A 57671-nucleotide genomic window follows, 5' to 3' on the forward strand; every position below is an offset into this window, starting at 1 on the left:
ACGTTTCCTGGGTGGCGGGGCGCCAGGGAAGGGTTTACCCATGGGCGCGCCCAAGCCCAAGGGTTCTGGCCGTGGCTTGATTATTGCCATTAGCATCATTGTGGTGGTTGGCCTGGGTGTTGTGGCAGCACTGTTCTTCACGGATATCTTCAACAAGAATGCGGCCAATACGAATAATACAAATTTGGTTACAAACACTGCAAATACCAATGCGAACTCGAACAGCAATGCCAATACGAACGCCAACGGCAATGCAAACCTGAACAGCAACGCAAATACGAATAGTAACCAAAATGGAAACTTGAACAGTAATGGCAACGTCAATACGAATGTGAATGCACCAACCAACCAAAATGTGAACAGCGATCCGCAGGCAAAATCCAGTGCAGATGCAGATAAAGATGAATTGACGAATGCAGAAGAGAGCATCTTTGGCACGAATCCCAGCTCCTCGGACTCCGATGGTGATAGCTTCTTGGATGGAAAAGAATTGAAATTAGGCTACTACCCACTCGGCGCTGGCAAGTTGGTGGCATCCTCACTCGTAAGCACATTCACAAACGCGCTCTACGGGAGTTCTGTGCTCTACCCGCGGCAGTGGGTAACGGTTGCCCGCAGCAGTACCGAGCAAATTTTCACCAATCCAACGGGTGATGAGAACATCACCTTGGCGGTGTATGACAATCCTGCCCGTCTTACTGCGAAGCAGTGGTACATGCAGCAAACCGGCTCGGTGGTAGACGCCACTGGTCTGGTGGATGTGGCCTCCTGGGATACGCTCAGCACCGGAGTGATTAGCCCAAATGGTTTAGTGTACTACTTTGCCAACGCAGGTCAGCTCTACGTGATTTCCCTGAATTACGGTCTGAAGCCCACGGTTGATTCCCGTGCGACCTTTGAGATGCTGGCTCGGAGTTTGACCGTGGATCCCACGAAGGTGAATGTGAACACGAATACGGTAAATGCAAATGCCAACACGAATAGTGTGGGGAACACGAATACCGCCGGGAATACCAACGGGAACAGTAATACCAACAGCAGCACCTAGCATGGAGTTCCGCGTGGTCAATCTGAGTGGCCAACGGCTGCTCCAACCACGCTGCAACGGTGTGCGCGTGACCTGGAAAGCGCTTTTCCACAAGACCCAAGGCATCCAAGGCGCCTGGTCAGGGATCAGTGTGGCCTTGGTGGTGTGCACCGGCCAAAAAATGGCCAGGCTCAATAAGCAGTACCGTGGGAAGCCAACGGCAACGGACGTTTTGGCCTTTCCGGATTCCACGGTGGATTCTGCCGGTAACGTGCGGAAGGGGAGTGGTGATATCTGCATATGTCCAACCGCCTTGCGACGCCGAAACCCGAAAGCAAATCTCGCTGAACTCCTTGCTCACCGGTTTGTGCACTCCCTCCTCCATCTCCATGGGTTTCTCCACGAAAGCGATGCTGCCGCCGCACGGATGGAAGCGCGCACCCAACTGATTTTACACGCATATGGTCGCCATCACTAGCCAGAGTATGAAGAACAGCGTGCGCTACGCCCGACGGGGGATAGTCCATGCCTATAAAACCCAGCAGAGCCTCCGCGTCCAAGTGGTTACGGCAGCCGTGGTCATTATTGGCATGCTGGTTTTACGCGTTTCTACGCGCGATGCAGTCATTCTGATTTTTCTCATTGCCGCTGTCCTTACCTTAGAGCTCATCAATACCGTGGTTGAGCACCTCACCGACATGGTCAGCCCACGTCTGCAGGCAGCTGCGCAGGTCGTCAAAGACACAATGGCTGGCGCAGTCCTCCTCGTTTCCCTGGTGGCCGCGGTCGTGGGAATCATTGTCCTGTGGCCATACCTTAGCCACGCCCTGAGCTTGTCCTAGGGGCTCTTTTCTTGTATACTAGGCGCAACCCTATGCCCCATGCACCCACCCTTGTCGGACTCGATCTCGGGTCCACGACTGTCCGTGTCGTGGTCGGCTCCGTTTTGGAAGCTGGCCAAGGTATTCAGGTACTTGGGGTAGGTGAGCATGTGGCCGACGGTATTAGTAAGGGCGCAATCACCAGTATTGAGGATGCCATTTCTTCTATTTCCGGCGCGCTAGAGCAGGCTGAGCGTATGACTGGCATTCCCATAACCCACGCCTACGTTGGTATCAACGGGACGCACATCACCAGCCAGGAAGCGCATGGGGTTGTTGCGGTAGCGAAGGCTGATGGCGAAATTAAAGAAGCAGATGTGGAGCGGGTGATTGAAGCCGCGCAAACTATGGCAGTTCCTTCGAATACGGAAATATTGCACGTCATTCCACGCACGTTCACCGTGGATAATCAAAAAGGGGTAAAAGACCCCATTGGCATGTCTGGGATTCGCTTGGAGGTGGACGCGCAGATTATTCAAGGCCTGCAAGCGCAAGTGAAGAACTTGACGAAGTGCATTTACCGCACTGGGGTGGAAATTGATGATATGGTGATGGGCGTTCTCGCGGCATCTGAAGCTGTTCTGACGAAGCGCCAGAAGGAAATTGGGGTGTGCTTGGTGAACCTCGGTGCTTCCACCACCAGCGTCATTGTCTTTGAGGAGGGCGATGTTTTGCACACGGCAATACTCCCCGTGGGTGCTGGGCACGTGACGAATGACATTGCTATTGGCCTGCGAACCTCCATTGATGTGGCTGAGCAGGTGAAACTGGAATACGGGACGGCTACTCCAGAAGAAGTGAGTAAGCGTGATGAAATAAATCTCGCAGAAGTGGATAGCAAAGAAACAGGCGTTGTGTCCCGCAAGCACGTGGCAGAGATCATTGAGGCGCGAACCTCAGAAATTTTCAGCATGGTAGAGAAAGAATTGCAGAAGGTTGATCGCTCTGGGTTGCTTCCAGCCGGGATTGTACTGGTGGGTGGAGGCGCAAAACTATTGGGTATTGTGGACATTGCAAAACGGGAGTTTCGCTTGCCAGCCGCCGTCGGCACCCCGTTGAATCTCATGACGGCTATTGATAAAGTGCAAGACCCGCAGTACGCTGCAGCGGTAGGGTTGGTTGCTTGGGGAGCTGCGCTCAACCAATCGTCAGGCAACCATTCATCGAAGTTCTCCACGGTCAATGATGTCATTGGGAAGCTCCGTGGTTGGGTGAAGCACCTCACCTCCTAACCTTTGCGTATGGCCAGAAGCGCTATGGAAATTAAACCGGATATCGAAACCTTCGCCAAAATTAAAGTGGTGGGCGTGGGTGGTTCTGGCGGATCCGCCGTTGACCGCATGATTGCCTCCAAGATTCGGGGGGTGGAATTTTTGGTCGTGAACACCGATGCACAGGCGCTCCACCACTCGAAGGCGCAGACCAAAATTCACATTGGGAAAACGGTCACCCGGGGCTTAGGCGCCGGTATGGATCCAGAGCTTGGCCGGAAGGCTGCCGAAGAGAGCCAGGACGAGCTCCACGATGCGTTGAAGGGCGCAGATATGGTTTTCATCACCTGCGGCCTGGGTGGCGGCACTGGCACGGGCGCCTCACCGGTTGTTGCAGAAATTGCGCAGGACGTGGGAGCGCTTACCGTTGCCGTCGTCACCAAGCCGTTTGCTTTTGAAGGTGCGCAGCGGAAAGACATTGGCGAATCTGGCTTGCAAGAGTTGAGCGATCGGGTTGATACTCTCATTACCATCCCGAATGACCGGCTTCTGCAAATCATCGACAAGAAAACTTCGCTCCTCGACGCATTTGGCACGGTTGATGACGTCCTTCGTCAAGGTGTCCAGGGGATTTCTGAGCTCATCACCATTCCTGGACTTATTAATGTGGACTTTGCAGACGTCAAATCCATCATGGAAGATGCGGGATCCGCGCTCATGGGTATTGGGAAAGGGAGTGGGGATAATCGAGCTGTTGATGCGGCAAAAGCGGCCATTGATAGTCCTTTGCTGGAGCTCAGTATTGACGGAGCCAAGGGTATTCTCTTCACGGTCACGGGTGGGTCTGACCTGAGCATGTTTGAGGTGAACGAAGCTGCCCGGATTATCACTGCCTCCATTGATCCAAATGCGAAAGTCATCTTTGGTACGGTGATTGACGAAGCCTTGAAAGGTGAAGTCCGCATTACCGTCATTGCCACAGGTTTTGGGAAGGGCGCGACGCCCCGGCCAATGGGAAAAAAGATTACCCCCCAGGGTCTCACCCCCATGGAACCATCTCCCAGAACGACGCCCCGGCCCGCACCTGAGCCAGTGAAACCCACACCGCCACCAGCACGGCCAACCCCCCGACCAATGCCCGAACCAGCCACGCCACCCAAGGCGGCGGAAGAGGATCTGGAAATCCCCGCGTTTATTCGCCGGAAAATGATGTAAGTCAGGGTGTGCGGCAGGAGGAGCACGCTATCCACAGGCAACCAGGTGTGTCGTCATCTTCTTCCTAATGCGACACACGTAAAGTTCAATACGTACTAGCAATTTCACCCCACGTTCGTCAGAGTAGGGGAGATTTGCTTTTTCCCATATCTAGTGGTATACTACCCATTGGAACCACTACATGTAGTATTTCTTAGGAAAAGCAGAAAAGAAGCGTAGCGATCGAAAGCCGCGTGATCGCCTCGGAGCTTGTCCCGTGTCAGCTTCTTTCACAAAACCCACACCCACCCCAACACCAGGGTATAGCAACCTTGCCCGTTGCCGGCCGTTCGCGTGGAAAGCACCTCGCAACACGTCCAGAGCAGCAGGCTATGGTTTCTGGTCGCTTGCCAGCTTGGCGAAGTCGGGCTTTCTCCTGTACGATGGAGAACCCCGCCACTGTTGGCGACCCTGGAATACTCCGCGTTGTGCTATGAAATGCCCTGCCTGCCATAAGTTGGATACGCGCGTTATGGACTCCCGCCTCATTGAAGACGGGCTGGCCATTCGGCGACGCCGGGAATGCCCGCGGTGCAGCTTCCGCTTCTCCACGGTGGAGGAAACGGAAATTTTGAACCTCAGCGTCATCAAGCGGGACGGCCGGCACGAGCCGTATAGCCGGGAAAAGCTAGAAGTGGGGATTCGGCGGTCATTCCAGAAGCTGCCCCAGACCCAGGATGAGTTCAAGCGGCTCATCAACCAGATTGAACGGGACATCCAAACCTCGGGTCGTACGGAAATCAAGAGTTCAGCCATTGGAGAAATTGTCATGAAGCACCTGAAGCGGGCCAGCCACGTGGCCTACATCCGCTTCGCCTCGGTCTACCGCTCCTTCACCGACGTGGCTACCTTCCAAGACGAACTGAACGGTTTACTGCGGCCAGTGCGGCAGCGAAAACTTCCAACCCGCAGTGGGTCTCGCCGCCGAACAGTCGTGCGTCGAAATCGAAAATAATTTGCAAACCCCTCGTTCCCTAATTGACGCGTTCCCATGCCTAACGCCGCCACCCTCACGCACACCTCCACTCAGACTGCAGCACCTGCTCTGCCGCCAGTGCGGTATAGTCCAACAGGTTTGCGGGTGAAGCGGCGGAACACCACCCCCGGGGTCAACCCGTTGGACCAGGTGGCGTATGAGAAGCGGACTTCAGTCATCAAAAATCCTGATGGCCGGATTGTGCATGAGATAACTGACGTGGAAGTGCCTAAAGGCTGGTCCCAAGTGGCCACCGATATTTTGGCGCAGAAGTACTTTCGCAAAGCCGGGGTACCGCAGCTGGATGCGGAAGGAAATCCGGTGCTGGATAGTCAGGGCAACCCCGTGCTGGGGTCAGAGCGAAGTGCGCGGCAGGTCGTGCACCGTTTGGCACACTGCTGGCGCTGGTGGGGTGAGCGCTACGGCTACTTTGCCTCCGCCGAAGATGCGCAGGCCTACGAAGACGAAATGGCCTTCATTCTCATTAACCAGTTTGGCGCGCCCAATTCCCCCCAGTGGTTCAACACCGGTCTGGCGACGGTCTACGGCATTACCAGCTCCCCCCAGGGGCACTACTACGTGGTGCCAGAAACCGGCGAGCTCCGGAAGTCCGAAGACGCCTACACCCACCCCCAGCCGCACGCCTGCTTCATCCAGAGTGTGAAAGATGACCTGGTGAACGAAGGTGGGATTTTTGACCTGATTACCCGCGAAGCGCGGCTTTTCAAGTACGGTTCGGGCACGGGCAGCAACTTCTCCACCCTCCGCGGCAAAGGCGAACGCCTGGGCGGCGGCGGCCAGTCCTCGGGCATGATGTCCTTCCTGAAGATTTTTGACCGGGCAGCCGGAGCCATCAAGAGCGGTGGTACCACGCGTCGGGCAGCCAAGATGGTTATCGTCAACGTGGACCACCCAGACGTGGAAGAGTTCATTACCTGGAAAGTCCAGGAAGAGCAGAAGGTGGCAGACCTGGTCACGGGTAGCAAAATTAACGCCAAGGCGCTGAATGAGATTATGCGCGTGGCGCACGAAGCCGGCACCACCAACGTGCAGCAGTCGCCGGAGCTGAAGCGGGTCATCAAAGACGCGGCACGGTCCAATGTTCCCCTCAACTACGTGGCGCGGGTATTGGATTTGGTTCGCCAAGGTCGGACCAGCATTGACTTCCCGGTGTTTGACACGCACTTCGAAGGCGAAGCGTACACTACCGTCTCTGGGCAGAACAGCAACAACACCGTGCGCGTGACCAATGCGTACATGGATGCGGTGCGCGTGAATGCTCCCTGGAACCTCACCAACCGCACCACCGGGGAAGTGGTTCGCACCGTTCCCGCCCGGGACCTGTGGGATCAAATTTCCTACGCTGCTTGGGCGTGCGCGGATCCGGGCTTGCAGTTTGACACCACGGTGAACGAGTGGCACACCTGCCCGGCTGATGGCCGCATTAACGGTTCCAACCCGTGCAGCGAGTACATGTTCATGGATGACACGGCCTGCAACCTGGCTTCCCTCAACCTGGCCAAGTACCTGGACGCGGAAACCGGCATCTTTGACATTGACGGCTACCGCCACAGCATCCGGCTGTGGACCCTTACCCTGGAACTCTCCGTGCTCATGGCGCAGTTCCCCGGCGCGGAGATTGCCCGCCGCAGCTACGAGTACCGCACCCTGGGCTTGGGCTACGCCAACCTGGGCACAGTCCTGATGACCATGGGCATTCCCTACGACTCCGACGAAGGCCGCGCCATTGCCGGTGCCCTCACTGCTGTCATGACCGGGGAATCCTACGCGGCTTCAGCTGAAGTTGCCAGTGTGGTGGGCTCCTTCCCCGCCTACGAGCGCAACAAGCGGCACATGCTCCGCGTCATCCGCAACCACCGCCGCGCCGCGTACAATGCGCCGGCAGATGAGTACGAAGGCCTCTCCATTCTCCCCATGGGCATTGCGGGCGACGTTTGTCCACCCTACCTCCTGGACGCAGCCAAGCACGCCTGGGACCGCGCCATCACCCTGGGTGAGCAGCATGGCTACCGCAACGCGCAGACCACAGTCATTGCCCCCACCGGCACCATTGGCCTGGTCATGGACTGTGACACCACGGGCATTGAGCCAGACTTCGCCATTGTGAAATTCAAGAAGTTGGCCGGCGGCGGGTTCTTCAAAATCGTCAACCAATCTTTGGACAAAGCCTTGAAGCACTTGGGTTACACCCCAACGCAGGTGCAGGAAATTGAAGCCTACGCCAAAGGTCACGGCACCCTGGTGGGCTGCCCCACCATCAACCCCGCGGTGCTCCGAGACAAAGGCTTCACCGACGCTGACCTGCAGAAAATTGAAGCCAGCCTCTCCACGGCTTTTGACCTCCGTTTCGCCTTCACTCCCTTCACTTTGGGTGAGGACATGCTCAAGCGCATTGGCATGACGGACGGGCAAGTGGCAGACCGCGAATTGAACGTGCTGAAAGCCCTGGGTTTTACCGATGCGGAAGTGGAAGAAGCGAATGCGTACGTCTGCGGCACCATGACCATTGAAGGCGCGCCCCACCTGAAGCCAGAGCACTACGCGGTCTTTGACTGCGCCAACAAGTGCGGCACCAAAGGCAAGCGCTACATTCACTACGACGCGCACCTGCAGATGATGGCCGCAGCCCAGCCCTTCATCTCTGGCGCCATTTCCAAAACCATCAACATGCCCAACGATGCCACGTTGGTGGACATTGCTACGGCCTACGACAAGAGCTGGAAACTCATGCTGAAAGCCGTTGCCCTGTACCGGGATGGTTCCAAACTTTCCCAACCGCTGAACTCCACCTCAGGTCTGGACGAGCTTGCCCAGGCAGACACCGAGGAAGATGAAGTGAACGAGCAAGTGACGCCCCAGCAGGTCTCGGACGCCGTGGCTGCCCAGGCCGTGCGTTCCGCCTTGCCCAACAAGCGCCGGGGCTTTGTGCAGAAGGCGTACGTGGGCGGGCACAAGGTCTACCTCCGCACGGGTGAGTACCCCGACGGGAAGTTGGGTGAGATCTTCATTGACATGTACAAAGAGGGGACGGCGTACCGCAGCTTGCTTTCCATGTTCGCCATTTCCATTTCCAAAGGGTTGCAGTACGGCATTCCCTTGGAAGACTACGTGGATACGTACACCTACACAAGATTTGAACCCGCGGGCTCGGTGCAGGGGCACTCCAACGTGAAGATGTCCACCTCCATTCTGGACTACGTCTTCCGCGTGTTGGGCTACGAGTACCTGGGCCGCAATGACCTGGTGCACGTAAAGCCCGAGGTGAAGGAAGTGGAAGGGAAGACCGCCACCCAGGCCAGCCTGCCCATGGAGATTGCCAAGACCACCAGCAATAGCCACGCCATGAAGCAGACCGTCAGCTTTGGCATGGAAGCCAAGGACGAAGCTCGGCAGCAGGGTTTCACCGGTGACCAGTGCGGCGCCTGCGGCAGCATGAAGATGAAGCGCAACGGCACCTGCATATTATGTCTCGACTGTGGTGAGACGACAGGGTGTAGTTAAACAAACTTCACCTCCCCCAACCCCCTCCTTCGTAAGGAGGGGGTTTTGAGATGTGTGTACCACCCGCCCCTTGCGAAGGGGCCGTCTGCGGCGGGCGCGACCCATTGGAAGCACCCCGGACGGGGAGGGTGGGGTAGAATGTTTGTATGACCGAGATTTTCAACAAGCGAGAAGAGAAGGAGAAACGGAGGAGGCTCCGCAGTGACATGCCACGGGCTGAAGGGATGCTTTGGGAGCAACTTCGGGGGAAACGCCTTGGGGAGCATCGATTTCGTCGGCAGGTAAGTATTGGGAAGTATGTCGTAGATTTTTACTGCCCACGTCTCCGGCTAGTTGTTGAGGTTGATGGCGAGTCACATTTTCAGGAAGGTGCACGTGAGTACGATTGGGAAAGGCAGCAGATAATTGAGAATCTGGGGTTACATTTTATTCGCGTAACGAACACGGATGTTTACAGTAATCTCCAAGGAGTTGTTGATGAGATTCTTCATGAGATGAAGCGAATCGAGAATAGAAGAATTTCTTTCCCGAAATAAAAAAGAGCAACCCGGGTGAGGTTGCTCTTAAAGAGATTTTTTGGGGTGACGCTGGGCAAGGAGTCCAACGCCGCCATGAAGGATGAAACAGAGTATGGGGTAGGCGAGTTGGTACAGACCGTCATCAGGCCGGGGATCATGCTCCCATTGGAGGAAGATTGCTATCAGGCTCACCAGGTAGGCAATGCTCCACAAGTACCAGGGGAAGACCCGAGTTTCGGTTTTTGGATCTCGCCACACACCGCGGTAGGTGGGGTAGAAAGACAACGCGATAGGAATTTGCACTAAAAGGTTTGCCATCTTTGCGTCGTGGAACAAAAGCCACAGCAGACCAATGAGCGAGCCCAGGAGCAAGATTACTTTTTCCAACTGGTCCAGGGGTCTAAACTTACCCAGCCGTAATGCCACTACAAATACGTATATGTTCGCCAAGCTGCTGGCAATCGGTAACGCACTTTTAATTATGTCTGAAGTGCTGGTGAGGTAGGTTGCACAGTTCAGCGTGGTAAGAATGACCCAGAGCATCCAGGTGGCGGGGTTTGGCGTGGCCATTCCTTTGCCCATATTCCGTTTGTAAAGGAGAAAAGCCGCGACGTGCATTGACGCGGCAATTACTGCAAACGTCATTGCAAGCACAGGTATCCTTTCTGTTTGCGTTTTTGTTAGTCAGCAAGAATAGCAAGAATGTTGGTTTTGTCAACCGAGAAAAGAAAAAGAGCAACCTAGGTGAGGTTGCTCGTAGTGATCAGTTTTTTAAGTTCTGCTGGGGTGTGGTCTCTCTCCACAAAACTCGATCTTCATACATGAAGAACAGTGCAACCAGACCTCCGAGAACTACGGCGACGGTTGTGAATGTACTTCGGAGATCATGCACTGCGACGCTACCGTTAGTCATTGCGCTCAGGCCTAGGAGGAGCGCACAAATGAGTCCGCTGCCAACAATGCCAAAGAGCACGCTCGCAAATCCGCTAATCAAAATGGAAATGTACAGGTTGCCCAAGAATTCAACGAAACGATTCATTATTCCTCCAATTTTTTGTTTTCTTGTAGTCAGTGAATCTAGCAAGAAGTTATTTTCTTGTCAATTGCCAAACCAGAAAAAAAGAGCAGCCTGGGTGAGGTTGCTCTATGAAGAAATTTGGATTTTAGACCACGATTTCGTTTTTGCAATTGGAATTGACCCAGAGTAATTTTCCGTTTCCGTCACGGATACAGCGTAAGTAGCGGTATCCCCAGCAGAAGGTTTTCCTATCAGCAGTAAAATCAATTCCCCCCATATTCTGCTGCACCTTTCCAGAATGTACACGGGCTACTGACTTATTCAGCTCAACGTTCGCTGGGATATGGCTCGTGGGAGAACCAGGCACGAATTCAATGGAGTATGATCCTGTATGGGACCAGAGACCAGTTGGATTTACAAACGTCACATTTCCTCCCTGTCATTGGGTTAATACTGTTTGTTTGAATGAGCCTAGCAAAGAGTGAGAAGGTGTGTCAAATTCATGAGTAGAAAAAGAGCAACCCGGGTGAGTTGCTCTTAAGAAATTTTCCGCGAATCTACGAAATCTCGTATATAAGACCGCACTTGTCACATTGAGACACTTCGATAGCCCCTTCATGCGTTTGCATCGCCGATTGTTGCGGAGGGTGAACCTTAACCCAATTTCGCTCTTGAATAATAGTGCCGCCGCATGCAGTTGGCTTGCCATTCTCCATTCGGAGTACAGTGCATTTTTTTTCCATATTTCTCAACCTTTCTTTTGGGTTTCAAAGGAATTTACCAAAATGTAATTCTTGTGTCAAGGGTAGAAAAAACCGCTTCAGAGGGAAGCGGTTTGCGTTAGAGCATTCTTTGGTTTTTTGATGAAGATCACCAGGGTGGCAATGCTATTGAAGAGCACGCCCAGGCCTGGGTAGAGGAGAGCCAGGAATTGGCCATCCCAGCGGAGCAGGACAATGCAGAATGTCAGTGCATGGCAGACGGTCCAGAGTACCCACGGTAGGGGACGTTCGGTGTGCTTTCCACCCCACACACTACTCACCATCGTGAAGAAGGAAATGGCAATTGCCATTTGGATGAACACATTGCCGTACCAGGCATTGCCAGAGAACACCCAGCAGAGAATTGCACCAACCGCAATGCAAATAGCAATTTTATCGCGCTTCGTGACCTGGCGCATTCGGCCTTTCCACAGACAGTAGCTGAACATCAGCGTGCAGTTAAAGGTGGAGACGACGCTGTTAATGGCCTTCACCCAATCGTGCGTGCCGGTTTGGTAGGTGAGTAAATTCACCACGGTTACCACAAACCAAATGGCCCAGGCTGCCGGGTTGGGGGTAATCCCACCTCGTCGGTCTTGGTAAAAGTAGAAACCTATTGCAGTAAGGTTTACCAGAATGAGTACACCACCAAGGAGCAAGCTTAGACTTCGATGTTCTTCCATATAAACCTACTTCCTCCAGAACTTCGCCATGTAGGCAAAATCGCATAGCGGGGTAAGGGTGACGTGCATGTGCACTTCCCGAGCCAGCTGTTCGATCATGAGTTTACTATAGGAAAGGGAGAACATACCATCGTCACTCACGATTGCTCCTTGCAGCCGGTCATGCCGCGCATTCTTCCAGCCTTCCTCGGTGTACATTTGCACGCGCTTGGCAATTGCCCGGAGCGTGGGTGGATAGAAGTCAGCGTAGACAACCGGCGCCACACGTTGCATTTCTCGCAGTGCACCAATGTGGTCGTCCAGCGTTCCTAGGGTACCCATATTCATCACCACAGCGTCAAAGGTATTTTTGGCAAAGGGCAGCTGCATCACATCGCCCTGCAGGAAGTGGACATTTTGCAATCCCCGCTGCAGCAGATATTCTGTCGCCCGCGCAACCAGGATCGGGTGCAGTTCAATGCCCACTACTTTCTGGTTGTACGCCGAGAGTGTAAACGCGTCATGCCCCAACCCTGCGCCGGCAACCAGTACTCGTTGGCCTTGAATGTACTTTGCAAAGAATGCATTTTCAGCTTCAAAGAATTGTGCACGAATTTGTGATTTTTTAGGATCGTGCGCTGCTTCTAAGCGGGCAATGGCTATCCCACTACTATTCAGGTAATCAAGAGCCATAGCTCCCTCCTTTATGAAATTGTGAAAGATCGGTAATTGGCTACAGTACAATACCCGCGCAGGTTCGTCAATAAGAAAAACCGCCACAGGGGTACTGGGCGGTTCATATGATGATGATTTTGGAATCCTTACGTTTTCGGTTCAACGTGCATTTTAGTGATTGCGCTTTTTACTCGCCGCACCCCGAGAAAGAGGCTGAGGGTGTAAATGACGAATGCAGCGTCGCTCGTTAGTATCTCAAACATGGTCTTCGGGGCACTTTCAAAAAGTCTTTGCATCATGACAAGAACCACCACACTCATGATGGCGGAAATGAAGAATTCCAGAACCATGAGCTGCGCTATCCAAAGTCTTTTCTTTTTCGTCTTCTGGGCTTGCCTCACAAAGAATACTTTTCCTGTGCTAGAAAAGAGCAAGACGCCGAAGAGGAGGAGAATATTCCAGAACATTTTTCCTTCCTTTTTTGGATTTTTCTGTTCTGTGCAACATACCGCGCTTCTATTTGTACGTCAATAGCGGATTGCAAAAACCGCCTAGGATGTACCCAGGCGGCAAGAGTGATGATTTAGTTTTTTGTGACCTGATACGTTGGCTCATGGAGAGCAATGATGCCTTTTAGTCCACCCCCTATGAAACCACAGCCGATTAGCAACAGCTGGAAGTTTGTTGTTGGCGGGACACCATTCGAGAGAAAAATGAGACCCCCGAAGACAAATTCTAAGATGCTAGCCCCGCCAATCGCACATACAATGGGGTATGCAATTTTACAAATCCAGATGCCGCGCGCATTCCCCGAGCGGTATGCCCGCTGCAGGAGGGGCCGAAAACCAAATCTTGCCCAGAGTAGGCTCAAAAGAAAAATTACACTCGTAGAAATGAAAAGTACCATTTTGCTTCTCCTGGTTTACAATATTTATACCAAGCTCAGGCCAAAGTAGTAGTGGTAGGCGTTATCCTCTAATACTATTGGATTTCGTGAGATAGTCTCGAAACCTTTGAACCGCGTAAAACTATTCAGCCGTTCAGCAGGCGTTAGAGTGTTTTGGTAGAACCAATATTCTCCTGTTTCGATTGGCTCAGACGTATCGAGACCGCGGCCACCTTTGAACGTCTTGCTTTGGTATGCGTGCGTCAGGACTCGTTTCAGGAATGGGATTACCTCCGGTGGGTACACACCACCGTAGGCCATCATCCATACTGGAATGTCGTCTTGGAGAATAGTCGTACTCCCCGCACTTTTCCTAGTCCCAGGATTTGCAATAAAAATATCGCGGAGGTACAGTCCGTTCTTTTTGTACTCGTACCCTTTGTACCCCGGCATGCCTGCCACGGGTTGTGCCTGCGTGTTGGGATTGACCCAACCCTGGAGCATGGCCTCAAAGAAGAAGGCCTCAATTTCCTTCATGTCAACGATCATAGAACACCTCACATTTTTGTAGTTTTTTCGTTCCCACAAGTTTATACCACTCAGAGTGTGTGTCAAATGAGAAAAGCCACGTCCGGGGGCGTGGCTTTTGTAGGGTACAAGTTTTAGTCGTCTGACCCGCAGTCGGAGGAATCCGAGCTATCTGATGCGTCATCTGAATCGTTGTTGTCAGTAGAGTCTGATTGCTCTACTGAGTCGCCACGTTCCCGATCAACCTCGTCGTGTTGATTCACGGGTTGATCATCTTGATCCAGTGCTCCAGCGATAGCTCCTAATGTTGTGTCTCCGGTGAGACCGGTGGCCATAGCGGCGGTCAGGCCGTCACCCCCAGCAGCCTCGGCAATGATGGCCGCGGCAAGTGGGTCACTGTTGGGACTTCGGCTATCATTGTGGATGGGGCTGTATGGCTCAGGATCGCGATGCTTCGTAGGTGTTGCCATTCTGTTGGCAAACTTTCCGCTACTCGCTCCAGGGCGAATTGCATGCGCTGGCCAGTTGATACGACCCGTGCCGTGGCAGCTCGGGCAATCTTTTTCCTGTCGCCACAGAAAGCCACAGCGTTTGTAGCCTTTCCCATTACAATTTTGACATTCCATTGGTCTCTCCTCTTTATTCGTGTGCCTTGATTTTTGTTAACAAAAGAGTGTATCTGAAAATGGAAAAAAAGTCAAGCCCAGCACGAAAAACCCCCGCACAGTGCAGGGGGTTGCTGGCTTATAAAACACCTCTCGTCTTTCTACTCAGCCAGTCAAAAGTACGGCACATTCTGCGCCCACCGCCTATGCTCACCCCCAGAACCAGTAGGCTTGCGATGATCAGGAATATGCTTCCCGCAAGATCTCCGGTGGTTTCGGCTCGGGGGACGTAGAATATACAGCCGGTGATTATGCCAAGGCTGCCAATGAACACGAAGAAGCCATTGATGAGCCGTGCAAATGATCGGAATTCTGGTTCGGTATCAAACCTTTGAACGAGCAATGCGGGTGCCATTTTTCCTCCTCTAGTGAAAGTATTTTCTCCATTCTACGTCCTTTGGTAGGCATGTCAACTTGGGCATTGGTCTGTTGACGGTTCCACAGCGTAGCGCTAGGCTTTGAGCAAATTGCTTTTTTCCAAGGAGGAGACATGTTTGGTAGGTGGTTGAGATCCAAAAAAGGGATGCGGGTTGTTGCCGCGGCAGGTGCAGTACCTCAGCCCGAGAAGCTCCCAACGGCGCACGATGAGGTAAAAATCGTGCAACAATCAGAGATGCTACGGATTTATAGTTGTGGGCATCGTGGCAGCAAGGAATACGCTCTGGATATTTACGGTCAGGTAAGTCAGCGCATTACCGACACTTCGGATTGTCCGATGTGCCGAGTAGCGAGAATAAAAAAACACACAATCAGATGCGCTGCTTGCGGGCTGCCTATTTTTCCGGGTGAGGGTGTGGCGCTCTACGCTTTTGACGGTGAACTTTTTGACCGAAACAAATGCACTTTTGTGAAGGAGAGTGTGCTTGGGTGCATGCGTTGGGACTGCTGCCCATCTGGTGCATTCTTCGCGGGCAATTGGTCGGAACAAGGTTTTGTACCGCGCTTTGCGGGGAACAACACCATGGGCGAGCAGTGTGTGCAAGACAATGAGTAGCACCTTTCTACAAGACAGGCACGGAAGTCCGGCCTGTCTTTTTCTATTATATTGACGCCAGAAATGAAGCGCGCTAGGCTTTGAGCAAATTGTTTTTTCAAAGGAGAGTTTATCTATGCGCACATTCTTTGCCGTGCTCATTGCTACTTGGTTTGGCTCAGGATTCATTCCTCGGATTCCCAAGGTTACCACCCGCGGTTTTGCGGGGACGTGGGGTTCGCTGGCAGCACTGCCACTGTGCATTTGTACACTTTGGCTATGTCATCAACTTCCACTTCTCGACGGTTGGATGCTGTACGCCAGCATAGTAGGAAGTGTCATGCTCCTCGGTGCCTGGTCCCTGGAACCCGCCATGGCCTGGCTCAGCGGCTGGCTGGTGCGGCATCGGCAGCGTGACCGGAAAATGTTCCACGACCAGTACGAAGTGGTCATTGATGAGGTCTTTGGGATGCTCATTAGCTGCGCCCCGTTGTACTTCCTCCCGGACGTGCCACTGTGGCTGGGTCTTGGATTGAGCTTCCTCTGCTTCCGGATTTTTGACGGCACCAAGCCCTGGCCAGTGCGGTACTTTGACCAGCAGAAATCACCCCTGAGCATCATTTGGGATGATGGGGTTGCTGGACTTATGGCGGCAGCAGTCGTCACCATAATTTTACAAGTTTTTTTCTAAGCACAACTTACAGGCTGGGGAACCAGCCTGTTTTCATAACCATGAGAAAAAAGACCTTCAGCGTGGGCTGAAGGTCAGAGACTAGTGGACACCCTCCGGGTGCTTACGGATGTACTGGATAAGGAAGAACAGGCCAATGCCAGCACAGCCACCAAGCAGTGGACCAAGCCAGTTCCAGTAGGTACCAAGGCCAGGCTCCAGAAATGTGAGAATGCCGACCGTCATCCAGCCAATGAGGATCCCGATGGCAGAGAAAATAACGGCTAGCACAAGGAGCGTCAAAAGGTTCTTGGATGACGCTGGTTGCATGGCCAGCCTCCTTTCAAAGAGAAAAGCGATGTTGGTACTTCTACCCTAGGCGTGTGTTGGCAACCTGTCAAAGTGGGGTACCAAAAACCCTTCGCTTTCGCGAAGGGCTGTATAGGCTTAGGCAGCTGCTGTCTCCACTGTTGGCTCTTTGTCCAGCTCCACGTGGAGTTGGGTCAGGGCGTCCAGGACCTCGTGGTACCCCAGCTGGGGGTGGAGCTCGCTGCGGAGTGCTTCAATGCGTTGGATATCCATAGAAAAGTAGCGGTAAAAGTGAACCGGATATCGTAGCACGGGGTGGGTTTCTTGTCAATCCTGGGTAAGAAAAAGTCCCTTCCTAAGAAGGGACTTGGGTTGGACACGCAAGAAGATCGAAAACGTCCTGGCAAAGGGAGAGTTTGCAAATTTTCATGTACAGGATTTCCAGCGCACCCCGACGATGCGTAAAAAGCTCTACCATTGCATACGCAATCTGATCCGCATCTTCTACCTCCACGAGAAAGGTATGGAAGAAGAATTGTTCAATGTCGCGGTCAAGAATGGCCGCACACTTCAGCATTTCCGCAAAGACCACTTGGACCGGAATGAATTGCGCCGCGGTGTGCACGAGAACTAGCTGTTCATTCCGTGGGATATCCTTCTGCAAAAATTGTTTCAAGATCGCTTTTACATTTTCTAGTAAAATTGTCTCATCTGGGGAGCGTGCTTTTTGGATTGCTTGGACGAATTCTGTTACATGTTCGTTGTGGTGTGCCATGACGCCTCCTTCATGTTTCGTGCATTTTTTCTTCTGGTCTTTTGTGCTACCTTAGCCGTACCTATGCCAGCTGTCAAACGAAAAAAAGCACCGAAGACTGTTCCCAAACTCCAGCCTTTTCCCGGGGGTTTGACCATTTGTTACGTAGGCAACGGAAAGGGGAAAACGACGGCTGCGGTAGGAGTGGCCGTGCGCGCGGCCGGGGACGGGAAACGTGTCCTCTTCTTTCAATTTTTCAAAAGTCCAGAGTGGCCATCTGGGGAACGGGAGAGTTTGCGGAAGCTGGGCATCCAGGTGGAAGTACATGGCAAGGGGTTTGTGGGCATTTGGGGGGACAAGAAACCCAAGGCGGAGCACCAAGCTGCAGCACGCGCGGCGTTGGGGAAAGCCAAGCGCCTACTCATTGCAAAGAAGTTTGATGTCATTATTTTGGATGAACTCATTTCCTGCGTGGAGGAAGGGTTGCTGAGCGTGAAGGATGTTGTTGCACTCATCCAAGCGAAACGTGATAAAGCAAAAAATCTCCACCTCGTGCTCACCGGGCACACCAAATATTCAGCGATTCTCAAAGTCTGTGATGTGGTGTCGGAAATGCAAATGGTGAAGCATCCGTTCTACCAAGGTTTCTTGGCGGTGAAGGGGATTGATTATTGAAGGGGAATAAGCGAGTTAGCAAATTGGCGAGCTTGCGAGTTGAGATGAGGGTAGAGCCGCCCGCCCCGACATCCCGTTGTGGGATCGTCGGGGTAGAGATCTTGGAGGTATAGTCCTTGAACTAAAGATACAAGAACGGTCTACGCTTCTGATTAGCAGGGTAGGGTGGGGCTTTTATGCCCCGTCCACACAAGTTTGTTACATGGCTATTTCGAAGGCCGAGGCATGAAAGCCTCGGCTACCCACCACAGGGTAGCCGCGAGCCCTCGCTCGCGGCTGAGGGGCAGAACAACTTCCAACTAAGGCCAAAGCGAGGGCTTTGGCCTACCCGCGTTTGAAAAAACTAAGGTTTTGTTTTCTATTTACTCTGCCGTAGTCTTTGCTAGACTAAAGGCAACAACACAAGGAGGAAAAATGCAAATTGTAGCTTGGATTGTGGTAGCCTGCGTGGCAGCAATTATTGTCACTTATGCTGGAGAGGGAGTCTGGCCCTGGCAGATACCAAGAAAGAAAAGGTAGCGTAAGCTACCTTTTTTGTATGTGAAAGAGACCAGCAGGGTTGCTGGTCTCTAAAAAAGAATGGTTAGGCATTAATTTTTGCTTTTCAGAATCGAGTCCGCTTCAGCAAGGACCGGACTGCTGGGAGTGCGTTCTTGGTCTTCAATTTTGGCAATGAAGGCTTGCGCAATGCCATACAGCAGGAGGAGCGAAAAATCATCGAGGTTGAGGTCTTGTTGCAAAGCGGCAAGTGCACCCCACCAATCTTTGCACGTAGAACGAATTTTTGAACGGACGGTATTCGGATCCCATCGACCCTTCGATCCTTTTCTAAATACTGACTTGATATCCGCACGGGTAACGAGTACCGAGTAATGTGCATATTCTTGCTGAAGTGGCCTGAGGAGCAGGACGAGAAACGCGGTTTGCGCTAGCACTTTACGTTTTTCCTCCTCTGACATATCCCTTGCCTTTTTTGGAGTAGCGGCCGGTGTTTTCCCCCTCACGTTATCCACCAGCAAGCAGGCGATGGTGTCAAAAGTCTCCTGCTGCATAATGCCAAACAAGAAGCTGTCCAGCTTGATGGTTGGATTTTTCAAAAATTGTACTGTTTCTTCAACTGATTCCTTGGAAACCTGTAACATTTTTCCTCACTTTTTTGGTGCTGTGTTTATCAAGAGAAAGTAGGTCAGGGTTAGGCTTTTGTCAAGTGAATATGAAAAGAGACCAGCGGGGTTGCTGGTCTCCAATGAACTTATACGGCTTGAGGCCCAAGGATGTCCCGTAGCTGCCGCTCAATAGAAGATTCATTCTCGCGTGTTTCGTCTTCTACTTTTTCTGCAATTTTGGATATGAAGGCCTGGGCGACTATGAATACAGAGAATTGTGATTCTTCATGAAGTACGCTCGCACACTGTTGAATGGTTACGTACCATTCTATATTAGCCTCCAGAATCTCCTGCAGCAGCACTGTAGGCTCCCACTCGCCTGCAATCCCACGATCGAAAACGGTGTTAATATCCTGCCGGGAAATTACCGGTAAACGTCCATTCCTTTGGACTTTGATAGGCAGGAGAATTAAGGCGAGCAATCTTGCCTGACCTGAAATTTCTTCGTGCTTTTCGCTCAAGCTATTCCCAGGAATATGGTCCATGTTCCCGCCACGGGTGAGAAGGTTTGCAACAGTACCATAGGCATCCTCAGTCGTGAGATTTTGCAGAAAACTTAGTAAGTTCGCGGATATACACGACGAAACGCCTTTTACAAATGCCTCATTGCTAATAGGGACCATTATTTGCTCCTTGAATTTGTAAATTATTTGTGTTAATTGACAGGAAAAAATAGCAAATTTTGTCATCTCTGTCAAGCCGTGCTACACTCCTAAGGCTTAACAACTAGCAGGTAATCTGGTGCGGAGCACCCCGAGCGAGATCTTGAGCAAAGCGAAAGATTGAGTCGAAGGGTACGACAATTCCAGAACGGTCCCGCCACGGTATTTCACCCTTTTGGGGTGATGAGTCCGACACCTGGTCTGAAGACAACAGACAACCATCAACAAACTACTACCGACCAGAATTGACCTCAAAAAGCTATCTGGTTGAAAGTTACTCGTTGTATGTTGTTCGTTGCCGTCAGGCCGAAGACAAATCCTTCGGGGAAAAGGTCGAACATGGATGGGTGTATCCTACGACTGCCTGAGGTCGTAGGTATTTTTTCGTCACTAAAGCACATGCACGTATGAAACATCTTCAACGTTTCCGCATCTTGGGTCTTGGGCTTTTCGCCGTCATTCTTTTGGCAGCCTGTACAGCCGTTAACACCAATTCCACTTCAAATCCAAATACGAATGTCGCGAATCAGAATGTCAATGGTACAGTCAGTAACACCAATACGTCTGCAGCTAGCTACCTCTACCCGGGACAGGAGGGGAAGAATGCCCTGGAACTTTTGAAGGCAAAGTACCCAAACACCACCACCAAAACGTCTACGGCAGGGGAGTACGTCACTGGGATTGATGGGAAGGAAGCAGGCGCAACGGAGTACTGGCAGTTCTTGGTGAATGGCACAGAAGCACCCGTGGGCGCTGGGGCGTACAAAACCAAAGCCACCGATACTATTGAGTGGAAACTCGTTTCGTTCTAGGCTACATCTACTATGACCTTTCGCCAACACCTGACCCCCAAGAATTTCATTATCCTAGGACTCATTGCCTTTGCGGCAGTGTCTCGGTTCTTGCCCCATCCCATGAACTTTGCGCCGGTAGCTGCCGTGGCCTTGTTCAGCGGGGTGTACCTGGAGAAGCGCGCGTCGCTGTTCGTACCTTTGGTGGCCATGATTGTGTCTGATATTTTCATTGGCTTCCACAACGTCATTGCGTTTACCTGGGGCTCCATGGTGTTGGTGGGGGTTATTGGTCTCCTTGTCCGGCGACGGAAGAATGTGTGGACCGTAGCTGGCGGAGCTCTGCTGGGCTCAGTGCTCTTCTTCTTGATTACCAACGCCGCGGTGTGGTGGGTTGGTCATGGAGATTTTTACCCCATGAACTTCTCCGGGTTGCTTCTGGCCTACGAGTACGGACTGCCTTTTTTCCGCAACACATTGCTGGGTGACCTCTTCTACGTGGGTGCGCTATTCGGTGTAGCTGAATTGGCTTTTGCTTGGTTGCGCGCAAGGCAGGAGCGGGGAGTACGGCAATCGGTTGCGGAAAATGTATAGGGCGGTAAAGCTGTAGAGATCGTGGTGGGGTGACGTCTTCGACGCGAAGAAGCAGAACCATTCCCTTCGATACCCCCTATCAATACCGCAATCCACGCCCGAACCCTTCATCTCTGCAGCTATTCGTATATTCGTACCGATTCGTAATTCGTAACGCTAGGGATTGCCTTTATCACCCCTCAGGGGTACACTAGCAGCCATGCGGAACTACCGTCGCTATGGAGCAGAATACGGCCGCCAGCCTGTCCGAGGTGGCCAAAAACCCGACCGAAATCGGCTTGTGGTCATTGGGCTGATTGCCGTGGTGGTCATCCTTTTTGGTCTGTACCTGCGCACGGGGAAGCGAAATACTCCAGCCAATGAGAATGCAAATACTAGTACGTTGGTGAACACCAATGCGTTTTCGCTTACCCCAACCGGACCCGCTTTGACCACAGTTGACTGCACGGCAGTGGTGAGCCGAGGGACGACCACAGAAAAAGTTATTGCTCTCACCTACGACGTGGGTACGAAACCTGGGGACGTGGACAAGACCGTCCCGGTGGTCAAAGCGGCAAATGTCCCTGCAGCATTTTTTGTTCCAGGGAAATTAGCAGAGACAGAGCGAGCAAGCGTGGAGCTCATTCGGGATGCTGGTTTCCCCGTCTACAATCACAGCTACGATAACTTACGTTTCCCAACGCTGACGGCGCAGGAAATAACCGCGCAACTGGAGAGTACGGAGAGCTTCATATCTGGCATCACGAACACCACCACCAAGCCGTACATGCGTTTGCCGGCCGGTGCGTCTAACGCGGCAGTTATTGAAGCAGTCCGCGCTGCTGGGTACTGCCCGCTTACCTGGACGGTGGATGGTTTGGATATTCAGAGTGACGCCACGGCGACCAGCGTGGTGACCCGGGTCATGCGGTTTGTGGAACCAGGCGCAATTATTCTCCTGCATGCTGGCAGTGATTTAGCCGCAACCGTAACCCCACAGATTGTGAGCCAGGCGCAGGCAGAAGGTTTCCGCTTCGTTTCTCTGGATGAGCTCTTCCGTTTGGGGAAGCCGGCTGGAGCAGTGACGAATACGAATACCACACCAACGAGTAATGGAAATGCGTCAGCGAGTGAACGTAGTGTGAACACCACGCAGCCAGCCTAGGGATTTTTCGCAATTTTTTTCACCTGGAGCGGCTACTACAGCGTGTGGTATACTAGGCTTCGCCAACACGAATTGTCTTTTTACTCCTATGGAAAATTTTCAATCATCACTCCATTCCACACCTGCACCAGAAAAACCCCGCGGTATAACCAAGCAGACCTTGGTGATTGCCGTTGTGCTCAGCTTGGTCCTGGGTACCGTGGGCGGGGGACTGGCCGGGAGTTTGGTTTCCAATGGGACGTTTGATCAGTGGCTCAATCGCACGTCCGTGGCAACGGATGCCACGGGTACGGCGACAACGGTGCAAGTAGAAGAAGAGTCAGCCACCATTGAGGTGGTGAATAAGGTACAGAACAGCGTGGTGAGCATTGTGGGGACGCAAGATTTGAGCAAAGTTACCACTGCGTACCCAGACGACTTTTTCAATAACTTCTTTGGCATGCCAACGCAGCCGCAGACTGGGTCGCGGGAAGTGAGCAGTGGGTCGGGGTTCATTGTCACCGCGGACGGGTTTGTGATGACCAACAAGCACGTCATTGACGGAACGAATACGGATTACACTGTGCTGACAAATGATGGGAAAAAGTATGCAGCGAAAATCATCGCTTCGGATCCAACCAATGATTTAGCAATTCTGAAAATTGAGGCGAAGGACTTGCAGCCGGTGAGTTTTGGTGATTCGTCCAAACTGCAAATTGGCCAGACCGTCATAGCCATTGGCAATGCCCTGGGGCAGTTCCGCAACACCGTGACCAAAGGGGTTATCTCTGGTTTGTCCCGTCGCATCACGGCCGGGGATGGGCAGAGTGCAGAAACTCTGGAAGACGTCATTCAAACCGACGCAGCAATCAACCGTGGCAATTCTGGTGGACCACTCCTGGACATTACTGGTCGGGTCATTGGCGTGAACACGGCCGTGAGCCAGGATGGCCAGCTCATTGGCTTTGCCATTACCGGGAACCAGGCCAAGCAGGTATTTGAGAGCGTGCAGAAGGACGGGAAAATTATCCGGCCGTACCTGGGTGTGCGGTACATTCCGGTCACCAAAGCCTTGCAAGAGCAGAATAAGCTCACCGTGGATTACGGCGTGCTGGTGCTGCGTGGCGAATCCAGTGCTGATCTCGCGGTAATTCCGGGTAGCCCAGCAGACAAAGCCGGGATTGTAGAAAACGATATCATTTTGGAAATGGACGGGACGAAGCTCAATGCAGAGCACAGCCTGGCTGGCCAGATTCAGAAGAAGAAGCCAGGGGATGTGGTGTCGCTGAAAGTCCTGAGCAAGGGGAAGGAGAAAACTGTCCAAGCCACACTGGAGGAATCCAAGTAGCCACCGCTTGCCGGTCAGATGCAGCGCTGCTACACTCTGCCCATGCCCGCACTCCGCGACCAAATCCAGGACCTCCAAGCGAAGCTGACTTCGACTTGGGGGTTACTTTGACCTCGACCAACGTCGCCAGCACTTGGGGGAACTTGATGATGCAATTAGTCAGCCGGACTTTTGGCATGATCAAGCACGAGCCCGAAAGGTAAGCCAGCAAGCTGAAGCCCTTCGGAAAGAGCTGCAGCAGTGGGACACCCTCAAGCAGGGTGTCACCGAGCTTTTGGCATTTGCAGAGGAAGCAGGGACTGAACCCAGTTTGCAAGCGGACATGGAAAAGCAATTAGCGGATTTACAGGCGCAGTACCAGGGTTTGGAATTCCAAGTGCTCCTGGCACAGCCGTATGATGAAAAAGATGCCATTGTTGCTTTGCATGCGGGAACGGGTGGGACGGACGCGCAGGACTGGGCAGAAATGCTGCTGCGCATGCTCCTCCGGTTCTGCGAAAAAAAAGGCTGGCAGGCGCGTTTGGTCGACGAGTCCCGGGGCCAGGAAGCGGGCATCAAGAGCGCAACGTTCACCGTCAGCGGCCGGTTTGCGTACGGGTACTTGAAGGCTGAAGCAGGAGTACACCGGTTGGTGCGCATATCACCGTTCGATGCAGAAAAAATGCGACACACATCTTTTGCGCTGGTTGAAGTTCTGCCATCGTTTGATGAAGTGGAAGAGACGCCCATTGATGAGAAGGATTTACGCGTTGATACCTTCCTCTCCTCTGGCCATGGCGGGCAGAGCGTGCAGACCACGTACTCCGCGGTCCGCATTGTCCACATTCCCACGGGCATTACCGTGTCCTGTCAGAATGAGCGTTCCCAGAAGCAGAACCGGGAAACCGCCATGAAAATTCTGCGTGCCAAGCTGCACCAAATTTCCCTTACTGCGCGGGAAGAGGAGAAGCAGGCGCTCCGCGGGGCGTACAGCGAGGCTGCCTGGGGTAACCAAATTCGGAGCTACGTGCTGCAGCCGTACCAGCTGGTGAAAGACCATCGGACCAACGTGGAAACCACGGATCCAGAAAGTGTACTCAACGGAGACATCGACCCCTTCATTGAGGGGTATTTACGGCAGGAAGCAGGGAAGCGAATGGCGTAATCGGCTTTTGACAGCTTGCTCCAGGAGGAGTAAGGTTGCTTCCTGTACACCAAAAATTGAAATTTTTTCATTGACAATACTTTTTGTGAAAGCGAGGAAGTTTTATGTGTGGAATCGTAGGTTATGTTGGCAGCAAGCCAGCTGTACCTATACTGGTACGCGGCTTAGAAAGGGGCGAGTACCGGGGCTACGATTCAAGTGGGCTTACCATTTTGGAAGCAGGTAAGCTTTTGACAGTGAAACGGGCTGGGAAGCTGGTAAACCTGATTGCGGCGCTGGGCGAGATGCAGCAGGCAACTGCAACCTTTGGGATTGCACACACGCGTTGGGCAACGCACGGGGCACCCACCGACCAAAATGCGCACCCGCACGTTTCTTGTCGGCAGCATGTGGCGGTGGTGCATAATGGCATCATCACTAATTACCTGGCTCTGCGGGAAATGCTGGAGGGCCGGCAGCACGTTTTTCGGTCGGAGACAGACTCGGAGACTCTCGCGCATCTGATTGCGGAGTACCTGAATACTGACCCGCTGGAGGCAGTTCGCACTGCGTTGACGGAAGTGGAAGGGACGTATGCCCTGGCAGTCATATTTCGGGATCATCCGAATATCATCATTTTTGCTAAGAATGGGAAATGTCCTTTGCTCTTGGGCATTGGGGATGGCGCATTATTCGTGGCATCGGACGCTGCTTCCTTTCGTGAGCACACAGACCAGTACATTCCGCTGGAGGATGGGCAGATTGGTTGCATCTCCGCGGATGGGTACAGAATTACTGATCTGGCGAGCATTCCGCTTTCACCAAAAGTGGAAACGTTGCAGTGGACCTTGGACGCAATTGAGAAAGGTGGAAAGCCGCACTTCATGCTCAAGGAGATTGAAGAGCAGCCGCAGAGTTTAAGCACGGCGATGGCCGGACGTTTGAAAGCGGGACGGCCCATCAAACTCGGTGGCCTGGAAAACGGTCCCAATGACATCCGGCAAATGCTGGAATCCGCTTCAAACATCATTCTCACTGCGGCCGGTACCTCCGGTAACGCAGCGCAGTATGGTGAAATTCTCCTCCAGGAAATCGCTGGTGTTCCGACGCAGTACAAAGTTGCGTCAGAATTAGCCGGCCAGGTGCGGCCCTGCTTCGTGCCCGGTGCTGTTGCCTTTGCCATCAGTCAGTCCGGTGAAACTGCAGATCTCCTGCACGCAATGGAAACGCTCAAGCGCTTGGCAATTCCCACCCTGGGAATTGTGAACTTGGTGGATAGCACCATTGCACGCGAAGTGTTGGCAGGTATTTACCTCCACGTGGGGCCGGAAATTGGCGTTGCTTCCACGAAGGCCTACACCGGGCAGTGTGTTATTTTTAATCTGCTGGCATTCTACCTACGGCACATCCGGGGCTTACCGGCAGAACCGTGGATGACACGGTACTTGCAGGAACTTGCTCAGGTACCAGAAGTTATTGCTGAAATAATTGCTACCCAAGCAGTCAACGTGAAAATGTTGGCGGAAAAGTACGTTGGGCATCCCAGCTTTTACTTTTTAGGTCGCGGTGTGAACCACCCAACAGCACTGGAAGGCGCATTGAAACTCAAGGAGGTCTCCTACATTCATGCCGAGGCGTACCCCTCCGGCGCGATGAAGCACGGCCCAATAGCGCTGATCACGAAAGACTTTCCGACAGTGATAATCGCATTGCATCAGGATGATGGTTATCAAAAAAATATTTCCAATATTATGGAGATAAAAGCGCGCGGTGGGCCGGTCATTGCCGTGGCCACCGTCGGTGATACCAAAATTCAGAAACTGACAGATGATGTCATTTACGTGCCAAAGGTTCCGTACTACCTCACGCCTTTGGTTGCAGTTGTGCCCCTGCAGCTCTTCGCCTACTACGCAGCAGTTCTGCTAGGGCACGATCCTGATAAGCCCCGGAACCTAGCGAAAGCGGTAGTCGTGGAGTAAGTTGTTGCTCTTTTTCTCAACACCCTTCTTCGGAAGGGTGTTTTGACATCCTCAACTATTTCGTTTACACTCCCCAGTGACAAGCGGGCGAGGTCTCTACATGACCCCATCTCGTTGGCTTTTCATTCTCGCGCTCAGTCTGTGCACTGGAATTACCTTGGTGGTTCCAGAGTTGCCCCTATGGATTCGGATTGCCATAGGCTGCAGCTTGGCCGGCGTGCTCCTTCGTTGGCATGGCTCATGGCGTGTCTGGGGAGTCAGCTTGCTCTGCATTGCTGGTGCGGCTGTCCACACCACACATTTTCTCGTTCTCCCCTCAGCACCGCAGGGTGCCGTCGCTGCGCCCGGTGTTGTTCGCCGGGTGACGCACGTGGATGCAGATACCAGTCGCGTCGTCATTGACCTGGGTCAGGGCGTGCTGGTTTCTGCTTCCTTGGGTGCGGAGCCGCCACAGGTGGGGGACAAGGGTCAGCTCCGGTGTCGCTCCGTAAAAACGGACGCGCTTCGGCCCAGCATTGCCCGGCGGGAGCGGCTGGTCGGCACCTGCGCCACCCCCAATTTCAGCGTCCACGCTCCAGGGGTGTGGTACAACCCGTACCGCATTCTCGCCCAGGCCCGGCAGGCATTCATGGCTGCGGTGCATCGGGCACTGCCCTTTGCGGAAGCGAGCTTGGGCATTGGGATGGTCATTGGGGACACCAGCGGCGTTGACCGTCCAACCCTGGATGCCTTTCGCGCCACAGGTCTCACGCACCTGGTTGCAGTCTCAGGCGCAAACTTAGCACTGGTCTTAGCAGTAGTCATAACCTTTTTACAATCGCGATTATCCCGCGGCCCCCGGCTTGTGGTATTCTCACTGCTCACGGTTGGCTTCGTGCTGCTTACGGGTGGCGACTCGTCAATTGTCCGCGCGGGCATTATGGCTGTGCTCGCGTTGGTCGTCCAAGCCCGTGGCCGTCGGCCAGCCACGCTCAATGTCCTGGTGGTTGCAGGTATGGTCATGTTGTGCGCAAACCCAACCTTCCTCTGGGATGACCGCGGGTTTGCACTCTCATTTGGCGCAACGTACGGACTCATTGCCTGGGGTCAGCCCATGCAGCGGGGGATGGAGCGTTGGCGCTTTCCGGGTTGGCTGGCCGAAGCCTTGGCCGCCACCTTCGCCGCGAGTCTTGCGACACTCCCTATCTCTCTCAGTTCCTTCCAACGCCTGCCGGTCATTAGCCCGCTGGCGAATATTGCAGTTGTCCCATTCATCCCCTGGATCATGACGCTGGTGTCCACGGCCGGAATTCTCGCCCTGGTTTTCCCGCCCCTGGCCATGGTGCCGGGGACGGTGGCGTGGCTACTCATTCGGGTGGTGGCTTGGGTCGCGCAGGTTGGCAGCTCCGTCACCTGGGCGAGCATGGCCATGACGCCAATTACCGCCTCACTCCTGGGGCTCTGCATCTTCCTCCTCACCTCCTTCTTCTTTCGCAAACATGTCCGCCAACTCTTTCAGTAGACTCAAGGCACCGTTCCTGTTCTTGGCGGTCTGCCTAGTCGCGGTTGGCATTTGGACCTTCCAAGCCAAAGAGCCTAACACCCTCCGGGTCTGGTTTGCTGACGTGGGCCAAGGTGACGGGATTATCCTGCGTACCCCTGACCAGTCCACGATCATCGTGGACGGCGGACCCAGTCGCAGTTTTTTAAAAGATGTGGACCGGCACGTGCCGATGAATGACAAAGATATTGATTTGTTGGTGAGTACAAATCCTGATGCCGATCATCTTGTGGGCTTGGTCCCGCTCTTGGAGAGCGGCCGTGTTCGCAATGTGCTCCTGAATCGCATTGAGAAGAATACCACGGTGTACAAAAAATTTTTGGAAGTTATTGATGCCCAGCACATTCACAGTATTGAAGCCGCGGTTGGACAGGTGTACACCTTTGGCGACGTATCACTCACCGTGCTCTGGCCAGACCCCGGGTTACTTCCGGGATTGATTGGCAAACGAGTTGATTACAACACCGGGTCGATTATTCTGCACGTCCAGCATGGAGACAATGATTTTTTGTTGACCGGCGATGCCACAATCCGGGCAGAAGACGCACTCCTTGCCAGCCACGGTGTTCCAGACGTTGAAATTTTGAAAGTTGGGCACCACGGCAGTCGCACCTCTACTGGGAAAAAGTTACTCGACGTTATCAAACCCGAGTACGGGATTATTTCCGTTGGCCAGAAGAACCGCTACGGCCACCCCACAGCGGAAGCCTTGGCCCGGCTGACTGCTGCCGGCGCCAAGATTTTTCGTACGGATCAGCAAGGAACCATTCTGGTGGAAAGTAGCCAGAACCAACTCCGTGTCATCCCAGAACGTGCCGTACCTTGACGCGCTAGCGGTGGAAGCAGTAAGGTGCAGCAAATAGACAATTTTCCTCCCCTGTAGGTGTTTTCACACCTGATGCGCTTTCTGCCTAGAGGTGAGCTCCCCGCTCACCTCGTTTTTTACCCTTGACAAAAGGATGGAAATGGGGGTAAGGTTGGGCGTTGAAAAAGCAAAGAAAACAAACGTTTAACAAGGAAGGAGAGAGTATGATACTGTTCATACTTTTCATTCTCGCCCTAGGGATTGGGGCGGTCTTCTATATTAAGTATCGGAAACGTGAAATTCCCATCGGCAATGTCGGCGTCCTTACATTCATGAAAGGAAGGACACGTCGGATTTTCGGTGAAGGGATTGTTTTCGTTCCTCCCTTCTGTGAGGTGGAGGTTGTCTCCGTTATGGTACGGAGTCTTCCGCTCACCACGGAGGATACGGCCACCCACGATGGCTTCAGGGTTGTGATAACGGAACCTATGGTGATGTTTGAACTTCTGCAAGCGGCTGATGATTCGAATAAGACCATGACGCGACTACGATTGAACACTCGCATTTGGCGAAGATTCATCCCGTACCAAATGGATGATCAACTGGCGTTGTTTCTCAATATTCGTGGTGAATTAGAGAGGCAAATCCAGGTTCGAGCGCTGACAACTATCAGCACGTTTACGGCAATGACCGATCATGATAAACTTCTTGGTTTTCATGTCGTAAAGCTTGTCAAACAGCTCATGTCAGATGGTGATCTTGAAATGGCAAAGGCTTCGCCCGAAGAGGTGCTGAAGACACGTGACGCGCTCATGAAAACCGTAACACAGGAGCTGACGACCGAGTTTAGCCCCTACGGTGTTACCAACATCCGTTTTGCGTATCGTGACCTCGATCCGTCCGGTAAGCTGAAGGAGCTTATGGATGAAATGGAAGGCAAGTTGCAGGAGATGCAACGCGAGCAGATTGCCACAACGATTGAAGTAAATCGTGCCTTGGTCATTGCAAATGCGGTTGTGAAGTTCAAGAAAGAAAATCCTGAAGCTAATCTGGAGGAAATCTATCAGATGATGCGGGAACAGGATAACTTTCAAATCGCTGCAGAAAAAGGAACAGTAGAAGCAATTGGCCAAATGGCATTACGGATGTTTGCCAAGAATGCAAAAGCCGTCGCCTAATGTTCATTCGATAGTAGAAAGCCCACTGGCGACAGTGGGCTTTTTTTGTCATCCTGAATCATATGAAGGATCCCCAGACAATGGATGAACCTCGGAGATTCTTCGTCGGACTCAGAATGACAGAGGGGAGGCAAGGGTGTGGATGCTTGTTAGGGTGTACGGCATGGAAGGAGGGCATCCTGCATGCTTCCATCAAACCTAAGACTTCTAACCTAACAAGCCTCTATACCTCCACCCCCCCATCCTCATTTCCGGCGAACCGGGATCCCGCTCCGCGGGGCGTATCTCTTTTCCCTCCGTAATTCGTAAGGTTGACAAAATGACCAATACATGCTAGTATACGCTGTTATGCCAAGGCTCCCCCTGGTATAGCTCCACAGCAATGTGGACGTTCGTTGAAAAGTAAATAATGAACATAGAGCTAAACACAGGAGGAAGCCATGGCATATGGCAACAAAAATCGTGGTGGTGGCGGTGGAGATAACCGCACGCCAAAACTCTCTTATCGAAAGACGTGGGTATTAACAAAAGGGATTCTTACCCTTACGTTGATGTTCACCACGTCAAAACCAGTGAACGGTAAGCTCGCTGGCACAGTTTTTGGGCAGGAAATTGATACTGAGTTGAATGACGGGAAAGCCCGCGTTGAAATTCAGAACATCAATCCAATGGACGGGAAAAGTCAGTTGGAAGTAACCGCAGAAACGGATCAAGACGGCGTCCTCACGCTCTCCGAGGAGATTGTCATCTCCCAGCCTACGAATTCATATAATATCGATCTGGGTATTACTGAATATGAGGTGGAGAAAGCGGGTCAGCCGAACGAGCTTCGGTTTCTATTGAGTGTACAGGTGTCGCGAGCAAACGGATTGCCATACAGCAATCTGGTGGGCCTGCAGATTACTTGTCTCAACGAAACCAAAACCATCATCGTTAACGCAAGTGGAATTGGTGAAGCTGATTTTGGTCCAGGTGAGTATGGGAAGGAATATGAGGTGACGCTTTCTACTCCGGATTACGGGAGTTTGAAGCGTGTCATTGCATTATCAGTCCCCACTATTGCCTTTACGGTTGCGGATGCTTTGGAAGACAGAGGTGTGAATAATCAGCCGATTGTTCCCACAACGTTCCGTGCAACGGTGAGTACGTTTGACGAGGAGAAGCACACAAACCCTGTAATACGGGTTTCAATTCAAGTCGGCACAACATTTTTTTCAACGCTCACCGAGCCGGATGGTCGGGCAACGTTCATGAATCTCCCGCTCACCGCAGGTGAAAAGGAGACGAAGTACATCGTGTGGGTTCCTGGTGACGTTCATAAGAACTGCACCATCGTTCATGCTGATAAGACAGCAACCCCCGCTGCACAACCCAAAGACAAGTCTTTCCTCAGAATTTTCAAGGAAACTCTGAAGGAAACGGTAGGTAAGAAATGAAGAATTATTTTAAATCCCTTCTCGGTATGTTTTCCAAGAAAGCAAAGCCGGGAGTGAAGGACATTGACGCAACTGTCAATGCCGGTGTAGTGCAGGAAGCAGAAATTGTTGATGTTCAATCAACGCCGACCATTGCGCCGCAAGAGCCTATCGCTCCGGTGGTGCCAACCGAGGCGATTCCTGCCGCACTGATGGAGCGCATTCAGTCTCTCGAGGAGAATGTTACAGAACAGCAACGTCTCCGGAAAGAGGAAAATGCTCAACGGGAAGAGCGACGACTGCAACAGGAGGAGCGCAAGCTTCAACTGAAAGCCGAAGCATTGAAGATGAAGCAAGAACAACTTGCGGCCAAGCAGGCGCAGCGTGATCAAGAGCAAGCTCGGAAGGCTGAGCAAAAAGCCCAACAGCAGACTCTGCAAATTCGTAAGAAGGCAGTGAAGGTACGTGCACTTCGAATTGCACGTATCACCAAGGCAAGTTGGAAAGCCGAAAAGTCTGAACGCCGGAAGCAATTCTGGACAACTGTTGGCTTTCAAGTTGCTAGGGTTTTTTTCAGCATCTGGAATTTCATTTCCTTCCCATTCCGCAAGGGTCGTCCCAAGAAAATTGGGAAGGGTCTGTGGATTACCGTGAAAGTGCTCTGGGCCTTCCCGGTTGCATTTTGGCGGTGGTGGTGCCAGTCCAATAACCTGCGTGCCCGGGTTGGCATGTGGGTCGCATTAGTGGTAACGGTCTGGTTTATCTGGCACGGAGTGAATCAATTTCAACTACGTGCAGAATATCCTTTTACGAATGATATCGTGAAAGAGTTTACGCCAGCGCCGAAGAAGTCAATAATAAAATCCGATAGCTACCCTGATCCCTTTGAATTTTTCGGTCATAAACGGCCGGCAAAGAAGAAGGCTCCGCAAACCAGAGATAGTGCCTACACTACCTTGTTCGCAAATGCACAAGAGCAGCATGCTAAAGATGAGGAAAGCCTTGTCATGCAAGCAAGCCTTGATTCACCTCTCTCCCTAGGCATTCGTTACTTAGTGATTTTACCCTTGGTATGGCTTTTAGCGATTCTGTACTGGATTATTTCTAGGAATGACGAAACGTTGAAGTTCTTTAAAGAACGACTAGAAAGTATCAAAGAGGCTAGGGCACAAAAAAAGCAGGGAGCAATCACGCACGGGAGTGGGTCGAAAGGGAGGTCTGTGGGTGGTCAACCTGCACGGGTAATTACCGCCTTTACACCAGTGGCCGTTGCCGCAGGTGGTGCAGTTGCTGTACCAGTGGTTGAAGAGAAGCATGGTAAATTTGAAAGCTTGCTTCTCAAAGCTTTGGCAGCTGAAGAAGTTATTGAGTATTCAATCAAGTTCATTGACTGGTTGATTAAACGGAAAGGAAAACAGTCGTGAAAAAGGTTTTAGTTTATCTCTGGTTTACGCCGTGGTTTATAGTGAGCATGACATTATTGGCAATAGTCGTCACTGCAAGTATTGGTTTCAATACGAGCGTTGGGATTATCTACCTTTTTGTCTGTGCTTGCCGCTTAGCCTTCATCGGCGGCAAATCAGCTGGCGTCATAGCAATCATCGTTTCATGCGCAGTTATTGTATTCATGGCAGAAAATGCCGTGAAAGATCGGTCGCAGGACAGCCTGATTGTGCTCTATGCAAAAGTAACAGCCGACTTGCATAAGAACAATAAGGAAGCAGCTTCGACATATGTCCCTGGAGCTGCACAGACGAGCCAGTTAATCAGAGGTGTGGAGGAAGTTGAAGCTCTGCACACCGAGGCACTTGAGGTTGTAGTGGATACCGCAATCGCCTCCCAAGTTGGTCAGACCGGCTTTTCAGGTGGGGTTGAAAATTCTCAATTATTCAAGGCGGCTCAAATAGTCAGAAAGAATATTGAGGATTATAAAACAGTACTCCGAGCAGGAGGGTTGTTAAATCCTGAGGTGACTAAGCCGAAGTCAGTTGACCTCACGGTTGACTTAACCGATTCGGACGGAAGTACAGTCACCGTACTTCCGGGTGAAAAAATCGAGTTCAGTGTTAAATTCGCACATTACTCGATTATGCCGGTTTTTTTCACCGATCCGAATGGAACAACACGAACCATGTCGGATAACTATGTCGATGCAAACGGTATGGTCATCGACGATCCGGATGATCGTTTCGTAGCCCCTGCACTACCTCGGTACGGCACAATTTACCGAGTGGGCGATGGGCTGTGGAAACCATTAGGCATGGGTGTCACTATTGTTGAAAAAAACGACAGTGGTGCGCCTATAGAAGTTACCTTTAGCGTCAACGACATCAAGTCGAGCTTCAATAATTCGCATACCTTTGATGACAACAAAGGAAAACTAATTATTCAGCTCCATGAGTCAGACATCGTTGAAGGGTATGCTTCAGCCTATTAACATCAAATTACATTGAACGTTGAAGAGCCTTTGCAGAAATGCGGGGCTCTTTTCTTTTTCCCGCAGAAATGCTATACTACTTGTGAAAATAAACCTCCTCACAAGTAACTCTTTTTTTATGGTCCAGACCCTTCGTCGAACCATTCTTACCCTCGTCACACTCAGCGTGGGCTTTTTTCTTATCCCCGCTGCGGTGCACGCAGCGTATGGTGATACGTCCACGTTCCTGGGCAAAGTCTACAGCGGTGATGGTGGCACACGTACCCAAGCTTTGCTGGATTTCCCTGAGGACGTAGAAATTGCCGCAGATGGTACGTTCTACATTGCCGATACCTACAACAACGTCATTCGGCGGGTAACCCCAGCGGGTGTGGTTTCCACGTACGCGGGAACCGGGGAGTATGGTATGGGTGATGGCGCAGCGAACAAAGCGCTGTTCGCGTTGCCGCGCGGGTTGGCCCGAGACAGCGCGGGGAATGTGTACGTGGCAGATTCGGCGAACAATCGTGTCCGGAAAATTTCTGCAGCTGGAGTAGTAACTACAATTGCTAGTGGGTTGAAGAACCCGCAGGGCGTGCTCGTCAGTGGCAGCACGGTGTTCATTGCGGACACGGATGGGAACATCATCCGGAGAGTATCAACGACCGGTGGAAAAGTCACAACTGTCTCAACTCAGGTGAAGCGACCCAAGAAACTTGCGCTCAGCGCAGATGGTTTGTATTTGTACGTTGCAGATAGTGGCAGTTTCCGGGTGCTGCAAGTGCGGATTAGTACCGGGGTGGCCACGGTGGTCGCGGGCTCGGGTGCGGCTGGGTATGCAGAAGGTGTGGGTGCTGAAGCACGGTTCCGGAATGTATACGGCGTGACGCGCGATGGAAATACGTTGTACGTCAGTGATGGAAACGGCCTCACGGATTACGTTCGGGCTATTGATCTGACGACCAAGCAGACGTCGCTCTTTGCCACAGACTTCCGCATGCAAGATCTGAACTTCCCGGCTGGGTTGCGTGCCTACGGCGCAAATGTGTATGTGGCGAACTCTGGCATTGGGACCATCCACCGGTACAGCAAGACCACCCCCACTGACGAAGAGGCATACATTGGGTCAGTACGTTTTGGGAATACCAACGGAGCACAGGCAGATGTGCTGCTGGGCCGGCCTGCTGCTTTTGCTATAACGGCAGATGGGGCAGTGATGTACGCCGCAGTGAACAATCACATTCGCAAAATTATTTTGGCCACTGGTGAAACTTCCACCATCATCGGTGATATCGTTGATGACTACGGTGAAGGACCGGCCGACCAGGTGAGTCCACGAACCCGGTTCAGTACCATTGCATCGCTCGCTTTGAGTCCGGACGAAACCAAGCTCTACCTCACGGATCGGTGGAATAACCGGATTCGGCAGGTCACCTTGGCTGGCACGCCAACTTCCGCCTTGGTGAGTGGTGCGGGGTATATTAATTCTAGTGGCAGCACAAATAATGGCTACCAGGACGGTATAGCATGTGCAACGGAAACTTTGGCGCAGGCCGGGTGTGCGTACTTCCGCGCACCGCAGGGCATTGCAGTTTCACCTGATGGAACCACGCTGTACGTCTCGGATACGGGGAACCATCGCATTCGTACGGTGCGGATAAGTGACGGGCAGACTGCACTTCTTGCTGGGTCAGGCGTGGCTGGCTTTAAGGATGGTACCGGCGCTGCGGCGCAGTTCAACATTCCCACGCGCATTGCCCTCAGCCCAGATGGAGCAACCTTGTACGTCGCAGAGCAGGGGAATCATCGCGTCCGTGCGGTTGCGGTTGCAACCGGGGTCGTGAGTACGCTGGCAGGCGCTCGCCAAGGTTTTGCTGAAGGGATTGGCGCGGTTGCATCTTTCTCCGTACCGGTTGGTATTGCCGTGGGGCCTTCAGGTGAGGTGTACGTCACTGCAGACCGGATTATGGTCATTCAACCCAAGACCAGACTCGTGACGCTTGTATCTGGCTCTGGTATTCGCGGGTTGCGGAATGGTGTTCGATTGGGCACACGTTTCAATAGTTTGGCTGGGATTGCGGTCAGCCCCGATGGCAAGAAACTGTACGTCGCAGACAGTTGGAATGACCTAATTCGAACCGTAGACATTGTAGGTGGACCCAAGTTCAGCCAAGCTGCGCCAACCTTTACTCGGTTCCTGGTACCCCGGCTGAAGCAGGGGAAGACGGCAGTGCAGACCGCGTACGTTGATATTTTTGGGAAGAATTTCCGCAATGGAACGCAAGTTACCATTGGGTCGTACCGGATGAAGACATTTGTGAAGTCCAGTACGAACGTGAATGCCCTTATCCCGATTGGAAAAATGAAACCGGGGATTTACGATGTGAAAATTGTGAACCGGGATTCCCAGCAAGTCATCAAACGAGGCGCGTTTGGTGTGCTGGATAGCAAAGGAAACTTACCCCGGATTTTTTTTCGGGTGCAGTAGGGAGATTGTATTATTGAAGCTTTCTTCGGGGCCCCCGCAGATGTGGCGCGCAGTCCCGCACCAGGACGAGCACCCTTTACGGCTTTAGACCCTTGATAAGTCTCTCTTTCTTTCCGCGTGACCATTTTTTGAGTTGCAATTCTCTTTGGCGTGCTTCAAGTAGCGTGGGAAAAATTTCAACATGAACAATATCACCAGGACCATGCTGTGTAAACCATTTTGCTCCAGTTTTGCTGTTGTGTCGTTTCATCCTATCTGCTGGCAGTAATCCCGTACTGCCAATATACAAACTTCCATCAGCACAGCGTGCGATGTAGAGGTAGAACTTTTCTGGACTAGTCATTTACGTATTTCCGTATAGTGCCTCTCGGCTTCGCTCGAGACATTCGACTCGCACTAACACTTAGAATTGGTCGAAGTCCTGAGTCATACGAAGGACGAAGACCATGAGCGAGCCCTTTAGGGCGAGTCGAATGGCGGACCCGAAGGGAATCGAACCCTCGATCTTCTCCGTGACAGGGAGACGTGTTAACCGCTACACTACGGGTCCAGAGGACTGCGGGGCGAGTGTACCATGAAGCCTTTCCCATTGCCAAGGTCGCGGCGTGCGCTTGCGCACCGCGTTTGGAGTAGGGGAAGCGGCTTAGCGCACCAGATCAACAATACCCTTGAAGGTTTCTGGGTAGAACTCTGCCAGCTGCGCCAAAATCTTCCGGTCAACTTTAATGTTGGCCTTGATGAGTTTGCCCATGAAGACACTGTAGGACATCTCATGCTGACGGGTGCCAGCGTTAATCTTCACTTGCCAGAGCGTGCGTGCATCGCGCTTCTTCAGGCGGCGGTGGATGTAGGCGTAGCGGCCGGCTTTGCGGACAGCAACTTTGGCCAACTTGATGCTAGATTTACGCTTCCAGCGGTAGCCCTTCGCTCGGGAGAGGAGGTTCTTGCGATGCTTGACGTGGGTTGTGCCTCGTTTGACGCGCATAGGTACTTAGGCAGAAGGAGTAACCTGCATGATGGCTCGGAGATTGGTCTTATGCGCAGACACGTCCCGGCGCTTTTTCCGCGTGGTGGTGCCAGATTCCCGGGCATTGAAGTGGTCTTGCCCAGCTGCGCGACGCATGACGTTCTTCGCGCCGGTGCGGCGGAAGCGTTTGGCTGTTGCTTTGTGGGTCTTGAGCTTTGGCATACAGGACTAGAATGTAACGGTTTCTGGGGGATACGTCAAGGGGGAGGGGTGGAAGATTGAGGAAATTGGTTTGATTTGGATAAAGCCTAGTTCTTGTAGCACAGGCTTTGACCGGTAAGGGTTACCCCACCTAACCTCCCCTTCGGAAGGGGAGGAAACGTACAAACAGACCTTGGTCTGTAATAAACAAAAAATTCCTCCCCTCTTTTGAAGGAGGGGGTAGGGGGAGGTAACCCTGATGAGTAGACCTTAGTATAAAAACCAGGAATGCAAAAAGAGCATAGACAGTCATCTTGGTTCCGTAATACAGCGGGATTGCCTGTCTCATTGGTAGACAGTTCGTGTTACACGACGCCGCAGCTTGGAGAAGCTGCTGCTTGAGGTGGGGTAACTGGCTTTACACCCTCCCCACCTACTTTTTCTTTCGAATCAGCAGGGTCAGGCGGCCACCCATTTGGCTGACTGGTGCGTCCACCACCACCCCATCGCCCAGGCTGGCAATGAAGTCGTGGAGGATCTTCTTGGCCAAATCCGCCCGGGCGCGTTCACGGCCGCGGAGGATCATTTCCAGCTTCACTCGGTCACCCTTCTCAAAGAATTTTAGGGATTGCTCTTTCCGCATGTTCAGGTCGTGTGCGCCAATTTTCAGGGACAGGCGGATGCCCTTAATTTCTGAGACCTTGGTTTTCGCTTTCTGCTTGCGTTCGGCTTTTTCCTGCTGGTAGAGGTAGGAACCCCAGTCAATAATTTTGCAAATGGGTGGCTGGGCAATGGGGTTCACTTCCACCAGATCCAGCTCTTGCTCGCGCGCGTGCGCCAAAGCCTGCTCGGTGGTCATCGGGCCCAGGAATTTGCCGTCGGCGTCAATCACTTGCACTTGGGGAATGCGAATCTGCAGGTTGACCCGGAAGCGTTTGGTACTTATACGGATTATGGGTTACACGGAAGGAGATAAGGGGAGTATAGCAGATTTCAATTCGTTAAGCCCCATTTTGGGGATTGTACTCAGCTCTCCTTCACCCCGGTAAGTTCGTACACGCAAGACGAGCTGGTGCGAAATACTAACTCGTGTGCCCCTCGACTCCGCCCTTCGGCTGCACTCAGGGCTACGCTCGGGACACCTCAAAAAGCGTCCATGGACGCTTTTTGAGGTGGAGATGAGGGGTCTTGCACCCCTGTCTAGTTCACCGCTGTTCTACTGGTCGACAGGTTTGGGCCGTTCAAAGGTGGAGGCTGCAGCGCACGGAATGGCCAAGCTCGCTACAACCCGACCTTACGGAGTTCTCAGTTACCGCCAGTAAGGGTAACGGTAACCCAGCCTGGAGTATGGCACTCGCGATTCCCGCACCAGGCTGCGGGGCGAATGGGTTGTCGGTTTTTAGGCGACGACCGGAGCAAACTGAGGCGCGAACGCGTTAGCGAACGCAACCTTCACTTTGCTGACAAAAGACGTGGCAGTTGTCAATTGTCCAACAGTTTTACGCCATGTTGAACGCGGGCGACCTGCACAGCAGAGGACGAGCAAACTATCAACTTCTGAACATCCCCGTTTAGAGAACCAGGGGTGATTCTGTAAACGCGAAGGTTCAGGGTGAGGTATGGGTAGTGGTGTGGCGGCGAGTATGGTCGTAGGGTAAGGTTGTGGGCTAACAGTAAACAAAACCTTATAACTCCACTCGCCGCAACACCCAAACCTTAACCTCTTTTTCGCATCGCCCTTGCCATATCGCGGTTCGTTTCTCGCTTCTTGATACTCGCGCGTTTGTCGTGCTCCTTCTTCCCACGCGCCAGACCCAAAGCGACTTTGACGAGTCCGCGGTTGGTGTAGATGCGCAAGGGGATGAGGGTGACGCCCGCGCTGCGCATTTTTCCAGTCAGCGAGGCAATTTCCTGGCGCTTCACCAGGAGCTGCCTGTCCCGGTCAGGCTGGTAGTGCACTTGCACGGCCGCTGCGGGTTTGTACGGCGCAATGTACGCATGCACCAGCCACAGTCCATTCTCCCGCAGTGAAACATAGGCTCCCTGGAGGTTCAGATTTCCAGTCTTTGCTGACTTCACTTCCGGGCCGGTGAGGGCAATGCCCGCATCCAAGGTTTCCAATACCTCGTAGTTGAAGCTAGCTTTCTTATTGGTGGCGAGTTTGGGCATGCAGACAGTATAGAGGAAAAGAGAAACCCGCGTCGTACCAGTGGCAGACGCGGGGTATTTGAAGGTTTGTTTAGGCGACAGTGGTTGCAAGCGGCCGTAGAAAAATGTACGTGTTTCGTTGTCGTTCTATGACCAGCTTGAAAGCCTGAGCATTTGGGGCTTCGTAGGCTAGACAGAAGATAATGAAGATATCTTGGTAGACCCGATTCTTCTGCTCGTCTATCAGACTACTCCTGCCGAGCGCTTCCAATTTTGCAGCAGTCATAATATGGAGTAGCGCGGCTACTTGCGCTGGTACTTCAGTACCTGGGTAGTAGAGATTCGGGCTGCTGATGTGTCCTACCGCTGCAGTTTGCAGAAGTGCCGGAATAATCCGTCGTATGTCGACTTCGGCTTCCGATCCGAGGAGCGCATCGGGCAGTGCCGCCTCACCAATTGTGCAATGGCCATGTGCTTCCAATTCGCGTCGCAGTTCTAAGAAGAATTGTGCATTTTTCATCGATCAATTCATCTCCATGGATTGCAGGTCAATATTGAAGAACGGGTGGTTCCGACGTTCGGCCAACCAGAGGTCGTATGTGTTTTGCTTGGGTTCAATGAAAGCCCAACATAGTGCCAGGAATGCGTCGGTAAAAAATCCCCGCATCTCTTCGGCACGAACTCTGGTGTTGATACGACTGAGGCGAATGTCGCAAATTTCCTTCAGCCGCTGCGCCATATCACCCGGCTGCTCATACGCAACATTGAGTTTGTACGGACAGTCCGTTGCATTCGCAACACGGTGAATGGAAACTTCAAGGGTCGACCGAACGAGCTCCAACCGCGCCAGGTGCTCAAGGGCATGATCGATGCCGTTTGCATCATGGCGCTCATCCAAATCAACTTGAATGAGTTTCTCAAAGGCGCGTTGCGTGTCGAGGAAGTAGGTGTTCGCTGGGTGATCCATGCGGATCCTCCTTTCAAGGATGACGATGTTTCAGGTTTATGTTGACCTCGCACCTTACAAGAACCATGCTTTTTTGTCAAGCATGCGTGGTATACTGCACCCATGCACATCCGATTCGAACTCCAGAAAATGCTCCAAGAACTTGTTGGGGCTGATGCCTTGAAGGTTAAGGTGGAACGTCCAAGTTCCGCTGAACATGGTGATTACGCAACTAGCATCGCTTTAGCGTTGGGCAAGCAGCAGGGGATTGCGCCGCAGCAGGCCGCCAGCCAGCTGGTGGAAAAACTCAAAGCTCAGGCGCACCCAGCCATTGGCGATATTTCCATTGCTGGGCCCGGGTTTATGAACTTGCGCTTGTCTGATGCGTGGCTTACTGCACAAGGCGTGGCAGCGGCCAAGAGCGTTGCTGGTCTGGGCAAGAGCATGTTACACAAAGGTGAGCACGCGCATTTGGAATTTATTTCGGCCAACCCCACTGGTCCGTTGACATTGGCCAATGCGCGTGGTGGCTTTTTGGGTGATGTCTTGGGGAATGTTCTGCAGCGCACAGGCTATAAGGTCGTTCGGGAATTTTACGTGAATGACCGGGGCAACCAGGTGGGCGTTTTGGCAGAGTCGGTGCTGCGGCGCTACTGGCAGCAGCAGGGGATTACCATTGACTACCCCGAGACGTGCTACCAAGGCGCGTACGTGGACGAGTTGGCGCGGAAGCTGAAGCTGGCAAATTATAGAATGACGGACGTGGCCAAGATCCACGAGATTCGGGACAAGATTAAAGACAAAGTCGTGGCAACGATGCTGAAGGAGATTCAGCGCGTGGTCACCAAGACCATGGGCATTACCTTTGATAACTGGCTATCTGAAAAAGCACTGGTTGCCTCCGGCGTACTGGACAAGTTGCTGGCAAAACTCAAAGACCAGGGCATGATCTACGAAAAAGAAGGCGCCACCTGGTTGGCGACCACCAAGTACGGAGATGATAAAGATCGAGTCTTGGTGAAAGCGGATGGGGAAATGGCGTACTTCTTACCGGACATTGCCAACCACTGGCTGAAGTTCACCAAGCATAAGGCAAATGTGGCCATCAACATCCTGGGTGCGGATCACCATGGGTACGTGGCTCGCATGCGCGCCGCAATGCAGGGCTTGGGTTTTGACAATGCCGCGCATCAGTTTCACCCCATCATCATCCAATTCGTTCGCCTGCTGCAGGATGGCAAAGAAGTGAAGATGTCTAAGCGCCGGGGGACATACGTGGAAGCGGAAGAAGTGGTGGAAGAAGTTGGTTTGGACGCGGCGCGCTTCTTCTTCCTGATGTACGACCCCAACACGCACCTGGATTTCAACCTGGACGCGGCCAAAGCGCAGAATGAGAAGAACCCGGTGTACTACGTGCAGTACGCGCATGCTCGTATGTGCAGCATCATCGCCAAGACCAAGGGTCTGCCCGTGGCAAAAACCCCGGTGGGGGTATTGCCAGCGTCAGCGCGCCGGCTTATACTCGAACTCCTCCGCTGGCCTGAGGTGCTGGAAGACGTGAGCCGCGATTACGGCGTGCAGCGCATTCCGCAGTACGCCCTGGATCTGGCGCGGACCTTCCACGATTTCTACACGAATGTCCGGGTGATTGATAACGAACACGTCCAGAGCTTGCCGTTCACGCTGGTTCGCGGTACAAAGAATGTACTGGCAGATGTTCTGGACACGCTTGGCATCACCGCGCCAGCGCACATGTAGCAAAAGTGTACGGAGACCGGCCCACTTTGCAGCCTGCTTCCTTCCATAGCAAACGTCCCTATGCGCATCGGCATTGATTGTCGAACCATCCTCAACCCCGCATCGGGTGAGCGTGCGGGCGTGGGGCACTACGTGGATAGCTTAGTCGTCCATCTGACCAAGCAGTACCCGGATGTGGAATTCGTGCTGTATTTTGATTACCGCACGCCGGATTTGGCTGCCTACCAGCGTCCCAATGTGCGGGTGAAGCGCTTCCCATTCTCGCAGTACGGGCGATTCTTGTCGTTTGGGTACACGCACATGCTCATTACTGCATACTTGCTCAAAGAGGGCCTGGATCTCCTGCATGTGCCGGCGGGTTCTGTTCCGCTGACGTACCCCAAGAAGATTGTGTACACGGTGCACGACCTGGCCATTTACCAAAATCCAGAGTGGTTCCCATCCTCCTTCATCTCCCGCTCGCTGCTGGTGCCGCAGAGTTTGCGCAAGGCAGATGGGATCATTGCCGTGTCACGGAGTACTGCCACAGATTTACGGAAACTTTTCAACACCCCGGCCAAAAAAACCTACGTGGTGCACCACGGGTTTGCCATAAAGAAAATTCCGCTGAAGCGCCGGATACTGGAAACCCTGGAGAAGTTCAAACTCCCTCCACGTTACTTGCTTTTTGTTGGGACCATTGAGCCCCGAAAGAATTTAATCCACCTACTTCGTTCCTACGCCAAGTTGCGGGAACGTGTGCCGGCAGTGGCAGATGTGCCGCTCGTCATTTGCGGGCAGCACGGGTACCATGCGGAAGAAGTGATGCAAACTATGCTGGATTTGAAGCTGAAGCGGAATGTCCGCTACCTGGGGTACGTCAGTCACAATGAGAAAGTGGAACTGCTGGGTCATGCCAGCGCCTTTGTCTTCCCCAGCTTGTACGAAGGGTTTGGGCTGCCAATACTAGAGGCCATGGCTTTGGGCGTTCCGGTCATTACCAGCAAAATTTCTTCCATGCCAGAGATTGCCGGCAAGGCTGCGCTGTTCGTGGATCCCAGTAATGTAGATCAGCTCGTCCGCGCCATGGCCGACGTGCTCACCAAACCTGCGGTGGCCAAGCGTCTGGCTGAAGCCGGACCTGAACAAGCCAAGAAATTTTCCTGGGACACCTGCGCTCAAGAAACCATGGAGGTGTACAAGAAGGTGATTGGGAAAAAGTAGGGTGGGGAAGCCATAGAGTCTTCTGTTCATACAACTCAGAGCGGCTTTCCCAAGCCGCGTTGGTTTGTTGGTGACGAAGGAGATTGCAGACAGTCCTTTGTGCAGAGCAAGATTCTTCGAAGACTCAGAATGACAGAGGCTTGTACAGTCAGTGCCTCCCCCTTAGAAGCAGCTTCTCTAAGCTGCGGTGGATTGAAGATTAAAGTGAGGGTAGCCCGGGTCCCTTGACCCGGGCGTTTTCCATTAGGCAAGGTCAAGGGACCTCGCCTACCCGCGTGGAGGTGTGGGTAGCTGCGCGCCCTCGCTCGCGGCTGAGGAATAGCAATGTACTATCAAGGCCAAAGCGAGGGCTTTGGCCTACCCAAGGTTGGTAAATCACAAAAACCCCGGCTCATGGAGAGTCGGGGGATGATTATTTAGTATTCGTAGTGACTGAGCGGTTTAGGCGCTCGCAGTTTGTAGTACCGAGCGAGCTGTTCGTTGCGAGGGTTGTTGGAAAGCTCAGCATATGCCGCCAGGATTTTTTTCCAAGCTTCGGGTCCATGCTCTTCCAACGGATGGTGGTCGTCCCCCAGACGCAGGAGTACATCGGGTTTCACGCCGAAGACAGGAGGGTGGTTGTAGATTATCAACGTAAAGCCATTGATTGGCCCAGTTGCCAGGAGCTCACATGGTAGTTCGTGCCGGGTTACTAACTCGCAGATGCATGTAAACTCATCAGGCTCCAGTTTTCGTTTCGCATCGCCATGATCCCAGAGGGACTTTTCAAGTTCTTGCATCCAGCGTTGTTCTGCCGCTGGGATTGGGAGGCGTGGGGTTGATTGCGTTGTCATAGGAAAGTACTCTCTTTCTGCTTTTGGTGTTTCCCACACCGTAGCGAAGGGGAAAGAAATCGTCAAGAAAAAGGCTGAACGCGGGTTCAGCCTTATGGTCGACTAGCTGATTGGAGGTAAGAGCACTTCCATGTGGCAGTGGGGACAATGGCAGCTATTCCCGTCGCCCTCTGGGATTTCCAGGAAGCAGGTGCCACAGAATTCTTTCCCGCAGGCCGGACAGTCTAAGTGCTCAGCAGTGCTGTTGCCACAGTTTGTGCACGGTAGCATATTGATTGGATCTTTTCGGACCGTTATGGTCTCCATTTATTCCTCCTTGGAGTTTTGTTGTTCAAATAGAGCAATCTGCTCGGCCAGATCCTTACGCCAGTAGAGGATTCGGTGTTCATCCTCAAGCCCAACGACAAATTTCACGCCGGTGATAACCTTCATCAAACGAATCACTGCCGCCTGTGCCTCCGGAGAAAAACCGAATACAACATTCGGCTTACCAGGTTCAGCGAATTGGATACAATCGTACACAGGGTTTTCTAGATTTGGATTGTCTCCAACGCACAGTTCAAGGGCCATACTATGCTTTGCGTAGTTGATGAAGTTAACCTGACTTAGGTTTTCCAGCGTGCACGGAAGTGTGTTCCGGGGTCCCATTTCAAACTCGACGGTGAGGGATTTAGTTCCACCAGTGCACCCATCGCTTGGGCATTGTTCTGACATATTCACTCCTTATGTGAAAGTTCAATTTCATAGCACTGTAGCAGCTGATAAATTGTTCGTCAATGTGTGTGCGTAGCCCTTGCCAAAAAGTGATTTTTTTTGTACAGTACATTTTGCACTTGTCTTGCTATGGCCAACGCAGCATCACCGCAGAAACCAGCGCAGCAACCCACGCCCTTCCCCGCAATGGAGGAAGAGGTTTTAGATTTGTGGGATAAGCAGCAGGTCTTCCAGAAAACCTTGGCGCAAACCAAAGCGGGGAAGCCTTTCGTCTTTTTTGAAGGGCCACCAACGGCGAATGGCAAGCCCGGCATTCACCATGTGCTGGCGCGTGTGTACAAAGACGTCATTGTCCGCTACCAGACTATGCGCGGCAGGTACGTGGAACGCAAGGCTGGCTGGGACACGCACGGTCTCCCAGTGGAATTGCAAGTGGAGAAGCAGCTGAAAATCTCTGGCAAGCAGCAGATTGAGAGTTTGGTTCCAGGTAATCCAACGGCCAGCATTGAGAAGTTCAACAATGCGTGCAAAGAGAGCGTGATGCAATTCCGGAATGACTTTGAAGTGCTCACCCGGCGGATTGGTTTTTGGCTGGACATGGCCAACCCCTACGTTACCTACGATCCAGCGTATATCGAAAGTGTCTGGTCCATTCTGAAAACCGTGTGGGACAAGCAGCTCATGTACAAAGGCCACAAAGTGGTGCCGCATTGCCCACGGTGTGAAACCACACTGTCCAGCCACGAAGTAGCGCAGGGGTACAAGAGCGTGGTGGATACGTCTGTTTATGTGCAATACAAGGTACAGAGCAGTCCCAATGCAGAAATCCAAAAATGTATTGATGATAAGGACAATGTTTTCATTCTCTCCTGGACAACCACACCGTGGACGCTGCCTGGTAACGTTGCTCTGGCAGTTGGAAAAGCAATCACCTACGTTTTGGTGAAGCACGATGGTGTGCTACGCATTGTCGCGAAAGACCGCCTAGTCGTTCTGGGTGAGGATGTGAAAGTCCAAGCGGAGTTTTCTGGCGAGAGTATGGTTGGCACCGTCTACGAGCCACTGTTTGCTGGGGCAGTCGACAAAGGTTCGTCCACCACTGCCTGGACGGTCTTGGCTGCAGATTTCGTCACCACCACGGACGGCACGGGCGTGGTACACACCGCCGTGATGTACGGTGAAGACGACTACCAACTTGGGAAAGCCATGGGTTTGCCCATGCAGCACACGGTTGACCAGAGCGGAAAGTTTTTACCAACCGTTACCAAGTGGGCGGGAAGGTTTGTGAAGAGTAAAGACGTGGAAGCTGGGATTATCCAAGATCTGCAAGACCGGGGGTTACTGTTCCGCGCTGAACCGCACACGCACGACTACCCCTTCTGTTGGCGTTGCGATACGCCGCTGCTGTACTACGCGAAAGATAGCTGGTTCATTAAAATGTCTGCGTTGCGCGACCAGCTCCTGAAGAATAACGACGACATCACCTGGGTGCCGGGTCATTTGAAGCAAGGCCGGTTTGGGGAGTGGCTGCGTGAGGTGAAAGACTGGGCAATTTCTCGGGAACGGTACTGGGGCACGCCGCTGCCCATTTGGGAGTGCCAGCAGTGCAAGCACCAGGAAATGGTGGGCAGCTACGCTGACCTGCAAGCCAAGGCATCAACCTGGCCGTACTCTGCGCCCGAGCGCCAAATTTTTGTGATGCGCCACGGTGAGGCACAGGGTAATCTCACCGGGACTGCACACACCTACATTGAAACCGATGTGAACGATCTGACCGACGCAGGAAAAGCACAGGCACGTGCCACCGCGGAAAAGCTCCACGGGAAAGTTGACCTCATTGTGACATCTGATTTTTTACGCGCAAAGCAAACTGCAGCGATGGTGAAGGAAATGCTGGGTGGTGATGTACAGGTCATTGAGGAACCTCGCTTGCGTGAAATCCAAGTGCATGAACATGAGGGAAAGCGCTGGGAAGCAATTTTTCAGCTGATGGGCGGAAATGTGGCGCGGGTAGATAAGCGGCATGGGAATGCCGAAACCCTGCGGGAAGTTGCCATCCGCGTACGAGAAGCGGTGGATGCTTACCTCAACGCCTTTCCAGACAAGAGCATTCTCTTCATTTCGCATGGTGATCCACTGCTGGCTTTTGAATGGTTGCTGTCTGGCCAAGGTCCAGAGATGATTGAGCACCCAACCTACTTGAAAACGGGCGCGTACCGCGAAGTGACCGTCCACAGTATCCAACTGAATCCTCACCGACCATACATTGATGATGTGCAACTCGCCTGTCCAAAATGTCAGGGGACAATGGTTCGCATACCAGAAGTGATTGACGTGTGGTTTGACGCCGGGTCTATGCCCTTTGCCCAGTGGCATTACCCCTTTGCAAACCAGGAGCGGGTTGACCAAGGCACGAACTTCCCGGCCGAGTACATTTCCGAAGGCATTGACCAGACACGCGGCTGGTTCTACACCCTGCTGGCTATTAGCACTTTGCTGGGCCGGGGCGCACCGTACCGCAACGTCATTTCCCTGGGGCATATCATGGACGCGAAGGGGAAGAAAATGTCCAAGTCCAAAGGCAACATTGTTGTGCCTGCAGCAGTGATTGACCAGTATGGCGCAGATGCGTTGCGGCTATACATGTTCACCATGAGCCAGGCCGGGGAGCCAAAGAACTTTGACGTACAGGGTGTGGATGAGGTAGTGAAGAAAACCTTGCTCATCTACTGGAATGTGGTTACTTTTGCGACCACCTACGTGCCCAAGGAGCTGTGGGGGAATGCTGTCGCAGCACCAACCAATGTGCTGGATCAATGGGTGCTGGCCCGGCTGGGGCAGGTTACGCAGATAGTGACGGAAAAGTTGGAAGCCTTTGATCCAACTACCGCTGGCCGCGCCTTGCGAGATTTCATTACTGACCTTTCTACCTGGTACCTCCGCCGCAGCCGCGATCGTTTGCGGCCAGGGGAAAGTTTCTCCACCGAAGCCGGGGCAACCCTCGTTTCGGTAATTCGCGCCACTGCGGTGTTGCTTGCGCCTTTTGCGCCGTTCATTGCGGAAAAAGTGTACCAGACCTTGCGGCAGGAAGCAGACCCCGAGAGCGTGCACCTGGTTCCGTGGCCTGCAGCGCAACCGTATGATGAAAAAGTGCTGACCAACATGACCCAGGTTCAGAAGATTGTTGAGCTGGGTCACGCCATTCGGAAAGAGCAGAATTTAAAAATCCGTCAGCCGCTGGCCACGTTGGGAACGTCGGTGCAACTTCCGGAGGCGTACCACGACATTCTCGCCAGTGAAATGAATGTGCTGCAGATCACGGCGGGCGTTGCGATACCCGCAGCCTTTGCTCAAAAAACTGCTGGTGAGGTAACCGTTGGTTTGGATACGCAGCTCACCGAAGAATTACAGCACCAAGGTCTGGTGCGTGAACTGGCGCGGCATGTGAATGATTTGCGAAAAACCGCCGGCTTCACCGTGCAGGACGTGGTGGATGTGGAATGGCAGACTGATGATGCAACACTCCAGCACGCGTTCACTGAGCACGCCAAAGAACTGCAAGAGCTGACGCGCAGCAATACCATTCGCGCGGGTTCGGTAACCAACGTTGCGAGCAAGAAAGAGCTGCTCTTGGGTGGCGCGCGGGTAACCTTTGGCATTCGCAAGCCATGAGCTTGGTGGATGTCCGCGGCGTGGTCCTGGGGCGGAAGGATGTTCGCGAAGACAGCCGGCTGTACACCATCTTCACCCAGGAGCGGGGCAAGGTGGAATTTTTTGGCCGTGGGATTCGGAAAGGGAAAGCCAAGTTGGGTGGGCACCTGGAACCTGGCGCAGTGGTTCGCTGCACCGTCGCACCCGGGAAAACTGGGGAGACCATCACGGCCGTGGAACGCTCGCACGCGCCAACCAGCGCGCAGCAGTCTTTGGCGCACGTGGCCAGTTTAACTTTTCTGCTTGGGGTTACTGACGCTATAACCAAACCCGAAGCGCCGGATGCGCCGCTCGCTTCATTCTTGGAAGAGGCGCTGAGCGCGTTGGAATCACTCCCCGTAACTCTAGCCCTACACGCACGTTTCCGCATGTGGGTGGCGTGGCACATTTTTTCCGCAGTTGGCGTGGTGCCAGACACTACTCATTGCTCGCATTGCCGCAAACCCTTGGTGGGGGATGCGCGCTTTTCCAAGCACCATGGCGGGTGGGTAGGGCAGGAGTGCGCGAACCTGGACCCCACAGCCTTTCCCGTGCCTGCCCAGGTGCGGGACTTCACCCATGCGCTCACGCGGGAGAGCTGGGCAATGATCGCTGATCAGAACATTACTCCCGTAATCGAAACAGACGCAGCACGCGTGACCCAAGCTGAGCTTCATCATGTCGCTGAGCGAGCCATTCCCGTGGAACGCTTCGTGGCTTTCACCCGGGCGCTGGGGTAAGACTCGCCACAGAGTATTGACAAAACCCACAGTTTTGCTAGTTTGAGGTACTTGCTCTTTGACAAAGCAAGACCATGCAACATCGCGGGAGACCGTGCAAATGCTGGTACAAAAGGTACGCCAGCTTTGCGGAGGATTGTCCTCTGATGCATGAAACCTTACGGCTCACGTATTTCGGCCTACATGCAATAGGGTAGGAAGTTCAGGGTGAGAAGGAGGATGTATGTTATTCCAACCAACCGTCACACTGCGGCTGAATTGCTGCCGTGGCAACCACAAAACCGGAGAAATCATTACCGCAGTTGATGACAACACCATTGTTGATTGGGAGAAGAATGAACTCTCCGTACCAAAGGAGCCCACAAATGCTTGGTGTGAGCAACGGGAAGGTACGAAAGAATTTGTAATGATTCCAGTGTACTGCAAAAAGTGCAATGCCTGGACTATCCACTGGTACTCTTCTGTAGTCGGTGGAGGCACCTGGCAAACTGTGGAACCTCACTCGTACAAACGATCATTGCATTTCATGTATCGATCATCCACAGATGAGTGCATTAGTACGAAACTCAATCAGCCAGTCTCGGATCTGATGAATGTAAGTGCCGGGGGTTTCGAGTACCTTTTTGCGACAAATCCAAAGGATAATTGGTTCATCCTTCAGACCTATCAAACTCTTCTCCGCCATTTTTGTGTGTACGCAACAAGTATTTGGCCAAGATGGGCTTTGGAAAAATGGATTAGAGATGAAGAATCACGACGTTTCCCCAAAAGTTTGGAAATGCTGCAGAAGAATGATCGGCAAATTGTTGATTACCAGGCTCTGTCGAATGTCGTTTTTGAGTGCGTTGTTGAATTACACCGGCTGCAAGGGAGCATTCAATCACCAACAATTGCGGAGGTGCGGAAGCGGTTGCAGACCGTGTTAGTTAAGGCTGATGGAGGGTTTGTCACTCAGCTTTCAATGGCAAATGTGCCATTCGTTAGTGCAACCCCAGTGCAGGTTGTGAAATTGCCTGCAGAACAGGCTGACGAGAAGTAGCTTCGTTCGTTCACTATCCGGGATTGCAGAAATGCAGTCCCGGTTTTTCTTTTCCGAATCCCGGTTTTTCGCTATACTGCATGGCACTATGGCAAAACCGAAGGCAAGCACAGCAAAGCGCGTCCCAATCCGAAAATTGAAGTCTGCCGAACCAGACGAATTGCCAGAAAAGCTGGAAGTTGATGCAGCTGACGAAGCGCAGGAGGGTACAACCCCTGTGCATGCGGAGGCTCAGCCGGATGAGGATGTGGAGGCTGATGACGAGCAAGACGAAGCCCCAGTGCGTATGCGCGGGGATGTTTTGGATGCCATTTACAAACCTGTGCCAGGTGACGACGATGACGAAGAGGAATCGTCACAGGATCTAAAAAAAGCCATGCCAAAGTCCAAGAAGAAGCGCCGGCTGATTATTCTCTTCGTCGTGCTTGGGATCCTGGCCGGTGCAACGTTGGCCGGGTATTTAGTTTTCCGTTCTTCGTCACGGTTCAGTGAGCGAGTGCAGCTCACGGCGAAAGCCCCAGCAGGCATTGCCGCTGGCGATGAGGTTTCCGTTGTGGTCACGGTTACCAATGAAGAGCAGATTGCTTTGCAGAATGCGGAGCTCACGCTCACCCCGCCAGAAGGCTTCACCTTTGCCTCTAGCCAGCCTGCTGCTTCAAACGAATTCAACAATGCTTGGCACCTGGGAACGTTGCAGAAATCAGCCGGCACTACCGTAACGGTGAAGGGCCGCTTGGTGGGCGAGCAAGACCAGGAGAAAGTGTTTCGGTTTACCTTGGGCTACCGGCCGTCCAACTTCAACTACGATTTCCAAAAAAATCTGGAAGTGACGGTACGCATCAGCAGTTCCGTGCTGCAACTGCAGCCCGATGTGCCGCTCCGGGTTACCCCTGGGGTGCAGACCCAAATCCCCATCGTGGTTCTGAACACGGGTTCAGCAGCGCTGGAAGACATCCGCCTAGTCGTGGAGTATCCCAGTAGCTTCACCTTTGGCAGTGCTACGCCCAAGCCAAGCCGGGAAGAAAATATTTGGGACATTGCCAGTATTCCAGCGAAAGGCCAAACGAAGATTACGGTTACCGGAGTCATCCAAGGAAATGTTGGCGATACTCCCGAATTCAAATTCCGCGCTGGCCGGGTGCTCACCGGCGAGTTGCAGGTGCAGGCTGAGGCGAGCGGGATTGGTACGTTGGTGCAGCCTGGCTTGCAAGTCACCCTCAATGTGACCAACCCAGGTGGCGGCACCGTACTGTCGTGGGGTGACATGCTGAACCTCTCTATTAGTTACAAAAATGAAAGCGAGAGCAACATGCAAGACGTGACCATTGTTGCAGAGCTGCGGGAGAAGAATGGCGGCGGGAAAGATGTAAAGATTTTTGAACTCGACGATCGATCCGATGTGCAGAAGGGGACGCTGTCTGGCCGCACGTTGACGTGGACGAAAGCCCAAGTGCCTGGTTTGGCAAAAATTGAACCAGGGAAGGGTGGCGACATTCTCCTCCGTCTCCCGGTTCGTTCCGGGCCGGACATTACGGAACAAGGCGACAAGAACTTTACCTCCACCATTGCGGTTCGGGCGTCCGTAGGCAGCATGGATGATGTGACGGGTAAGAATTTTGAAACCCAGGCCAAACCCTTGGAAACCAAGTTTTCCACCAAGCTCAACGTGGAACCGGAGGGGAGGTACTACAGTGATGAGCAGGTACCCATTGGTGCCGGACCACTGCCACCGCAGGTTGGCAAAGAGACGACGTACGAAATGAGCTGGACCTTGACCAACGCCACCAATGAAACCACGCAAATTGTGGTAAGCGCAACGTTGCCAGATGCAGTGGTATGGACTGGCGTACAGAGTGTTACTGCGGGCCAAGCAGTGACGTTTGATCCGACGACGCGGGAAGTGAGCTGGCGGGTGAACCGGGTGCCACCAGGCACTGGGAGTTTGTTCGCCAGTCTGGAAGCGAAGTTTCAGGTGAAAGTCACCCCAGTTGCCACGGATGTGGGCAAGCTCCTGTCCTTGCTTGGGCAAACTGTTGCCACAGCGCGGGACGAGTTTACGACCCAAGATTTGCGGGTGGAAAAAGCGATCATCACCAGCGATTTACCAGGTGACGTTGCCGCGCAGGGCAAGGGGTTAGTTGTCGAAGCAACGCCGTAGGATATGTCTGTGAAGCGATACAAACTCTACCTCGCTTCAGGAATTCGGTTGTGGACCATGTACTTTCAAAAGGCGTACACACCCTTTTTTAATCGAAAAGTTGATCTCTTTCAACCGGCATTGATTGATAAACAGTATACTGGTGATCATCGGAATATTCCCATTCGGATAGCAACGAAAGATCTGGGGGAAATTAATGCTTGTGATGCAATTTTGGCGTACATGAAGATGTACGATACCCAGGATAACGGACCAGCTGGGACGGATAGCACTTGGGAGTGTGGGTATGCTATTGGTAAGGAAAAACCTACCATTATGATAGTTGAGGACATTCAGCACTTAGACTACTACTCAGCGCAGTGGATGGTGACTTTTAGCATCGGAGCAATCTTGACAACGGATAAACAAGTCGCTGAACAAGCGAAAAATCACGATAAGTTTACACACACGACAATACTCTATTGTGACTCAAAAGCGCAGTTTGAGAAGAAAATCATTGCGTACCTTGATCAGTACTACAAGTCCATCTACGCGCGGGAGGGGATAATAAACTACTCGGTTGATCAAGAGCTTCGGGCGTACAGCCAGCAATCGTATATTTCGGGAATCCTTTCTAAGTGTCACACCACAGCATTTTCAAGTTTTGGGGCTGATGCAGAAATATTTGAAAAACAATTTTGCGCGCTCTACGGCCAAAAGAAATTCAAGGCGAATACTGCAACCTATCAGGCCGTATGTAACCACGAAATAGAACGCGCGAGGATTGTACAAAAAATTATAAGAAATGATGTTAAAGATGTGGTGCCATTTTTACAAACTTATATTCGCCAGGCCATACAAAGTCTTGAGGGGAAACCAAGCATCAATAAGGTTGCACAAATGATTTCTTACTGGCTGCAAATCCCAGCGGAAGCAGTCAAAGGCCACAAGCAGGGAAGGAAGAAAACTCGACCTGCTATCTTTTTTGAACTTCACGATTTGGTTAGTCATCACGTAGTAGCGACAGATCGCTACTTTGGTGAGCACTTCGTTTACCAGGCTGGTGCGGTGTTGGAGGTATACAATTGGCTGAACACGTACGCCATTGATGATGTATTCGATAATTCCCGCACGCGACAAGGGCAGTTGACGTTACATGAAAAGTATAATAGTCGAAAAAATGCCATCCTACTCGGAAGTATTGGGCACTGCCTTTCACTTATTTTGCTGCATGGATTGACAAAAGAGAAACCCGTTGTCGCTATGTCTCTCCTCCGCGCCCTCAACGATGTGCAGTTTGTCATGTACCATGGTCAGCAGCTTGACCTACGCTTAAGTTTTTCCTCTCCGAAGTCCCTTCAAACATATCTACGCGGCCATTCCTTGCATTCCGCAATGGAGGATTATTTTTCTCGTATTTATGGGATTTGCGGTTCATTTTATGAAGAGATTGGCCGAATGGCAATGCGGTCAACAAACGTGGGGGCGCAATTTTATAACCAGAAAGCTGCGGAGGACGCATGCATTACTATTGCAAAATACTTCGGCTTAGTACAAATGATCCGGAATGACTTAGGTGATTTACTCCTACCCGAAGACCTTTCAGGAATGAGTAAAGGTATGAAAGATACCTCCCATAATGATGTCATGGAAGGGAAGTTGACGCTGCCTATATTGTATACATTGCTCAATAAACGGACCACGAGCAAAGACCGGAATATTTTCATTCATCTCATAGGAAAGCAACATTTGACGGCAAAGAATCGGAAAGATATTAGCCGAATCATTTGGGAAAGCGGCGCTATCGAATACTGCCTGCAGTTTGTTGCATACTACGCAAAGCAGGTGCGCGAGCAGTATGTAAAGCATATCCATGAAACTCCAACACGGTTAAAGTGGATTCTCAAACTTATGGATGTTACACCTTTAATAAACGTCACCTTTCGTCGAATAGCTATTACTAACGGTTGGCGAAAACTAGAACTTGAGCCCCTCGCGTCGGAGTACCTGTTGAAAATTGAAAAGTTGACTACCCGTGAGGCGTTCTTAGCGGCTTTTTCTCGTAAGAGAAGCTAAACTCTGAACACCAGCACTTGAGCGCAAACACAGCCATACGGGTACCTGGGTTATTTTGACCCTGGCCGCTTTTCGCCGTACACTGAAGGTAATATAAAACGTCACAACCAGGAGGTCGAGCATGAAGGAAAAGATCATTTCCAACTTCGTACCCTTCCCTCAGTGTCCGTACACCGACGCCCCCTATGTGCTGTGGTTTTTTGCACAACGGTATCTGCAAGTGCAGCATCACGTGCCTGAGTACTACCTGTACAAGTGCGAGCTCGAGCGAGATTACATTAGCGGCCTATTTCAATTGCAGCAGGCTTGCTTGCGCGCAGAAGCGGTGAGTACAGACGATATTCTTTTTCAGGAAGCGGGTACTATTGCGCAGCATATTCTTGCAACGAGTAGTTTTAAGGATTTTCGGGGTAGGAGACAGCGTTACACCAGGCGGTTTTGGCGAGCTACTGAGCGATTACTAGCAATTACCGAATACCTGCAGATCCCCATACAATTGCAGGACATACGGTCTCATCAGTGGCTCATCGTTGCCAATTTTGCACATGCCGCAGGGCTTCAAGGATCAGCATTCTTACGCTACGTGCAAAGATTTGGCGAAGAAGCAATTCAACGTCTGGTTATTCATAACGCAGGAGACCTATACTCCACGGTTATGCGGGAACGGGACACAAATGCAAGAGTACGTTGGTAGTGCAGCAGAGTCTGCTCCGTTTCATTAATATGGAACGGAGTTTTTTTATAATGACGAATGTACGTCCGCCAGAGGCGGATCTACCTCCCTCTGGGGTGGAACCCGGGTTTGAGACTGGCGGAAATAGGGATAGGGGAGGGTTTCGTTGGTGCGGCTACGGGAGGGTAAAGTGGTATACTGCAAATACCCATGACTGAGCTGACCACCACCAATCCCGCAGTCTTCCTCTTCCGGGAATTTGTCCAGGATATTTTGCTATTCCCGGTGTGGTGGTATGGCAAAGGCCTGGCCAAAGCCAGCACCGCGCTCTGGCATCGCACCACTGAATTTGTACAGCGGAGCCGGTGGAGCCCGGTGATTTGGGTCAAGAATTTATTCGTGCCCATGTACGGCGACTATACGAAGAGTGGCCGCGCCATTAGCTTCTTCGTTCGCACAGTGGTGGCACTAGCGCTTACCGTTGTTCTGGTGGTCGTACTCCTCATCTACCTTGCGGCATTTTGCCTGTACCTTCTGGCTCCAGTACTTACGGTGTACTACGTGCTGTACCAAATTTTCCATTTGCCCTGGCTGATCTAAATGGCACCCCTACCAAACAGACTCATTGTCACCTGCCCCGCGTGCGTGCACGCTGACGGGGATTGTCCAGCGTGTGGGAACACCCGGGCGGCGTTGTGGCTCATGGGTCGGCTCTTCGTCTGGCACCGCCGGGTGGACAGGCTGCATATTACCCAGCAGCAGTTGCAGCGTACCTTACACAGGATTATTGATCTTACCTTAGGTGCCCTGGGTATCGCGGGAATTGTCTTCTTAATCATCGAAGGGCTGCACCTCAAACCTGTTGCGAGTCTGGACAGTGTGGTGCACTTTTTGGGTACGCGAACCTGGTACATGCTTGGTTTTAGTATCTCGCTTCTTGCAGATATTGTTTTGGTGAACCGCCTACGCCGGCGCTACCAGGAGCAAGTCTTGGTTGCACACCGGGATGGTGAACTTTTGGCAGTTCCACCCCCGCCCCTGGCTTGGGAAGATGTGATGCACCAGCAAGTCCGTTTTGAAAATGTGGCGCCGGCATTTGCCGTTACCGCCATGCGTGCCGTGGAAGGAGCTTGGAACTTGGCCGAACGCTTTGGTCATGCGCGGGTGGATACACTCCACTTGTTTGCCGCACTCTTCGCGTTCCCAGACGTGCAAATTGTCTTTGGCCGCCTGGGTGTGCCAGGCAAGCCCCTCAGCGATCGCGTGAATCGTGCGTTAACAGGTTTGCCGCGCGCCACGCACGCTCCCAAGGTCAGCACTGATCTGCACACCACCCTTTTGCATGCGTACGCAGAGGCAGTGGAAGCGGGTCGTCCTGTGGTGGATGTGACGGAACTCCTCATCGCGGTGTACAACGACGCACTGGTGGTGGAAATCCTGGCTGACCTGGGGATTGATGCGCAGAAACTTCGCAACGTCGTGGCATGGATTTCCATTTCCCGGCAGCTGTCTCGCACCCACACGGCTTGGGCACGGCGCGCGCGGTACCGGTCCAAGAAGACCACCATGAACCGGGCGTTCACTGCCATTGCCACACCCATGCTGGACCGCACCAGCCGGGATCTGACGCAACTGGCGCGGCTGGGTATGCTGGCACCATGCATTGGCCGGGAACGGGAATTCGAAGAGCTGTTCCGCATTTTTGAAAGCGGGCGGTCCAACCCCATGCTGGTGGGTTTGCCTGGTGTGGGGAAGACGACCATTGTGGAAGGCTTGGCACAGCGCATGGTGGCCGAAGATGTACCACCCTCACTCCAAGATAAACGCTTGGTGAGCTTGTCCGTATCGTCCCTGGTTAGTGCCGCTGGACGCCAAGGAGAATTGGAAGAGCGCTTCACCATTATCCTCAACGAAATTGTCCGTTCTGGAAACATCATTCTCTACATCGACAAC

The 57671-nt window shown here is 52.6% G+C and carries 57 protein-coding genes, 1 tRNA gene and 1 other RNA gene (2 of these 59 running past the window's edge); 34 read left to right on the forward strand and 25 right to left on the reverse strand.

All coding sequences use genetic code 11. The annotated features are described in order from the left end of the window. The 8 genes from WCV85_01165 to WCV85_01200 all read left to right on the forward strand — a co-directional run. Positions 1–1048 carry the 3' portion of a hypothetical protein gene (locus WCV85_01165; GenBank protein ID MFA6473462.1) on the forward strand. It extends 98 nt beyond the left edge of the window, so only the last 1048 of its 1146 coding nucleotides appear in the window; its start codon lies beyond the left edge, outside the window; the stop codon is at positions 1046–1048. A 1-nt stretch (position 1049) separates the two neighbouring features. Next, positions 1050–1505 (forward strand): rRNA maturation RNase YbeY, encoded by a 456-nt coding sequence (gene ybeY, locus WCV85_01170; GenBank protein ID MFA6473463.1) that lies wholly within the window; start codon positions 1050–1052, stop codon positions 1503–1505. Beyond that, a complete protein-coding gene (locus WCV85_01175) occupies positions 1489–1869 on the forward strand; it encodes a diacylglycerol kinase family protein (protein MFA6473464.1) in 381 nt (126 codons plus the stop codon). Before ybeY ends, WCV85_01175 begins: the two co-directional genes overlap by 17 nt. 32 nt (positions 1870–1901) lie before the next feature. Further along, entirely contained in the window at positions 1902–3140 is a 1239-nt protein-coding gene (ftsA, locus tag WCV85_01180) for a cell division protein FtsA (protein MFA6473465.1), read from the forward strand. A gap of 9 nt (positions 3141–3149) precedes the next feature. Beyond that, positions 3150–4334, forward strand: coding sequence for a cell division protein FtsZ (gene ftsZ, locus WCV85_01185; protein ID MFA6473466.1), 1185 nt, complete (start codon positions 3150–3152; stop codon positions 4332–4334). Positions 4335–4806: 472 nt separating this feature from the next. Beyond that, on the forward strand, positions 4807–5328 hold the full coding sequence (nrdR, locus tag WCV85_01190; GenBank protein ID MFA6473467.1) for a transcriptional regulator NrdR: 522 nt from the start codon (positions 4807–4809) through the stop codon (positions 5326–5328). Between the two features lie 36 nt (positions 5329–5364). Further along, positions 5365–8871 carry a vitamin B12-dependent ribonucleotide reductase gene (locus tag WCV85_01195; GenBank protein MFA6473468.1) on the forward strand — a complete coding sequence of 1169 codons (3507 nt, stop codon included), beginning with the start codon at positions 5365–5367 and terminating at the stop codon, positions 8869–8871. Between the two features lie 146 nt (positions 8872–9017). After that, positions 9018–9407 (forward strand): endonuclease domain-containing protein, encoded by a 390-nt coding sequence (locus WCV85_01200; protein ID MFA6473469.1) that lies wholly within the window; start codon positions 9018–9020, stop codon positions 9405–9407. Positions 9408–9434: 27 nt separating this feature from the next. On the opposite strand, the gene WCV85_01205 is transcribed toward WCV85_01200, so the two are convergent. The 8 genes from WCV85_01205 to WCV85_01240 all read right to left on the reverse strand — a co-directional run bounded on the left by WCV85_01205 (position 9435) and on the right by WCV85_01240 (position 14939). Then, on the reverse strand, positions 9435–10034 hold the full coding sequence (locus WCV85_01205) for a hypothetical protein (GenBank protein MFA6473470.1): 600 nt from the start codon (positions 10032–10034) through the stop codon (positions 9435–9437). 118 nt (positions 10035–10152) lie between these two features. Further along, positions 10153–10428: a hypothetical protein gene (locus WCV85_01210; GenBank protein MFA6473471.1), complete on the reverse strand. Its 276-nt coding sequence runs from the start codon at positions 10426–10428 to the stop codon at positions 10153–10155. A gap of 799 nt (positions 10429–11227) precedes the next feature. After that, positions 11228–11851: a hypothetical protein gene (locus WCV85_01215; protein ID MFA6473472.1), complete on the reverse strand. Its 624-nt coding sequence runs from the start codon at positions 11849–11851 to the stop codon at positions 11228–11230. Positions 11852–11857: 6 nt separating this feature from the next. Next, entirely contained in the window at positions 11858–12523 is a 666-nt protein-coding gene (locus tag WCV85_01220) for a class I SAM-dependent methyltransferase (protein ID MFA6473473.1), read from the reverse strand. A 128-nt stretch (positions 12524–12651) separates the two neighbouring features. Continuing rightward, a complete protein-coding gene (locus tag WCV85_01225) occupies positions 12652–12972 on the reverse strand; it encodes a hypothetical protein (GenBank protein MFA6473474.1) in 321 nt (106 codons plus the stop codon). A 464-nt stretch (positions 12973–13436) separates the two neighbouring features. Then, a complete protein-coding gene (locus WCV85_01230) occupies positions 13437–13940 on the reverse strand; it encodes a hypothetical protein (GenBank protein ID MFA6473475.1) in 504 nt (167 codons plus the stop codon). Positions 13941–14053: 113 nt separating this feature from the next. Beyond that, a complete protein-coding gene (locus WCV85_01235) occupies positions 14054–14545 on the reverse strand; it encodes a hypothetical protein (GenBank protein MFA6473476.1) in 492 nt (163 codons plus the stop codon). 118 nt (positions 14546–14663) lie between these two features. Next, the gene (locus WCV85_01240; protein MFA6473477.1) at positions 14664–14939 is read right to left on the reverse strand and encodes a hypothetical protein; all 276 of its coding nucleotides are present in this window, start codon (positions 14937–14939) and stop codon (positions 14664–14666) included. A gap of 135 nt (positions 14940–15074) precedes the next feature. Between WCV85_01240 and WCV85_01245 the strand changes: the two genes are divergently transcribed. Then, the gene (locus WCV85_01245) at positions 15075–15578 is read left to right on the forward strand and encodes a hypothetical protein (protein ID MFA6473478.1); all 504 of its coding nucleotides are present in this window, start codon (positions 15075–15077) and stop codon (positions 15576–15578) included. Between the two features lie 115 nt (positions 15579–15693). Beyond that, positions 15694–16248, forward strand: coding sequence for a phosphatidylglycerophosphatase A (locus WCV85_01250; protein MFA6473479.1), 555 nt, complete (start codon positions 15694–15696; stop codon positions 16246–16248). Between the two features lie 81 nt (positions 16249–16329). Here the strand turns inward: WCV85_01250 and WCV85_01255 are convergent, their stop codons facing one another. From WCV85_01255 to WCV85_01265, 3 genes are all read right to left on the reverse strand, one after another. Further along, entirely contained in the window at positions 16330–16557 is a 228-nt protein-coding gene (locus WCV85_01255; GenBank protein ID MFA6473480.1) for a hypothetical protein, read from the reverse strand. A 117-nt stretch (positions 16558–16674) separates the two neighbouring features. Then, a complete protein-coding gene (locus WCV85_01260; protein ID MFA6473481.1) occupies positions 16675–16809 on the reverse strand; it encodes a hypothetical protein in 135 nt (44 codons plus the stop codon). A gap of 82 nt (positions 16810–16891) precedes the next feature. Further along, positions 16892–17311: a hypothetical protein gene (locus tag WCV85_01265; protein MFA6473482.1), complete on the reverse strand. Its 420-nt coding sequence runs from the start codon at positions 17309–17311 to the stop codon at positions 16892–16894. Between the two features lie 63 nt (positions 17312–17374). Here WCV85_01265 and WCV85_01270 point away from each other — a divergent pair, with 63 nt between their 5' ends. Beyond that, on the forward strand, positions 17375–17965 hold the full coding sequence (locus tag WCV85_01270) for a cob(I)yrinic acid a,c-diamide adenosyltransferase (protein MFA6473483.1): 591 nt from the start codon (positions 17375–17377) through the stop codon (positions 17963–17965). A gap of 590 nt (positions 17966–18555) precedes the next feature. On the opposite strand, the gene WCV85_01275 is transcribed toward WCV85_01270, so the two are convergent. Together WCV85_01275 and WCV85_01280 are read right to left on the reverse strand one after the other, a co-directional pair. Further along, positions 18556–19107 (reverse strand): hypothetical protein, encoded by a 552-nt coding sequence (locus WCV85_01275; protein ID MFA6473484.1) that lies wholly within the window; start codon positions 19105–19107, stop codon positions 18556–18558. A gap of 110 nt (positions 19108–19217) precedes the next feature. Further along, positions 19218–19754 carry a hypothetical protein gene (locus tag WCV85_01280; GenBank protein MFA6473485.1) on the reverse strand — a complete coding sequence of 179 codons (537 nt, stop codon included), beginning with the start codon at positions 19752–19754 and terminating at the stop codon, positions 19218–19220. A gap of 446 nt (positions 19755–20200) precedes the next feature. On the opposite strand from WCV85_01280, the gene WCV85_01285 reads away from it, so the two are divergent. The 13 genes from WCV85_01285 (at position 20201) to WCV85_01345 (ending at position 36593) form a co-directional block, all read left to right on the forward strand. Continuing rightward, positions 20201–20605: a DUF4430 domain-containing protein gene (locus WCV85_01285; GenBank protein MFA6473486.1), complete on the forward strand. Its 405-nt coding sequence runs from the start codon at positions 20201–20203 to the stop codon at positions 20603–20605. Between the two features lie 12 nt (positions 20606–20617). Beyond that, positions 20618–21178 (forward strand): DUF6580 family putative transport protein, encoded by a 561-nt coding sequence (locus WCV85_01290; GenBank protein MFA6473487.1) that lies wholly within the window; start codon positions 20618–20620, stop codon positions 21176–21178. 199 nt (positions 21179–21377) lie between these two features. Continuing rightward, entirely contained in the window at positions 21378–22322 is a 945-nt protein-coding gene (locus WCV85_01295) for a polysaccharide deacetylase family protein (GenBank protein MFA6473488.1), read from the forward strand. A gap of 88 nt (positions 22323–22410) precedes the next feature. Continuing rightward, positions 22411–23649 (forward strand): trypsin-like peptidase domain-containing protein, encoded by a 1239-nt coding sequence (locus WCV85_01300; GenBank protein ID MFA6473489.1) that lies wholly within the window; start codon positions 22411–22413, stop codon positions 23647–23649. A 36-nt stretch (positions 23650–23685) separates the two neighbouring features. Continuing rightward, positions 23686–24793, forward strand: a protein-coding gene (gene prfB, locus WCV85_01305; GenBank protein MFA6473490.1) for a peptide chain release factor 2 whose coding sequence is annotated in 2 segments (ribosomal slippage) — positions 23686–23739 and positions 23741–24793 — 1107 coding nt in all. Because the reading frame shifts where the segments join, the coding sequence is not laid out codon by codon here. Between the two features lie 104 nt (positions 24794–24897). Continuing rightward, a complete protein-coding gene (glmS, locus tag WCV85_01310; GenBank protein ID MFA6473491.1) occupies positions 24898–26751 on the forward strand; it encodes a glutamine--fructose-6-phosphate transaminase (isomerizing) in 1854 nt (617 codons plus the stop codon). A gap of 100 nt (positions 26752–26851) precedes the next feature. Then, positions 26852–28252 (forward strand): ComEC/Rec2 family competence protein, encoded by a 1401-nt coding sequence (locus WCV85_01315; protein ID MFA6473492.1) that lies wholly within the window; start codon positions 26852–26854, stop codon positions 28250–28252. Then, positions 28230–29117: a ComEC/Rec2 family competence protein gene (locus WCV85_01320; GenBank protein ID MFA6473493.1), complete on the forward strand. Its 888-nt coding sequence runs from the start codon at positions 28230–28232 to the stop codon at positions 29115–29117. Before WCV85_01315 ends, WCV85_01320 begins: the two co-directional genes overlap by 23 nt. Before the next feature lie 203 nt (positions 29118–29320). Then, positions 29321–30274, forward strand: coding sequence for an SPFH domain-containing protein (locus tag WCV85_01325; GenBank protein ID MFA6473494.1), 954 nt, complete (start codon positions 29321–29323; stop codon positions 30272–30274). A 440-nt stretch (positions 30275–30714) separates the two neighbouring features. After that, positions 30715–31710 carry a hypothetical protein gene (locus tag WCV85_01330; protein MFA6473495.1) on the forward strand — a complete coding sequence of 332 codons (996 nt, stop codon included), beginning with the start codon at positions 30715–30717 and terminating at the stop codon, positions 31708–31710. A gap of 26 nt (positions 31711–31736) precedes the next feature. Continuing rightward, a complete protein-coding gene (locus WCV85_01335; protein ID MFA6473496.1) occupies positions 31737–33113 on the forward strand; it encodes a hypothetical protein in 1377 nt (458 codons plus the stop codon). Positions 33114–33160: 47 nt separating this feature from the next. Beyond that, positions 33161–34126 carry a hypothetical protein gene (locus WCV85_01340; GenBank protein ID MFA6473497.1) on the forward strand — a complete coding sequence of 322 codons (966 nt, stop codon included), beginning with the start codon at positions 33161–33163 and terminating at the stop codon, positions 34124–34126. A 118-nt stretch (positions 34127–34244) separates the two neighbouring features. Further along, complete coding sequence (locus WCV85_01345; protein ID MFA6473498.1) at positions 34245–36593, forward strand: IPT/TIG domain-containing protein; 2349 nt, start codon at positions 34245–34247, stop codon at positions 36591–36593. A gap of 76 nt (positions 36594–36669) precedes the next feature. Here the strand turns inward: WCV85_01345 and WCV85_01350 are convergent, their stop codons facing one another. The 9 genes from WCV85_01350 to WCV85_01390 all read right to left on the reverse strand — a co-directional run bounded on the left by WCV85_01350 (position 36670) and on the right by WCV85_01390 (position 40876). Continuing rightward, on the reverse strand, positions 36670–36936 hold the full coding sequence (locus WCV85_01350; GenBank protein MFA6473499.1) for a GIY-YIG nuclease family protein: 267 nt from the start codon (positions 36934–36936) through the stop codon (positions 36670–36672). A gap of 131 nt (positions 36937–37067) precedes the next feature. Next, a tRNA-Asp gene (locus WCV85_01355) sits at positions 37068–37143 on the reverse strand. A 93-nt stretch (positions 37144–37236) separates the two neighbouring features. Next, entirely contained in the window at positions 37237–37578 is a 342-nt protein-coding gene (gene rplT / locus WCV85_01360) for a 50S ribosomal protein L20 (protein MFA6473500.1), read from the reverse strand. Positions 37579–37584: 6 nt separating this feature from the next. Then, positions 37585–37782, reverse strand: a complete 198-nt coding sequence (locus WCV85_01365; GenBank protein MFA6473501.1) for a 50S ribosomal protein L35 — start codon at positions 37780–37782, stop codon at positions 37585–37587. Positions 37783–38194: 412 nt separating this feature from the next. Beyond that, positions 38195–38716: a translation initiation factor IF-3 gene (gene infC / locus WCV85_01370; protein MFA6473502.1), complete on the reverse strand. Its 522-nt coding sequence runs from the start codon at positions 38714–38716 to the stop codon at positions 38195–38197. Positions 38717–38931: 215 nt separating this feature from the next. Then, positions 38932–39330: a transfer-messenger RNA gene (gene ssrA, locus WCV85_01375) on the reverse strand. Between the two features lie 147 nt (positions 39331–39477). Then, positions 39478–39930 carry an SsrA-binding protein SmpB gene (smpB, locus tag WCV85_01380; protein MFA6473503.1) on the reverse strand — a complete coding sequence of 151 codons (453 nt, stop codon included), beginning with the start codon at positions 39928–39930 and terminating at the stop codon, positions 39478–39480. Positions 39931–40000: 70 nt separating this feature from the next. After that, on the reverse strand, positions 40001–40429 hold the full coding sequence (locus WCV85_01385; protein MFA6473504.1) for a hypothetical protein: 429 nt from the start codon (positions 40427–40429) through the stop codon (positions 40001–40003). 3 nt (positions 40430–40432) lie between these two features. Beyond that, a complete protein-coding gene (locus WCV85_01390) occupies positions 40433–40876 on the reverse strand; it encodes a hypothetical protein (protein MFA6473505.1) in 444 nt (147 codons plus the stop codon). Between the two features lie 102 nt (positions 40877–40978). Between WCV85_01390 and argS the strand changes: the two genes are divergently transcribed. Together argS and WCV85_01400 are read left to right on the forward strand one after the other, a co-directional pair. Continuing rightward, positions 40979–42613, forward strand: coding sequence for an arginine--tRNA ligase (argS, locus tag WCV85_01395; GenBank protein ID MFA6473506.1), 1635 nt, complete (start codon positions 40979–40981; stop codon positions 42611–42613). Between the two features lie 60 nt (positions 42614–42673). Next, on the forward strand, positions 42674–43816 hold the full coding sequence (locus WCV85_01400; GenBank protein MFA6473507.1) for a glycosyltransferase family 1 protein: 1143 nt from the start codon (positions 42674–42676) through the stop codon (positions 43814–43816). Positions 43817–44232: 416 nt separating this feature from the next. Here the strand turns inward: WCV85_01400 and WCV85_01405 are convergent, their stop codons facing one another. From WCV85_01405 to WCV85_01415, 3 genes are all read right to left on the reverse strand, one after another. Then, positions 44233–44649 (reverse strand): hypothetical protein, encoded by a 417-nt coding sequence (locus tag WCV85_01405; GenBank protein MFA6473508.1) that lies wholly within the window; start codon positions 44647–44649, stop codon positions 44233–44235. 102 nt (positions 44650–44751) lie between these two features. Next, entirely contained in the window at positions 44752–44955 is a 204-nt protein-coding gene (locus WCV85_01410; protein MFA6473509.1) for a hypothetical protein, read from the reverse strand. Further along, positions 44956–45363, reverse strand: a complete 408-nt coding sequence (locus tag WCV85_01415; protein ID MFA6473510.1) for a hypothetical protein — start codon at positions 45361–45363, stop codon at positions 44956–44958. A 129-nt stretch (positions 45364–45492) separates the two neighbouring features. On the opposite strand from WCV85_01415, the gene WCV85_01420 reads away from it, so the two are divergent. The 8 genes from WCV85_01420 to WCV85_01455 form a co-directional block, all read left to right on the forward strand. After that, positions 45493–49035, forward strand: a complete 3543-nt coding sequence (locus WCV85_01420; protein ID MFA6473511.1) for a class I tRNA ligase family protein — start codon at positions 45493–45495, stop codon at positions 49033–49035. Further along, the gene (recO, locus tag WCV85_01425; protein ID MFA6473512.1) at positions 49032–49793 is read left to right on the forward strand and encodes a DNA repair protein RecO; all 762 of its coding nucleotides are present in this window, start codon (positions 49032–49034) and stop codon (positions 49791–49793) included. The genes WCV85_01420 and recO overlap by 4 nt, the downstream gene beginning before the upstream one ends. Before the next feature lie 223 nt (positions 49794–50016). Next, on the forward strand, positions 50017–50832 hold the full coding sequence (locus tag WCV85_01430; protein MFA6473513.1) for a hypothetical protein: 816 nt from the start codon (positions 50017–50019) through the stop codon (positions 50830–50832). Between the two features lie 88 nt (positions 50833–50920). Then, the gene (locus tag WCV85_01435; protein ID MFA6473514.1) at positions 50921–52990 is read left to right on the forward strand and encodes a hypothetical protein; all 2070 of its coding nucleotides are present in this window, start codon (positions 50921–50923) and stop codon (positions 52988–52990) included. A gap of 3 nt (positions 52991–52993) precedes the next feature. Next, a complete protein-coding gene (locus WCV85_01440; protein ID MFA6473515.1) occupies positions 52994–55045 on the forward strand; it encodes a polyprenyl synthetase family protein in 2052 nt (683 codons plus the stop codon). Positions 55046–55166: 121 nt separating this feature from the next. Further along, complete coding sequence (locus tag WCV85_01445) at positions 55167–55739, forward strand: hypothetical protein (GenBank protein MFA6473516.1); 573 nt, start codon at positions 55167–55169, stop codon at positions 55737–55739. A 189-nt stretch (positions 55740–55928) separates the two neighbouring features. Beyond that, a complete protein-coding gene (locus WCV85_01450; protein ID MFA6473517.1) occupies positions 55929–56318 on the forward strand; it encodes a hypothetical protein in 390 nt (129 codons plus the stop codon). Beyond that, positions 56319–57671, forward strand: partial view of an ATP-dependent Clp protease ATP-binding subunit gene (locus tag WCV85_01455; GenBank protein MFA6473518.1) — the 5' end (the start) only. It continues 1380 nt past the right edge of the window; the window shows 1353 of its 2733 coding nt (coding positions 1–1353); it begins with the start codon at positions 56319–56321; the stop codon falls past the right edge of the window.

Source organism: Patescibacteria group bacterium, assembly GCA_041665345.1.
Lineage (GTDB): Bacteria > Patescibacteriota > Patescibacteriia > PEXW01 > PEXW01 > JBAYJA01.

What these genes read in the sequence shown, in the direction of transcription:
- WCV85_01200 (MFA6473469.1), top strand. Translation starts at nt 9,018, where the DNA reads ATGACCGAGATTTTCAACAAGCGAGAAGAGAAGGAGAAACGGAGGAGG.
- ftsA (MFA6473465.1), top strand. Translation starts at nt 1,902, where the DNA reads ATGCCCCATGCACCCACCCTTGTCGGACTCGATCTCGGGTCCACGACT.
- argS (MFA6473506.1), top strand. Translation starts at nt 40,979, where the DNA reads ATGCACATCCGATTCGAACTCCAGAAAATGCTCCAAGAACTTGTTGGG.
- WCV85_01435 (MFA6473514.1), top strand. Translation starts at nt 50,921, where the DNA reads ATGGCAAAACCGAAGGCAAGCACAGCAAAGCGCGTCCCAATCCGAAAA.
- WCV85_01270 (MFA6473483.1), top strand. Translation starts at nt 17,375, where the DNA reads ATGCCAGCTGTCAAACGAAAAAAAGCACCGAAGACTGTTCCCAAACTC.
- WCV85_01215 (MFA6473472.1), bottom strand. Translation starts at nt 11,851, where the DNA reads ATGGAAGAACATCGAAGTCTAAGCTTGCTCCTTGGTGGTGTACTCATT.
- WCV85_01430 (MFA6473513.1), top strand. Translation starts at nt 50,017, where the DNA reads ATGTTATTCCAACCAACCGTCACACTGCGGCTGAATTGCTGCCGTGGC.
- WCV85_01260 (MFA6473481.1), bottom strand. Translation starts at nt 16,809, where the DNA reads ATGGATATCCAACGCATTGAAGCACTCCGCAGCGAGCTCCACCCCCAG.
- rplT (MFA6473500.1), bottom strand. Translation starts at nt 37,578, where the DNA reads ATGCGCGTCAAACGAGGCACAACCCACGTCAAGCATCGCAAGAACCTC.
- WCV85_01250 (MFA6473479.1), top strand. Translation starts at nt 15,694, where the DNA reads ATGCGCACATTCTTTGCCGTGCTCATTGCTACTTGGTTTGGCTCAGGA.
- WCV85_01390 (MFA6473505.1), bottom strand. Translation starts at nt 40,876, where the DNA reads ATGGATCACCCAGCGAACACCTACTTCCTCGACACGCAACGCGCCTTT.
- WCV85_01350 (MFA6473499.1), bottom strand. Translation starts at nt 36,936, where the DNA reads ATGACTAGTCCAGAAAAGTTCTACCTCTACATCGCACGCTGTGCTGAT.
- WCV85_01450 (MFA6473517.1), top strand. Translation starts at nt 55,929, where the DNA reads ATGACTGAGCTGACCACCACCAATCCCGCAGTCTTCCTCTTCCGGGAA.
- WCV85_01225 (MFA6473474.1), bottom strand. Translation starts at nt 12,972, where the DNA reads ATGTTCTGGAATATTCTCCTCCTCTTCGGCGTCTTGCTCTTTTCTAGC.
- WCV85_01205 (MFA6473470.1), bottom strand. Translation starts at nt 10,034, where the DNA reads ATGACGTTTGCAGTAATTGCCGCGTCAATGCACGTCGCGGCTTTTCTC.
- WCV85_01410 (MFA6473509.1), bottom strand. Translation starts at nt 44,955, where the DNA reads ATGGAGACCATAACGGTCCGAAAAGATCCAATCAATATGCTACCGTGC.
- WCV85_01265 (MFA6473482.1), bottom strand. Translation starts at nt 17,311, where the DNA reads ATGGCACACCACAACGAACATGTAACAGAATTCGTCCAAGCAATCCAA.
- WCV85_01220 (MFA6473473.1), bottom strand. Translation starts at nt 12,523, where the DNA reads ATGGCTCTTGATTACCTGAATAGTAGTGGGATAGCCATTGCCCGCTTA.
- WCV85_01195 (MFA6473468.1), top strand. Translation starts at nt 5,365, where the DNA reads ATGCCTAACGCCGCCACCCTCACGCACACCTCCACTCAGACTGCAGCA.
- WCV85_01335 (MFA6473496.1), top strand. Translation starts at nt 31,737, where the DNA reads ATGTTTTCCAAGAAAGCAAAGCCGGGAGTGAAGGACATTGACGCAACT.
- WCV85_01280 (MFA6473485.1), bottom strand. Translation starts at nt 19,754, where the DNA reads ATGGTCCCTATTAGCAATGAGGCATTTGTAAAAGGCGTTTCGTCGTGT.
- WCV85_01405 (MFA6473508.1), bottom strand. Translation starts at nt 44,649, where the DNA reads ATGACAACGCAATCAACCCCACGCCTCCCAATCCCAGCGGCAGAACAA.
- WCV85_01385 (MFA6473504.1), bottom strand. Translation starts at nt 40,429, where the DNA reads ATGAAAAATGCACAATTCTTCTTAGAACTGCGACGCGAATTGGAAGCA.
- WCV85_01275 (MFA6473484.1), bottom strand. Translation starts at nt 19,107, where the DNA reads ATGTTACAGGTTTCCAAGGAATCAGTTGAAGAAACAGTACAATTTTTG.
- WCV85_01365 (MFA6473501.1), bottom strand. Translation starts at nt 37,782, where the DNA reads ATGCCAAAGCTCAAGACCCACAAAGCAACAGCCAAACGCTTCCGCCGC.
- WCV85_01295 (MFA6473488.1), top strand. Translation starts at nt 21,378, where the DNA reads ATGCGGAACTACCGTCGCTATGGAGCAGAATACGGCCGCCAGCCTGTC.
- smpB (MFA6473503.1), bottom strand. Translation starts at nt 39,930, where the DNA reads ATGCCCAAACTCGCCACCAATAAGAAAGCTAGCTTCAACTACGAGGTA.
- WCV85_01345 (MFA6473498.1), top strand. Translation starts at nt 34,245, where the DNA reads ATGGTCCAGACCCTTCGTCGAACCATTCTTACCCTCGTCACACTCAGC.
- WCV85_01330 (MFA6473495.1), top strand. Translation starts at nt 30,715, where the DNA reads ATGGCATATGGCAACAAAAATCGTGGTGGTGGCGGTGGAGATAACCGC.
- recO (MFA6473512.1), top strand. Translation starts at nt 49,032, where the DNA reads ATGAGCTTGGTGGATGTCCGCGGCGTGGTCCTGGGGCGGAAGGATGTT.
- WCV85_01340 (MFA6473497.1), top strand. Translation starts at nt 33,161, where the DNA reads ATGACATTATTGGCAATAGTCGTCACTGCAAGTATTGGTTTCAATACG.
- WCV85_01400 (MFA6473507.1), top strand. Translation starts at nt 42,674, where the DNA reads ATGCGCATCGGCATTGATTGTCGAACCATCCTCAACCCCGCATCGGGT.
- WCV85_01235 (MFA6473476.1), bottom strand. Translation starts at nt 14,545, where the DNA reads ATGGAATGTCAAAATTGTAATGGGAAAGGCTACAAACGCTGTGGCTTT.
- nrdR (MFA6473467.1), top strand. Translation starts at nt 4,807, where the DNA reads ATGAAATGCCCTGCCTGCCATAAGTTGGATACGCGCGTTATGGACTCC.
- WCV85_01290 (MFA6473487.1), top strand. Translation starts at nt 20,618, where the DNA reads ATGACCTTTCGCCAACACCTGACCCCCAAGAATTTCATTATCCTAGGA.
- WCV85_01245 (MFA6473478.1), top strand. Translation starts at nt 15,075, where the DNA reads ATGTTTGGTAGGTGGTTGAGATCCAAAAAAGGGATGCGGGTTGTTGCC.
- WCV85_01285 (MFA6473486.1), top strand. Translation starts at nt 20,201, where the DNA reads ATGAAACATCTTCAACGTTTCCGCATCTTGGGTCTTGGGCTTTTCGCC.
- WCV85_01320 (MFA6473493.1), top strand. Translation starts at nt 28,230, where the DNA reads ATGTCCGCCAACTCTTTCAGTAGACTCAAGGCACCGTTCCTGTTCTTG.
- ybeY (MFA6473463.1), top strand. Translation starts at nt 1,050, where the DNA reads ATGGAGTTCCGCGTGGTCAATCTGAGTGGCCAACGGCTGCTCCAACCA.
- glmS (MFA6473491.1), top strand. Translation starts at nt 24,898, where the DNA reads ATGTGTGGAATCGTAGGTTATGTTGGCAGCAAGCCAGCTGTACCTATA.
- WCV85_01445 (MFA6473516.1), top strand. Translation starts at nt 55,167, where the DNA reads ATGAAGGAAAAGATCATTTCCAACTTCGTACCCTTCCCTCAGTGTCCG.
- WCV85_01300 (MFA6473489.1), top strand. Translation starts at nt 22,411, where the DNA reads ATGGAAAATTTTCAATCATCACTCCATTCCACACCTGCACCAGAAAAA.
- WCV85_01440 (MFA6473515.1), top strand. Translation starts at nt 52,994, where the DNA reads ATGTCTGTGAAGCGATACAAACTCTACCTCGCTTCAGGAATTCGGTTG.
- WCV85_01240 (MFA6473477.1), bottom strand. Translation starts at nt 14,939, where the DNA reads ATGGCACCCGCATTGCTCGTTCAAAGGTTTGATACCGAACCAGAATTC.
- WCV85_01315 (MFA6473492.1), top strand. Translation starts at nt 26,852, where the DNA reads ATGACCCCATCTCGTTGGCTTTTCATTCTCGCGCTCAGTCTGTGCACT.
- WCV85_01175 (MFA6473464.1), top strand. Translation starts at nt 1,489, where the DNA reads ATGGTCGCCATCACTAGCCAGAGTATGAAGAACAGCGTGCGCTACGCC.
- WCV85_01420 (MFA6473511.1), top strand. Translation starts at nt 45,493, where the DNA reads ATGGCCAACGCAGCATCACCGCAGAAACCAGCGCAGCAACCCACGCCC.
- WCV85_01415 (MFA6473510.1), bottom strand. Translation starts at nt 45,363, where the DNA reads ATGTCAGAACAATGCCCAAGCGATGGGTGCACTGGTGGAACTAAATCC.
- ftsZ (MFA6473466.1), top strand. Translation starts at nt 3,150, where the DNA reads ATGGCCAGAAGCGCTATGGAAATTAAACCGGATATCGAAACCTTCGCC.
- WCV85_01325 (MFA6473494.1), top strand. Translation starts at nt 29,321, where the DNA reads ATGATACTGTTCATACTTTTCATTCTCGCCCTAGGGATTGGGGCGGTC.
- WCV85_01255 (MFA6473480.1), bottom strand. Translation starts at nt 16,557, where the DNA reads ATGCAACCAGCGTCATCCAAGAACCTTTTGACGCTCCTTGTGCTAGCC.
- WCV85_01230 (MFA6473475.1), bottom strand. Translation starts at nt 13,940, where the DNA reads ATGATCGTTGACATGAAGGAAATTGAGGCCTTCTTCTTTGAGGCCATG.
- WCV85_01210 (MFA6473471.1), bottom strand. Translation starts at nt 10,428, where the DNA reads ATGAATCGTTTCGTTGAATTCTTGGGCAACCTGTACATTTCCATTTTG.